Raw genomic sequence first — 56,407 nt, 5'->3', positions numbered from 1 at the left:
ACAGGATGCAGCACGCCGCGAGACACCCCGCCGCCTTGCCGGAAGACGCGCCCCGGCCCCCGGTGGAGATGGCCTCGCGGCACGCCACCCGGCTGGCCCGGCGCGTCGGGCGCCTGACCGCGCTCAGCATGGTGGTGATGGGGGCCATCCTGACGGGCGGCGCCGCCACCCTGTGGCAGGAGCGGCAGGAGGCCTGGCGCCGCGCCGAGCGCGAGGCCGGCAACCTGGCCTTCGCGCTGGAGCGCGACATCGCCCGCAATTTCCATTCCCTCGACCTGTCGCTGCAGGGCGCCGCCGCCGCGCTGGCGCAGCCGGGCCTGAACGATGCCGAGCCCGAGGTGCGGCAGATGGCGCTGTTCGACCGCGCCGTCTCGGCGCAGTATCTGGGCTCGATCCTGGTGCTGGATGCGCGGGGGCGGGTGCGGGAATCCTCGGTGCCGATGCGGCTCTCGGCGCTGGAATTCGGCGATCGCGACTATTTCCTCGCGCATCGGGCCGAGGCCGATCTCGGCCTCTATTTCAGCCGTCCCTATCGCAGCCGGCTGCGCGGCGGCGACGCCAGCCTCGCGCTCAGCCGGCGGCTGAACAACCGCGACGGCGGCTTCGACGGGGTGGTGATGGGCGCGCTGCGGCTGGCCTATTTCCAGGACATGTTCAGCCGGCTCGACCTCGGCCAGGAGGGCGCGGTCTCCTTCTTCGGCACCGATGGCCGGATGATCGTCCGCCATCCGGCGCGTCCGGACGATCTCGGCCGCGACCTCTCCCAGGCGCCGACCGTGCAGTACATGGCGGCGCGGCGCGCCGGCAGCTTCGTCGGCACCGCCGCGACCGACGGCATCCGCCGCCTCTATGCCTTCCGCCAGGTGGGCGAGCTGCCGCTGGTGATCAGCGTCGCCTTCTCGATCGAGCAGATCTATGCCGACTGGTGGCGCCGGGCGCTGATCTTCGGGCCCCTGCTGGCGCTGCTCTGCGCCGCCGTCGCCGGGCTCGGCCTGGTGTTCCGCCGCGAGATGCTGCGCCGCTTGGCCGCGGAGCGGATGCTGGCCGGGCTGGCGCAGCGGCTGGCCACCCTGGCCGAGGCCTGGCGCCACGCCGAGGCCGGGCAGGGGCTGGCCCTGCTGCTGGTCGATGTCGACTGCTTCAAGGCCTATAACGACCGCTACGGCCACCAGGAGGGCGACCGCATCCTGCGCGCCATCGCCGCCGCCATCGGCGTCACCGCGACGCGCAGCGGCGATGTCGCGGCGCGCTATGGCGGCGAGGAATTCGCCGTGCTGCTGCCGGCGACCGGGCCCGAGGCCGCCGCCGGCATGGCCGAGGCGCTGCGCCACCGGGTGCAGGCGCTGGCGCTGCCGCATGAAGACGGCTTGGCGGGGCGGGTCACCGTCAGCATCGGCGTCGCCGCGCTGCCGCCCGGCACGACCAGCACAGGATCGGCGGCGCAGCTGGTCGCCACGGCGGATGCCGCGCTCTACGCCGCCAAGCGCGACGGGCGCGACCGCGTGGTGCTCGCCGAGACGCTGCAGGCGGCCTGAGACGGCGGATCGGCCACCCCGCCGCGGGGTCAGCGCCGGCGCGGGCTGCGCTGCCCTTCGGGCTCCTGCTTCAGGTAGTTGTTGCCATCGATCACCAGCAGCGCGTCGGAGCCGCGATCGGCCATGAAAATGCTCTGCACCTCGCGCGTGCCGTCGTCGCCGATCAGGGTGAGGCGGTAGCCCTCGATCTCGTAGCGGCCGGCGCTGGCCGGGCGGTTGCCGCCGGTGGTGAAGCCGGTGGTGCCGCCGCCGATGCTGCTGGTGGAACTGGCGCCGGAGAAGCCGCTGCGGGTGAAGCGCCCGTCGGGCGTCAGCACCAGCTGCCGCTCCACCGCGACGGAGCCGGAGCTGAAGGCGCCGCTGCCGGCGGAGGCGAAGAAATAGCGCCAGCTGCCGGACAGCCGGGTACCGGCGGGGATCGGCGGAATGCGGCGGTAGTCATGGCTGCCGATCTTCAGGTCGTCGCCCTCGCGGGCGAAATCGTCGCTGTCGTGCTGCAGCACGCCATAGCCGCCGCGCACCTCCAGTCGCTCGATCCGGTTGCCGGCCAGGCGGTAGAAGCCGCAATCCGTCGGCGTCGCCTGGCAATGCGCCTGGATCGTCATGTCGCCCTTCGGGATCTCGGTGCTGTAGAGGCCGGAAGGGTCGAAGACGGTAATGTTGTTGTCGGCGTAGAAATCGGTGCCGCCGAAGGCATTGGGGCGGATGCCGGTGTCGAGATAGCTGTAGATCCCCTGCAGCCCGCCGGCGCCGCGCGGCGGCGTCAGCCGGAAGGGCTCGTCATCGGGCATCAGCCGCAGGCTGCGGATCATCGCCTCGTACTGGGCTTCCGCCTCGCGGCTCTGGTCGCGCTCCAGGTTCATCATGACGAGCTGCGAGAAGTGATGCCCCGCCGGGGTGGCGATGCCGACGAAATTGCCGCTGAGCCGGACCCCGTCGCGCCGGGCGCAGCAGCGCTCCTCGAAGAGGATGGCATGGCCGTTGGTGGTGATGCCCTGGCCCTTGAGCATGGCGCGCTCGCGGGTCAGCTCGGGCAGGCCGCCGGCGATGAACTGGGCGAAGGCGGCGGGCAGCGGCACTCCCTGCGCCGGCTTGGCGACTGAAAGCTGGATCAGCGCCGTGCCGGTCCTGCGCCCGCCGCGGGAATCGGTGGTGACGAAGCTGCGCTGCAGGATCACCCCGTCGCGCGCGTCGCGGCGGGTCCAGCCCTCGGCGATCTCGAAGCGCATGCCGCCGAATTCCTGCGGCGTCGCCGCCCGGGCGGGGGAAGCGGCGCAGAGCGCCAGCACGGCCAGCAGGGGCAGGGAGAGCATTCGGGCAGGGCTGCGCGGCACCATGGGCTCCGGGTCCGGGTTGCGGGGCGGCCAGCCTGGCCAGCGGCGGCGGGCAGGGCAAATCAGCTCCGCGCCAGGGCGGCGGGAGGGCGATCACGCTTGCGCGCGACGCTGTCATCGATCCGACCCGCAACCGTCACGGCCCTGTCAGCGCCGGCGTCTATGGCAGCGCCTCCCTGATCCCTTGCCGCGGAGGCGCCGATGACCCTCTCCCGCCGTACCCTGCTGCTGGCGCCCGCTGGCCTGCTGCCGCTGTCACGCCCCGCCCTGTCGCAGGGCGCCGCCGACAGCCGGCCCACCCTCACCGTCGCCGTGCAGAAACTGGCCAATTCCAACACGCTGGAGCCGCTGCGCGAGAGCTCCAATGTCGGCACCCGGCTGATGGCCTCCTATGCCGAGACGCTGCTGGCGCAGGATTGGCTGGGCGATCTGTCGCTGCAGCCCGGCCTGGCCACCGCCTGGCGTCGCATCGACGACCGGGTGCTGGAGGTGACGCTGCGCCCCGGCGTCCGCTTCCACGACGGCCGCGAGATGACCGCCGAGGATGTTTCTTTTTCATTTGGCGCCGAGCGCATGGGCTCCGGTGTCGCCACGACGGGGGGCAACCTGTTCGGCAGCGTCCCTGGCCGCACCACCGGCAAGGCGCCGCCCCCGGAGACCGCCGCCATCGCGCGCCGGTCCTTCCCCGGCCTGGTGGCCGTCGAAATCCGCGACGCGCAGACGGTCCGCCTGGTGCATGACCGGCCGACGCCGGCGATCGAGGGGCGCTTCGCCCAGCTCGCCGCCATGATCGTCAGCCGGAGCGCCTTCGAGGCGGCGCCGAGCTGGCTGGACTGGGCGCGCCGCCCGGTCGGCACCGGCCCCTATGCCATCGCCGAGTTCCGCCCCGACCAGCTGCTGCGCGTGGTGGCCCATGACGCCTATTGGGGCGGCCGGCCGCCGCTGAAAGAGATCCGCTTCGTCGAGGTGCCGGAGGTGTCTTCGCGCCTCAACATGCTGGCCTCGGGCGAGGCCGATTTTGCCTGCGACGTGCCGCCTGATCTGATCGGGGAGGTGGAGCGCCGCCCGCGCCAGCATGTGGTCGGCGGGCTGATCATGAACATGCGGCTCTCGGTCTTCGACAAGACCAACCCGGTGCTGGCCGATGCGCGGATGCGCCGCGCCCTGACCCACAGCATCGACCGCCAGAGCATCGTCGATGCGCTCTGGGGCGGCCGCACCTCGATCCCGTGCGGCGAGCAGTTTCCCTTCTATGGCGAGATGTACCAGGCCGACTGGAACGTGCCCGAATTCAACCCGGACGAGGCGAAGCGCCTGCTGAAGGAAAGCGGCTACAAGGGCGAGCCGATCCCCTATCGCCTGTTGAACAACTACTACACCGGCCAGGTCACCACGGCGCAGATCCTGGTCGAGGGCTGGCGCGCCGTCGGGCTGAACGTGCAGATCGAGACGCGGGAGAATTTCTCCCAGGTGCTGTCGAAGGAGGGCGCGCGCGGCCTCTGGGACTGGTCGAACAGCGCTGCCTTCAACGACCCCACCGCCTCGATGCCGCGCGCGCATGGGCCGGAGGGCCAGCAATGGCAGGTCGGTGCCTGGCGCAACGAGGAGTTCGGCAAGCTCTGCGCGGTGCTGGACGGCTCGGTCTACCCGGTTGAGCGCCGCCGCGCCTTCCGCCGCATGCTGGAGATCGCCGAGCGCGAGGACCCGGCCTATAGCGTGCTGCACCAGACGGTGAACTTCACCGCCAAGCGCCGCGACCTGCCCTGGAAGCCCGGCCAGTCCTTCGGCATGGATTTCCGCGCCAACAACTGGAAAGCCTGATGACCCCGCAGATCGCCGCCCATCGGGGCGGAGCCATCCTCTGGACCGAGAATTCGCGCAACGCCTTCCGGCGGGCTGCGGCCCTGCCGGTGGAGCAGGTCGAGTTCGACGTGCATCTCTCGGCCGACGACGTGGTCATGGTGCTGCATGACGCGACGCTGGAGCGCACCACGGAGGGGCAGGGGCCGCTCCGCGCGCAGACCGCCGCCGCGCTGACGGCGATCCGGCTCAAGGGCACGGATGGCGAGACCGTCCCGACGCTGGAGGAAATCCTCGACCTGCTGGCACCGACGCCGCTGGCGCCGCGCATCGAGCTGAAGCGCGATGCCGAGGGCCGTGCCTATCCGGGCCTGCTGCCCCGTGTCACCGCGGCGCTGGCAGCGCGCGGGCTGCTGGAGCGGGTGGTCATCACCTCCTTCGACCTGGCCCAGGCGGCGGCCGCCTCGGCCAGCGGGCGCTTCGCCCGGCCGTCGATCTGGCTGATTTCCTTGACGTGCTGGAAGGATCTCGGCGCGGCGGGCGTCGCCGGGGCGGCGCGGAGCGCCGGCGTCACCGCCGTCGGGCTGCACCAGAGCGTCTGCGATGCCGAGAGCCTGGCGGTGCTGCGCGGCCAGGGCCTCGGCGTCGGTGCCTGGGCGGTGAACGGGCCCTCCACCATCCGCCGCATCCTGGCGCTTGGCGTCGAGGTCTTCACCACCGATGATCCGGTGACCGCGCTCGAGGCGCGCCATGCCCTGCAGGAATCCGCATGACCGATCTGGCTGACCGTCTGACCGTCGCTGGCCGCCTGGCGAAGGAGGCCGCCGCGATGGCGCTGCGCCTGCGTCCCAGGGCCGGCGACGCCGTGCTGAAATCCGAGGGGCTCGGCCAGGACTGGCTGACCGAGGCCGATGGCGCCGTCGAGCGCTTCTTGTCCGAGGAACTGCGGAAAGCCTTCCCCGGGGACGGCTTCCAGGGCGAGGAAGCCGGGCTGCACCGGGAAGGCGCGCTGCGCTGGGTGGTCGATCCGATCGACGGCACCTCGAACTTCGCGCATGGCGGGCAGCGCTGGTGCGTCTCGATCGGGCTGGTGGGCGACGGAGAGGCCTTGCTCGGCGCCATCTGCGCCCCCCAGCTGAACCAGCTGTTCCTGGCACAGAAGGGGAAGGGTGCCACCTTGAACGGGGCGTCGATCCGCGCGGCCGCCACCGACCGGCTGGACCGCGCCATGGTCGAATGCGGCTGGTCGCCGCGGCGGCCGGATGCGGCGTTCCAGGCGCTGGTGCAGCAGGTGATGGGGCAGGGCGCCATGCTGCGCGCCGGCGGCTCCGGCACGCTGGGCCTGGCCGATGTCGCGGCCGGCGCCCAGGACGCCTATGTCGAGCTGCACATCAACCTGTGGGACGTCGCCGCCGCGCTGGTCGTGCTGGCCGAGGCCGGGGCGCGGGTGAGCCCCTTCATTGCCCAGAGCGATGCCGCCGGCGGCGCGCCGATCCTGGCGGCGGCGCCGGCCATCGCCGAGGAACTGGCCGCGCTGTCGGGGATCAGCCTCGGCTGAGGACTGGCGAGCGGCGGCTCAGCGCAACCGCCGCGCCAGGTCGATCAGCCGTTCCAGATGGGCGGCCAGGAATTTCTGGGTGGCCTCGTCGGTCAGGCGGCCCTCGGTGTCGAATTTCTGGGCGGAATGGCCGACCATCACCTCGGCGCCGGGGATGACGAAGGCGCCCATCGCCGTCAGCACATGCTTCAGCTGGTAATGCGCGATGCCGGTGCCGAGCGCGCCCGGGCTGACGCCGACCACGCCGACCGCCTTGCCGGCCAGCGGCGCCGAGGGCGGGCGCGACACCCAGTCCAACGCGTTCTTCAGCACGCCGGAGAAGGACCGGTTGTATTCCGGCGTCGCGATCAGCACGGCATCCGCCGCGGCGATGGCCCGGCGCAGCGCCTCGACCGGGGCGGGATAGCCCTGCTGGCGCACGTCGTCATCATAGAGGGGGATATCGGCCAGGCCGTGCAGCACCAGGCTGGCGCCGGCGGGCAGCAGCGGACCCGCGGCGCGCAGCAGGGCGGTGTTGGTCGATTGCCGGCGCAGGCTGCCGGACAGGGCCAGGATGGTGATCGGCGCGGCGGTGGACATGGCGGGCCTCCCTTCGGGATCTGCCGCCGACTATCGGCCCGGCGCCGCGGAGCGGCAAGCCTCAGCCGGGCGGCGCTGTGGCGGCGGCGATCTCGGCCGCGGACAGGCCGGCCTCGCGCAGGATCTCCTCCGTGTGCTCGCCCAGCCGCGGCGCCGGGCGGGAGGGCGCCGGCTGGCTGGCGCTCCAGCGGCTGGCGACCTTCATGCCGCGCACCGGGCCCTCGGCCGGGTGGTCTTCCTCGGTGAAGAAGCCGACAGCGGCCAGATGCGGGTCGTCGACCAGGCTGTCCAGCGTGTGCAGCGGGGTGTGCGGGATGCCGGCGGCGTCCAGCAGCCTTTCCCACTCCGCCGTCGGGCGGGTGACCAGGATGTCTGCCAATTCGGCGCAGATCGCGTCGGTATGGCGGATGCGGCTGGCATGGCTGGCGAAGCGCGGATCGGCGGCGAGATCAGGGCGGTCGATGGCGGCAAAAAAACTGCGCCAGTGCTTGTCGTTGTAGATCAGCACGCAGAGATGCCCGTCGGCTGTGGCATAGGGCCGGCGGTTCGGCGTCAGCAGCCTGGCATAGCCGCCCTGGTCGAGGGCCGGGCGATGCGTCATGCCGCCGAGATGGTCGCCGAGCACGAAGCCGGCCATGGTCTCGAACATCGGGATCTCGATCGACTGGCCCTCGCCGGTCCTTGCCCGATGCTGCAGCGCGCCGAGCACGGCGATGGCGGCATGCAGCCCGACGATCCGGTCGGCGATGTTGACCGGCACGTAGCGCGGCGTGCCGTCGCCGCTTGCCGCCATCAGCGCGGGGATGCCGGCGATACCCTGCATCAGGTCGTCATAAGCCGGCCGCGCCGAATAGGGCCCGTCCTGGCCGAAGCCGAAGGCCCCGGCATGGATGATCGCCGGATTGACCGCCGCCAGCGCCGCATGGTCCAGCCCGAGCCGCGCCATGGCCTGCGGCCGCAGGTTGTGGATCAGCACATCGGCGGTCTCGGCCAGCTTCAGCAGCGCGGCGCGCGCCGCGGGCCGCTTGAGGTCGAGCACGAGGCTGCGCTTGCTGCGGTTGGCATGCAGGAAGAGGGCGCCCATCTCGCCGCTGCGGCTGGGGCCGACCTGGCGCAGGATGTCGCCCTCGGGGCTTTCCACCTTGATCACCTCGGCGCCCATGTCGCCCAGGATCGAGGTGGCATAGGGCCCCATCACCACGGTGGTCAGGTCCAGGATGCGGATCCCCTGCAGCGGTCCCATGCACTTCCCCCAGCGTCCAGGCCGCCAGATTGCGGCGTGGCGGCCGATCGGTCCAATATGCCGCCCGCGCAATCACGATAAGCCGGAGTTCTGGAAGCCATGCCCGCGGGACGCCGCCCGACCCGGTCGCGGCTGGAGCTGCGCCATCTGCGCTATTTCCTGGCCGTCGCCGAGGAGCTGAATTACGGCCGCGCCGCCGAGCGGCTGAAGATCGCCCAGCCCGGCCTCAGCCAGCAGATCCGCGCGCTGGAGGAGATCGTTGGCGCGCCGCTCTTCGACCGCTCGCGCCGCGCCGTGCAGCTGACGCTGGCCGGCGAGCTGCTGCTGGGCGAGGCCAGGAAGACCCTGGCCCAGGCGGAGGCGGCGCTGATCGTGGCGCGCCGGGCCGGGCGGGGCGAGGTCGGGCGCATCGCCATCGGCTATACGGCGTCGGCCGCCTATACCGGGGTGCTGACCTCGCTGGTCGGCAGCTTCCGCGCGGCGCATCCGGAGGTCGAGCTGCAGATCACCGAGATGGAGATGCAGCGCCAGCTCGACGCCATCGCCGAGGACCGGCTGGATATCGGCTTCATCCGCCCGCCGGTCGCCCTGCCGCTGGGCGTGGCCAGCCTGGCGCTGCTGCAGGAGCCGGTGCTGCTGGCCTTGCCCGAGCGGCATCCGGTGGTCGTGGCCGGCGACCCCGTCGATCTGGCGGCGCTGTCGGAAGAGAGCTTCATCACGCCGCGGCACGGCCCCGCGGTCAGCTTCCACCGCCACACGCTGGAGGCGGCGCGCAGCGCCGGCTTCGCGCCGCGGCTGGGGCCGCAGGGGCGGGACTTCGTCACCATCGTCAGCATGGTGGCGGTGGGGCTGGGCGTCGCCCTGGTGCCGCAGTCGCTGCGCTGCGTGCAGGTGCCGGGGCTGGCCTATCGCCCGCTGGCCGGGCCGCCGGTGCTGGCCGAGCTGGCCTTGGCCTATCGCCGGACCGAGGCCTCGCCGGCCGCCCGCAATTTCGTCCGCCACGCCCGGGCGCGGCTCTGAGACGTCGGACTTATCGAAAATCGTCCAGCCACGTATTGGACCAATCCGGAAAGGCGTCGCGATACTCGGTCCGATCGTTGACCAGGACCGCCGCCCCATGACCGAGAATTGGCGCGCCCGCGCCGGCACCCCCTTCGCCTGCGAGAAGACGCCGGTCACCGCCGAGCGCGGCATGGCGGTCACCAACCACCCGCTCGCCTCCGCCGCCGCCATGGAGATGATGGCGATGGGCGGCAATGCCATCGACGCCACGGTGGCCTCGCTGTTCACCCTGACCGTGGTCGAGCCGATGATGGTCGGCTTCTTCGGCGGCGGCGTCGCCGTCATCCGCCTGGCGGACGGGCGGGAGGTGGTGATCGACAGCCTCTCCACCGCCCCGGCGCTGTCGCGGCCGGACCAGTACACCCCCGTCTCCGACAGCTGGCCCGACTACATGGAGACCGAGGGCCGCGCCAACCGCCGCGGCCCGCGGGCCATCGCCGTGCCGGGCACGCTGAAGGGCTGGTGCGAAGCGCTCGAGCGCTTCGGCACCCTGCCGCTGGCCACCGTGCTGGAGCCTGCCATCCGCCACGCCCGCCGCGGCTTCCAGGTGACGCCGTACCTGGCCGCCTGCATCCTGGAAAGCGCCATCGACCTGGCGCTCGACCCGGCCATGGCGGCGATGTTCCTGCCGGATGGCGCGCCGCTGCAGGCGGGTTCCCATCTGACCATGCCGGATTATGCGGCGACCCTGGAGGGCCTGGCCGCCGAGGGGCCCGGCTGGCTCTATGGCGGCGCCTTGGGCAGGAAGGTGGCCGCTTGGCTGGAGCAGCAGGGCTCGCCGATGCGGCTCGCCGATCTCAAAGCCTATCGCACGGTGGAGCGCGCCCCCGTGCGCGGCCGCTATCGCGGCGTCGAGCTGGTCGGCCCGCCGCCGCCCTGCTCGGGCGGCGTGCATGTGCTGCAGATGCTGAACCTGATGGAAGGCTTCGATCTCCGCGCCTCCGGCTTCGGCACGGTGGAGACGCTGCATCTGGTGATCGAGGCGCTGAAGATCGCCGCCGCCGACCGCCGCGCCGCCACCGCCGATCCCGCCTTCGTCGACGTCCCCGTCGAGAAGCTTATTTCAAAAGCCTATGCCGAGCTGCGCCGCCCCGAGATCGCCCCCGACCGGGCGGGCCATTTCGGCGCCCGCATCCTGAGCAATGAATCGGCCAACACGACCCATGTCACCATCGCCGATGCGGCGGGCAACATCGTCACCTCGACCCAGACCATCAACAGCCTGTTCGGCGCGCGGGTGATGATCCCGGGCACCGGCATCATCCCCAACAACTACATGTATCTCTTCGACCCGCATCCGGGGAATGCGCTGTCGCTGCAGCCGGGCAAGCGGATCACCAGCGGCATCTCGGCCATGATCGGCCATCGCGACGGGCGGCCGCTCTTCGCCGTCGGCCTGCCGGGGGCGCATCGCATCCCCTCCGCCGTCTTCCAGTTCGTCATGAACGTCGTCGACCACGGCATGTCCTGGCAGGAGGCGGTGGAGGCGCCGCGCGTCTTCACCCATGGCCAGGATGCCGAGGTCGAGCGCGGTTTTCCGGCCAAGGTGCATGCCGGGCTCGCCGCGCTCGGGCACCAGGTCACCCCGGTCGATCATGTCGCGGGCGGCATGGGCGCCATCGGCTTTGCGGGCGCGGCGATGACCGGCGCCGCCTGCTGGCGCGCCGATGGCGTGGCCATGGGCCTGGGCGGCGGTCTGGCCCGCGCCGGCACCTCCTTCTGGCCCGATCCGCGCCGCCGCGCCAACTGATCCGCGCGGCGCCGTTCCGGCGCCGCGGCCCTGCCGCTTCCCTCTCTGCCGGAGAACCGAACCATGGCTTTGCTCACCACGCGACGCGGCCTGATGCAGGCCGGACTGGGGGGCGGCGCCGCCCTCGCCACCGGCCTGCCGCTGGCGGCGCCGGCCCTGGCGCAGGGCGCGGGCGGCAACCGCCGGGTGCTGAAGGCGGTGATGCATGCGACGCTCGGCGTCGTCGATCCTTACGCCACCACCGCCTATATCACCCGCAACCATGGCTATCTGGTCTATGACACGCTCTTCGCCATGGACGCGCAGATGCGGCCGCAGCCGCAGATGGTGCAGGACTGGAGCCGCTCCGAGGACGGGCTGACCTACAGCTTCCGCCTGCGCGAGGGGCTGACCTTCCATGACGGCGCGCCGGTGACTTCGGCCGATTGCGTCGCCTCGCTGACCCGCTGGTGGCGGCGCGACCTGATGGGCACGCGGCTGATGAATGCCACGGCCTCGCTGGAGCCGGTGGACGAGCGCAGTTTTCGTCTTGTCCTGAAGCATCCCTATGGCCTGGTGCTGGAGACGCTCGGGAAGCCGGGCGGCCCGGTCCCCTTCATCCTGCCCAAGCGACTGGTGGAAATCCCGGCCGACCAGCGGATCACCGAGGTGGTGGGGTCGGGGCCGTTCCGCTTCGTCGCCAGCGAATACCGCTCCGGCGACCGCGTGGTCTATGAGCGCTTCTCTGGCTATCGCCCGCGCAGCGAGCCGGCCAGCGGCCTCGCCGGCGGCAAGGTGGTGCATGTCGACCGCCTCGAATGGCTGGAGATCGCCGACCAGCAGACGGCGGCCAATGCCCTGGCCACCGGCGAGGTGCAGGTGATGGAGAATGTCGGCCCCGACCAGATGCAGCTGCTGCGCCGCAACCGCCAGGTGGTGCTGCGGCCGCGCGGCATCGGCAATTCGCTGCTGATGCGGCTGAACTGGGCGCAGCCGCCCTTCAACAACAAGAAGGTGCGCCAGGCGGTGATGATGGCGGTCAACCAGGCCGACTATCTGGCGGCGCAGATCGGCGACGACAGCCTCAGCCGCGAATGCCATGCCTTCTTCACCTGCGACTCCCCCTATGCCACCGAGGCCGGCGCGGTGCTGAAGCCCGACTTCGCGGCGGCCCAGCAGCTGCTGAAGGAGAGCGGCTACAACGGCGAGAAGGTGGTGATCCTGCATCCGGCGGACCTGGCTTCGGGCAGTGCCCTGGCCCCCGTCACCGAACAGCTGCTGAAGAAGCTGGGCATGAATGTCCAGGTCGACAGCATGGACTGGAACAGCCTGCTGGCCCGGCGCAACAAGCCGGACCCGGTGGAGCAGGGCGGCTGGAGCATCGCCTGGGGCATCTGGAGCGACCTCGACCTGATGAGCCCGATCATCAATCTGAACGTCGATGGCCGTGGCCGCCGCGGCTATATCGGCTGGGCCGAGAGCGCCGAGATGGAGCGGCTGCGCGACGCCTTCGCCCTGGAGCCCGACCGCGCGAAGCAGATGCAGCTGGTCGAGCAGATGCAGCGCATCGCCTTCGACGAGGTCTTCGCCATCCCGCTCGGCTCCTACAAGGTGATCACCGGCCATGCCGCCGGCCTGCGCGACGTGGTCGCCGACCAGGTGCTGGTGTTCTGGAACATGAAGATGGCCTGAGGCGGACCGGCAGGGCGGACCGGGGCGCCGCCCGCGGGAGCGGGCCGCCGCGGCACAACCGTTGCGGGAAAATCGTTAAAAAACAGATGTAACCCTGCGCGGCCTGCAGAAGAATCTTGGAAGGGCGGCCGGATCTTCATATTCCGGTCACCACCGCGTGATCCCCTGCGGCCCGTCTCCGACAACCCGTCGCTGCGCAGGAATCGCTCCCCGGATGGCCAGCTTCAACGACCCGGGCTTCGCCCAGCAATGGCAGCTGCGCGGCGGCGTCGGCATCAACATGACGCCGCTCTACGACCAGTATTCCGGGGCCGGCATCCGCATCGGCCTGGTCGACACCTTCCCGGACATCAACCATCCGGAGCTGGCCGGTCGCTTCGACCTGGCGCGCGGCGGCTGGGCCCAGGGGCAGACCCCGCTGGATGACGGCCATGCCGATTCCGGCCATGGCACCCAGGTGGCGCTGATCCTCGGGGCGCGCGCCAATAACGGCTATGAGCAGGTCGGCGCAGCCTTCGGCGCCTCCTTGGTCGCCTTCGCCTTCGACAGCCGCGCCTACCGGACCGTGGCGCAGGAGACGGAGATGCTCGCCCTGCAATGGCAGGTCGATGTCTCCAACAATTCCTGGAGCCGTTCGGGCGAGCACTTCCGCGACAATTTCGGCGACGCTGCCTATGCCGGGGCGGCCGCCGCGCTGGCCGATGCGGCCGCGCGCGGGCGCGGCGGGCTGGGCACGGTGATCGTCCGCTCGGCCGGCAATGACGGCGGCATCGGCGACGACGTCAATACCCACAGCTATTCCAACAACCGCTACACCCTGACCATCGGGGCGACCAACGGCCTCGGCCAGGTGCAGGGCTTCTCCAACCAGGGCGCGGCGCTGATGGCGGTGGCGCCGGCCGAGGCCACCTCCTGGGCGGCGCCGCGGGCCTCGGCCACGGCGGCGCTGATGCTCGAGGCCAATCCCAATCTCGGCTATCGCGACGTGCAGGCGATCATCGCCATGACCGCGCGCATCACCGACGCGGCCCGCGCCGACTGGCACGTCAACGCCGCCGAGGACTGGAATGGCGGTGGCCTGCATGTCGCCCGCAGCGCCGGCTTCGGGCTGATCGATGCCCGCGCCGCGGTGCGGCTGGCGGAATCCTGGACGCTGCAGAACCACGCCCACAACCTGCAGCAGGCCAGCGCCGGGGGCGGCGGGATGGCGCTGGCGGAGGGCGGCAGCAGCTATGCCACCGCCTTCATCGACGCGGCGCTGCGGGTCGAGCGGGCGGAGCTCACCATCAACCTCGCCCATTCGCTGATCGGCGATCTGCGCCTGGTGCTGTTCTCGCCCTCCGGCACGTCCAGCGTGCTGCTCGACCGGCTGCACCAGGGGCAATATGATTCCGCCACCGACCGGCTGACCTTCACCCTGGCCAGCACGCATTTCCTGGGCGAGGCGGCCAGCGGCGGCTGGGTGCTGCGCATCGACGATGCCGCCGGCGGCGGCCAGGGCCGGCTGCTGGGCTGGCAGCTCATCCTGCTGGGCGCCGCCGCCAGCGCCGACACCCAGCTGGTCTTCACCGACGAGTTTACCCAGCTGGCGGCGCAGGACCCCTCCCGCGCCGTGCTGCACGATGCCGGCGGCGAGGACACGCTGAACACGGCCGCCGTCAGCAGCGGCTCCTGGATCGACCTGGCGCCGGGCATGGTCAGCCGCATCGCCGGGCAGGGGGTGACGCTGGCCGCCGGCACGGTGATCGAGCATGCCATCGGCGGCGACGGGGCCGATGTGCTGCTCGGCACCGACGGGCCGAACCGGCTGCAGGGCAACCGCGGCTTCGACACCCTGTATGGCCGCGCCGGCGACGACGTGCTGTGGGGTGGCGCCGGCAACGACCGGCTGGTCGGCGGCCCGGGCCAGGACTGGCTGGACGGCGGCACCGGCGCCGACCGCCTGGAGGGCGGGGCGGGCGATGACAGCTATGTCCTCGACCATGCCGGCGACCGCGTGGTGGAGCTGGCCGGCGAGGGCTTCGACACCGTGCACGCCTCGATCGATTACCGCCTGGCGGAGGCGGTGGAACAGCTCCAGCTGCAGGGCCAGGCGCGCGCCGGCACCGGCAATGCCGGCGCCAACACGATCCTTGGCAATGCGCTGGCCAATCTGCTGCGCGGCCTGGGCGGCGACGACCGGCTGGAGGGTGGTGACGGCGACGACCAGCTCGGCGGCGGCGCCGGCGACGACCTGCTGTTCGGCGGCGCCGGCGCCGACCGCATGCTGGGCGGCGGCGGCAACGACGTCTATCTGGTCGACGATCCCGGCGACACGGTGGTCGAGTTCCGTTTCGGCGGCTTCGACCGGGTGCAGTCCTGGATCAGCTACACCCTGCCGGTGCATGTCGAGCATCTGGAGCTGCAGGGCGCGGCGGCGCTGGAGGGGCGCGGCAATGCCTCGGCCAATGACATCAGCGGCAATGCGGCGGCGAACCGCCTCTGGGGCTTCGCGGGCCATGACCGGCTGTTCGGCGGCGCCGGCGACGACCAGCTCTGGGGCGGCGAGGGGCGCGACCTGCTGGATGGCGGCAGCGGCGCCGACCGCCTGGCGGGGGGCCTTGGCGACGACCTCTACATCATCGACGAGGCCGGCGACCGGGTGGTGGAGCTGGCCGGGCAGGGGACCGACACGGTGCGCGCCTGGATCAGCCACAGCCTGGCCTCGGCGGTCGAGCGGCTGGAGCTGCAGGGCACCGCCGACCTCGACGCCCGCGGCAATGCCCTGGCCAATGTCATCATCGGCAATGCCGGGAACAACCGCATCGACGGCGCGGCCGGGGACGACGTGCTGACCGGTGGCGACGGCGCCGACACTTTCGTCTTCTCGGCCGGCAGCGGCGCCGACCGCATCACCGATTTCGACGCGGCGGCGGGCGACCGGCTGCTGCTGCGCGGCTTCTCGCCGCAGAGCTGGGAGGCGCTGCAGCCCCATCTTCACGCGGAAGGCGATGGGACGCTGCTCACCCTGGGCGCCGCGACGCTGCATCTGGAGCACGCCACGCTCAGCGCCGAGGCAGTGTTCTTCGGCTGAAACGGCGCCAGGCGCCCTGGCACGCTGCGACGAGGGGAGAGGGTCTGCGGCATTTCATTGATCAGCAGACCTGTGCCGGCTGCCCTGCCAAGCCCTCTCCTCAATACCGAAGACGGCAATATTCAAGTCGCTATTTATCAGGATTTGCCATTCTCGACGTCACGTCCACGCGGCTTCTATTACTTGCGGACGCCGGAAAAAGAGGGCCAGGAAAGCGGCGGCTTTTTGGTTGCGCTGCGATAAACTCATGTTCAACGTCTTGGCGCTCTTGCGCAAGCCAGGTGCGCCCGGGGTAAAACTGCGCTAAGGATTGCAGACCGGCCAAGGCTCGGCTTGTCGTCCAGGACGCGTTATTGCCTCCGGTCCGGCCTGCGGTGCGGCCTTGTGGAAGGATAGAGAAGCCTCCGATGAACAAACCCGTCTCGATGCGTTTTCTGCAGCGCATTGCCGGCTATCCTCCCGAAGTCCAGTCGCTGCTGCAGCAGCCTGTCACCGACGCGCTGATCACCGAGTATTTCGTCCTGCTGCGCGGCGCCGCGCCGGTCCAGAGCGGCGCTGCCGCCGAGACGGAGGGCATGGTGGCCGACGCGCTGCTGGCGCGGCTGATCGGGTCGCGACACTTCCTGCGCCATGCGGAGCAGATCTTCCGGTCGCTGCGGGGCGGCGGCGGTGAGGGGGAGATGCCGGTCAAGGAGACGGTCGACAGCGTGCTGGCGCGCTTTGCCGATCTGGAGCAGCCCTATTGCTACAAGTTCCTCGAAGCGGCGACGGCGCAGCCTGATTCGGAGCTTGGCGGCGTGCTGCGCAAGCTGCTGCGGCTGCTGGATGTCTATCGCCTCATCAAGGCGTCGCCGGCCGAGACGGTCGGTGGTGTCATCGCCGGTCTGGTGGCGGAACCGGAGCGGCCCGGCGCCCTGTCCGCCCTGAACGGCGTGCTGGCCGCGGCCAAGCTGCCGACCCATTTCCCGCAGGCCGGCGAGCTCTCCCTCGCCGAGGAAGCCGCCGGGCTGGCGCAGCATCTCCTGAAGTCCTTCGATCCCCGGCAGGCGCTGACGCCGGAGGAGGACGACTTCCTGCGCGCGCTCGCCCGCCGCCAGCAGCAGGGCTTCGCCCGCGCCCTGGTCGCGCCCGAGCCGCTGGTGGTGCTGCTGGAGGCGACCGTCCCGGCCTCGACCCAGCTGGCCTGGGAGGCTCTGAAGACCTCGGGCCTGGTGGCCGAGGTGATGCCGATCACCCGCCACGAGGCAGGCCAGCCGCCCGCGCGCAAGCTGGTGCTGAAGCGCGACCTGCCCGCCTCGCCGCTGATCGCCGCCCTGCTCGCCGGCCTGCCGCTCGAGCCGGGTGCCGCGGTCGGGCTCTCCAGCAAGACGCGCCTGGCACCGGGCAGCTGGGCCAAGCATATCGTCGGCTATCCCGAGGACATGTCGGGCGCCGAGCAGGCCGGACGGCTGCTGGGGCTCGAGGCCACGCCGAGCGGCGAGCCGGTGGCCGAGCTCTTCACCCTGCAGCTGCTGCTGCCGTCGCGCACCGGTGCCGGCACCGCGGCCCTGACGCCGGCCGAGGCCTTCGCCTTCGTGGTCTGCCAGGATCCGGCCCCCGAGCTGGCGGCCTATGTCAATATCGACCGCTGTCTGGTCTTCCCCAGCCTGGAGCGGCTGGTCGAGGGGCTGGCCGCGCCGGAGGCACGGCTGGCGCCGAAGCCGGTGCTGTTCATCGACCGCTGGACGCCGACCGATCCCGACTATCTGGTCGAGGCGGTGCAGAAGTTCTGGTCCTATGGCGGGCGCTATCTGACGTCCTGCTTCGCCCTGGCCTATGACAGCCAGGCCGGCGCCGTCGCGGCCAACCTGCCGCAGGCCGATGGCCTCGCCCTGCTGGCCCTGCGCAGCGCCTGCGCCGTCCCGATGGCCATGATCCTGGCCGACCCGGCGGCCGCCGCCGCGCGCTTCGCCGGCGAGCTCGTCGGACCGCAAGGTCAGCCGCATGTCGTCTATGCCAGCCGGCTGGCCCTGACCGACCATGCCCTGCCGCGGGTCCGCCGTGTCCTCGGCAGCCTGGCGCTGACACCCGCCGCGCAGGACGAGATCTTCCTGCTCGGCAGTGTCGACCGTCGCTATCTCGCGGGCTTCGACCTGGCGGTGCACTGGCCGCTCGAACGGCTCGTCGCGCCGATCCTGCGTCGCTTCACGGCGCTGCGCCACAGCCTGGCCAGCTTCGTCGACGATGCGACGCCAGCCCTCGCCTCGGCGGTGCTGCGCGGCATCGACGTGGCCTCGCCGGACGCGCTCTCGCTCGCCGCGGAGATCGATGCCTTCGCCCTGCGCCTCTCCGAACGGCCCGACATCATCCTGGCGCTGCCGGCCGACCAGCTGATGACCTACTTCACCCTGGCCCGTCAGGCGCAGCAGGCCGACCGCATCGCCGCCAATCTGGCCTGCTACGCGCAGGATATCTGCGTCAAGGACGTGGCCTATATCGTCCCGTTCTTCGAGCTGCTGGCCTGCTGCCTGCCGCGGCAGCGGGTCCTGGTGGTGCTGGCCTTCGTCATCAACGGCCGCTCGGGCAACCGCAAGTTCCTGTTCCGCATCGCCGAATGCCTGCGGCGCTACGGCGATGAATCGGTGATGCTGCTGTTCCTCGGCATGCTGCAGCGCAACGACCCGGCGGCCCTGCAGGAGAAGGCCATACTGCGCTGCTTCCAGGCGCTGATCGGCTCCGAGATGGCGCCGGCGCTGGCCGCGACCACCCATGCGCGCCTGCTGGCCGACATCGCCGCGACGGTCGACTTCCCGAGCCGCTTCCGCCAGGCGGTCACCGCCGGCGACCGCGGCGCGGTCTACCGGCTCGCCGGCGAGGCGCTCGAAGTGTCCAGCATCGAGTTCGTCAAGCTGATGGACGGGCTGCGCAGCCTGAGCAACGAGCTGCGCGCCCTCGATCTCGACGCCATCACCATCCCGGGCCAGCGGGGCCTGCACCATCGCAAGCTCGCCGCCGTGGTGCTCTCCGACCGCGCCACCCTGCGCGAGCTGAAGGCCGCCGACTACCTCTCCGCCAGGACCGACATCAACGCCATCGCCCATGCCATCCTGGGCGACAATGCGATGCTGAACGAGATCGTCGCCGAACGCTTCGCCGCCAGCACGGCGCATCCGATCGCCATCGAGGGTAGCAGCGCCGAGGAGGTCTTCGCCAATGCCTCGCGCCAGCTGGCCGCGCAGGGGCTGCCGAAGACCACCGGGCCGCTCGTCTCGGTGATCGTCTCCGCCTTCAATCCCGATATCCCGCTGCTCGCCCGCTCGCTGCAGTCGCTGCGCGACCAGACCCATGCGGCGGTCGAGGTCTTCCTGGTCGACGATGCCAGCACCGCCGAGTCCAGTGCCGCCATCCAGGCGCTGGTGCAGAGCGACTTCCCGGAGGTGAAGTACCGCCGGCTGGAGGCCAACCGCGGCCCCTATGTCGGCCGCAACCTGGCGATCGCCGAGGCGGCCGGTGCCTTCATCGCCATCCAGGATGCCGACGACTGGTCGCATCCCGAGCGCTTCGCGCTGCAGGTCGCCGCCTTCGCCGCGCAGCCGACGGTCCAGCTGGTCTCCACGCCGCATATCCGCATCGACCGCTTCGGCGCGGTGCAGATGGAGATGGACTTCACCATCTTCGGCGACGGGCCGATGACCTCGATGTTCCGCAAGAGCGCCTTCGACCAGGTCGGCGTCTTCGCCGAGGTGCGCTCCCGCGGGGATGTGGAGATGCGCGACCGGATCCAGAGCTATTTCGGCAGCCAGGCGATCCAGATCCTGCAGGCGCCGCCGATGCTGTGCTTCGCCGCCTCCACCACCCTGTCGCAGAAGACCAAGACCGAGAACGCCGAGTATCTGCAGATCTTCCGCACGCAGATCAGCCGGCGCCGCTCGCTGCGCAACCTGCGCCGCGACGGGCTTGGCCTCGAGGCGGCCCACCGGACCATCCTGCCTTTCCCGCTGCGTGCCTTCCAGGAGGATGACGCCCATGCCGCGTCCTAAGATCGACGTCTCGCTCACCTCGATCAGCTCGCGGATGGCCACCATCTGCGAGACGCTGCAGTCGATCCTCGACCAGGATTACGATGGCGAGCTGCAGGTGCACCTGCATCTGTCGCCGGAGCCCTATCTGCTCGATGCCGGCGTGCCCATTCTGCCGCGTGCTCTGCAGGCGCTGAAGCACAAGGCGGGCGAGCGGCTGCAGATCCACGAATGCCCGAATTCCGGCCCCTACCGGAAGCTGCTGCCCTATCTGCACCGCAACTGGGGCCTGGCGAAGCTGGTGGTGACGGCCGATGACGACACCATCTACCCGGCCGACTGGCTGCGCGGGCTGGTCGATGCCTATCTGACCTATGGCTGCGTCATCGCCTCGCGCGGCCACCGGATCATCGTCAAGGACAAGAAGATCGCGCCCTACCGCAGCTGGATGGGCACCCGCATCGACGAGAATCCCAGCCACTTGATCCTGCCCACCGGCAAGGATGGCATCCTCTACAACACCGCCTTCTTCCCGATCGGCGTGCTGAACCTGGAGGAGGCGCTGAAGCTCGCCCCGACCGCGGACGATCTTTGGTTCCGCTGGCACCTGGCCGCCAATGGCGTGCAGACCTTCATCCTCAACATGGACTACCGCAGCAGCACCTTCGTCGAGACGGACTATGACAGCAGCCTCTATCTGAACTTCAACCGGGGCGGGGCGAACGACGTGGCCATCGCCTCGCTCGAGACGCATTTCCAGGAGCACTTCAAGTTCACCCTGGGCGCCAGCGGTGCCGGCGAAGCGCTCTGATGCCGGGCGGCGCCGGGCGGCCGCCGGCGCGCCCGCCCTCTGAACCCGGGCCGGTGATCCGCCCGGCCCTGGAGGCCGACCTGCCGCGGCTGCTCGGCCTGCTGGCGCAGCTGCATCCGGAGGATGCGGCGCCGGATCCGCAGGCCGCCGCGGCGGCGCTGCGGGCCGGGGAGGCGTCCGGCCTGGTCACCATCCTGCTGGCGGAGATCGGCACCACGATCGCAGCCACCTGCACCCTGGTCATCGTGCCGAACCTGACGCGGCACGCCCGTCCCTGGGCCGTCGTGGAGAATGTCGTCACCGATGCCGCGCATCGGCGGCGCGGCCTGGGGCACAGGGTGCTGCAGGCCGCGCTCGACCGCGCCGGGGCGGCCGGCTGCTACAAGGTGATGCTGGCCACCGGCACGTCGCAGGAGGGAACCCTCCGGTTCTATGAGGGGGCCGGCTTCACCCGCGGCGAGAAGACCTTTTTCCAGGTGCGGCAAAACGGGAAGCCACAGACCGGCAGTGAGCCGGACGCCGGAGCCGCGCGCGGCTGAACGCCCAGAGGTTCTGAAGCGGCAAGCCGTCCTGACAATGGGACGGGGGAACCGATCGAACGCCTGACGGCGGCAGTCGCGCCGGCTCAGGGAAGGGGAGATGCCAAGGGTGCGACGGAAACCGTCAGCGCAGCAGCCCGAAGGCCCAAAGGCCCGCCGGCAACAGCAGCACGGCCAGGGCGCTGCCGGCCACGGTCAGCGCGCCCAGCCGGGCCCTCACCGCCAGCGCTCCGCCTCGATACGCCGGCGGTCGGCTTCGATCCGGCGGCGATCGGCCTCGACCCGGCGGCGCTGCGCCTCGACCTCGCGGCGCTGCTGCTCCTGCTCCCAGCGATGCCGCCGCCATTCCTCGCGGCGGCGGCCATCCTCGCCGCGGGCGCGGCGGTATTCGTCGCGGCGGCGCTCGGCCTCGGCCTGGTCGCGGCGGCCGGCTTCATAGGCGCGGCGCTCGGCTTCGTCATGGCCGCCACCACCGCCGCCGAGCACGCCGCCCAGCAGCTGGTTGATGATTTCCGGCGGGTTCTGCGCCTGCGCCGGGGCTGCCCCGGCCAGCAGGGGCAGGATCAGCAGGGACGCCCAGGCAGCGCGACGGGTCCGGTTCTCCATAGGGATCAAACACCGCAGCCCCGACCAAGGTTGCGCAGGCTGGGGCGCCCGGAGGGGCGCCCCGGGCGCGTCACTCGGGCTTGATGTTGCGCTTGCGGATCAGCGCGCCCCACTTCTCCATCTCCTGCGCCGCATAGGGACGGAACTCTTCCGGCGTGCCGCCGACCGGGTCGATGGAGAGCGGCGCCAGCTTCTCGCGCACCTCGGCCGACAGCATGATGCGGCGCGCCGCGCCGGCCAGCTGGTTGACGATGGCCTCCGGCGTGCCGGCCGGCGCGAACAGCCCGAAATCGGTCGAGGCGCGGTAGCCGGCCAGGCCGGATTCCGCGACCGTCGGGACGTCGGGCGCCTCCTTGCTGCGCTCGGCGCTGGTCACCGCCAGCGCCCACAGCTCGCCCGAGCGCAGATAGGGCACGGCGGTGACGGAATCGACGAAGGAGAGGGCGACCTCCTTGGCCAGCACCGCCTGCACGCCCTGCGCGCCGCTGCGATAGGGCACGTGCAGCATGCTGGTGTTGGACATGTCGAGCATCAGCTCGACGCCCAGATGGTTGGCGACCCCCGAGCCGGCCGAGGCATAGCTGATGGTGCCCGGCTTCTCGCGCGCCGCCTGCAGCAGGTCGGCCAGCGTCTTGTAGGGGCCGGACGGGTTGACGCAGATGAACATCGCATTGGTCGCCAGCATGCCGATCGGCGCGAAGGCGGTGGCGTTGTCATAGGGCAGGCGCTCGAACATGAAGGGCGCCATGGCGAAGGTGCCGTTCGGCACCACGGCCAGGGTGTAGCCATCCGGCCGGGCGCGGGCCAGGATCGCCTGGGCCACGGTGCCGCTGGCGCCGGCGCGGTTGTCGACCACGAATTGCTGGCCGAGCTGGGCCGAGAGCTGCTGCGACAGCAGCCGCGCCACGAAATCGGTCGAGCCGCCCGGGGCGAAGGGGACGATGACCGTGACGGTGCGGGTCGGATAGGCCGGCGCGGTCGCGCTGCCCTGGGCCAGGGCCGGGCGGGCCAGCGCGGCGGCGCCGAGCCCCAGCGCGCCGAGGACGGCTTCGCGGCGGGTGATGGACATGCGGTTTTCCTCCTGGCGCTGCCTTGAACGACGCGCGGCTTCTGGGCAGAGTCTATGAACGAACCGGATAGTTCTGACCATCGGAAAAACGATGGCGTGAGGCGGGAAGGAAGCACCGATGCCTGAGACCGTGACCATCCTGCTCGCCGGCGCCGCCTGGACCGGCGAGGGCAGCGCCGTGCTGGAGCAGCCCGAGCTGCACCTCCAGGCCGGCCGCATCGCCTGGATCGGCCGCCAGGGCAGCCGCCCGCGGCCCGAGGGCGCCGTGGTCACCGATCTCGGCGCCCGCTTCCTGACGCCGGGCTTCATCGACGCGCATCTGCATCTCTGGGGGCTGGACCTGTCCGACCCTTCCGGCCTGTGGAACTGGACACTGACCTACCGCACGGCGCGGGCCATCGCCGATCTCGGGCGGATGCTGCAGGCCGGCATCACCGCCGTCCGCTGCCTGGGCGGGCCGCTGGGCCCCTCGCTGGCGCGGGCGGTGCGAGAGGGGGTGGTGCCCGGCCCGCATATCGTCGCCGCCGGCGAGTTCATCTGTTCCCGCGCCGGCACCTGGGACCATGCCGCCTTCCCGCAGGCCTGGGTGGAGACGCTCGGGATGTATGCCGACGGCCCCGACGAATGCCGCCGCCGGGTGCGGGAGCGGATCCGCCAGGGTGCCGATTTCATCAAGGTGGGCGGCTCGGTCGGCGAGCACACCGACACGCTGCGGCCCTGGGGCGACGATCCGGCACGGCTGCGCCTGTCCTACACCGATGCCGAGCTGCGCGCCGTGATCGAGGAGGCGCATCGCAACGGCCTGAAGGTCGCCAGCCATGCCATCGGCGAGGCCGCCGTGCGCCAGGCGCTGGCGTGCGGCGTCGACAGCATCGAGCACGGCCACGGGATTTCCGCCGAGCTGGCGAAAAGGATCGCCGACAGCGGCGCCGTGCTGGTGCCGACGCTGGCGCTGCCGGCGTTGCGGGCGGAGACCGCGGCCCCGGCCGCCGCGGCGGGCTGGCGCCGGCACCGCGCCGCGCAGCGGGAGTCGCTGCAGCAGGCCCTGCGCGCCGGGGTGCGGATCGCGGCGGGGACGGATTTCGTGGGGCCTCCGGCGACGCCGCTCGGCCCCAGCGCGGTGGAGATGGAATTGCTGGTCGAGGCCGGCATGACCCCCGACCAGGCGCTGACCGCCTGCATCACCGAGGGTGCGTCCCTGCTGGGCCTGTCCGAGCGGATCGGCCGGCTGGCCGTGGGCTTCGAGGCCGATCTGGTCGCGCTGCCCGGCGACCCGCGCCGCGACATCGCCGTGGTGCGGCGGCCGGATTTCGTCATGAAGTCCGGCCGCGTCTGCAAGGCGCTTGCCTAGCCGGCGAGATGCGCCCGCATCGCCGCGGTCAGTTCCTCGGCGAACTCGAAATTCGGCACATGCGCGGCGCCGGGAAGGGTGACCAGCGCCGCGCCGGGGATGGCGTCGCGGATGGCCTGCGAATCCCGCAGCGGCGTCGCCACATCGGCCTCGCCGAAGATCACCGTGGTCCGCGCGGTGATCTTGCCCAGCACGCTGTCGGCACGGGCGTCGCGCAGGATGCCGGCGCCGGCGACATAGCCGTCGACCGGCCCGGCGACGATCATCCGCCGCAGCGCGCGCGAGCCGGGCGAGGCGACATCCGCCACCCAGCGGCCCAGCGCGGCATCGGCATTGGCCTCCATGCCGGCCTCGCGCGCCCGGGCGATGCGCTGGTCCCAGCCCTCGGGCGGGCCGAAGGTGAGGGCGGTGTTGCAGGGCATCAGCGACAGCACCCGCGCCGGGGCGCGCGCGGCCAGTTCCAGCGCCACACGGCCGCCGAGCGAAATGCCGCCGACATGCGCGGCCGGCACCCCGAGCGCGTCCAGCACGGCGACCGCGTCGTCGGCGAGGTCGGCCAGGGTGACGCCCTCGACCCCGCCCTCGCTCAGCCCCTGGCCGCGCAGGTCGAAGCGGATGACGCGATACTGGTCCGCCAGCGCCTCGGCCTGCGGGTCCCACATCCGCAGGTCGCCGGCCAGCCCGTGCAGCAGCAGCAGCGGCACGCCGCCGGGCGGGCCGTCGACGCGCGCATGCAGCACCGCGTCGCCATGACTGATCAGCATCGGCCTCAATCCGCCTTGATGTTGGCGACGCGCACCAGTTCCGTCATGCGGGCGCGGTGCGCGGTCAGCCAGGTCGAGAAATCCCCGGCGCTGCTGCCGACGGCGAGGGCGCCGAGCTGCTCCAGCCGCTGGCGCACCTCTGCCGTCGCCAGCCCGGCCCGCGCGGCATCGCCGAGCTTCGCCACCACCTCGGGCGGCGTGCCGGCCGGAAGGTAGAGCCCCGCCCATTCGTTGATGTCGAAATCGGCGAAAGTCTCGGCGACCGCGGGGATCTCCGGCAGCGGCGCGATGCGGCGGGCGCTGGAGACCGCCAGCGGCCGCAGCTTGCCCTCCTTGACCAGGCCGAGGCAGGCGGAGACCGAGGCGAAGGTGAAGCCCAGATTGTTCGCCAGCAGGTCCTGCACCGCCGGCCCGCCGCCGCGATAGGCGACCTGGGTGACCTCGATCCCGGCCTTCCAGGCCAAGGCGGCGCCCGCCATGTGCCCGGCCGAGCCATTGCCCGGCGTGCCATAGGTCAGCGTCCCGGGCTTCGCCTTCGCCAGGGCGATCAGCTCGGCCAGCGACTGCACGGGCAGCGACGGATGCACCGCCAGGATCTGCGGCGACACGGTGAGCTGCGAGACCGGCAGGAAGTCGCGCGCATAGTCGAAGGGAAGATTGTTGTAGAGCGCATGGTTCGAGCCATGCGCGGCGGCATCGACTAGCGCGGTATAGCCGTCGCGCGGGGCGCGGGCGACCTCGGCGGCGCCGATGGTGCCGGTGGCGCCGGGGCGGTTCTCCACCACCACCGGCTGGCCGAGCGACTGGGTCATCGGCTGGGCGATCAGCCGCGCCGTCGCATCGGTGCTGCCGCCGGGGGCATAGGGCAGCACGATGCGGATCGGCCGCTGCGGCCAGGCGGCCTGCGCGCGGACGATGGCGGGGGCCGCCAGCAGGGACGCGGCCCCCGCCGCGGCCCCCAGCGCGGCCCGGCGCCGGGTGATCAGGATGCTCATTCTTGTGGTTCCCTTGGACGTCGTCGTTTGGCCGGGCGGCGAGGCCCGGCCGGAATCAGCCCCCGGCCATGGCCAGGATCTCGTCGGCGCGCCGGACCACCGGCGCGTCGACCATGCGGCCGTCGAGCTGGAAGGCGCCGCGCCCCTCGGCCCGCGCGGCGATGTCGCCGGCGCGGACCCGGCGCGCCCAGTCGATCTCGGCGGGCGACGGCGAGAAGGCCTCGTTCAGCACGGTGACCTGGGAGGGATGCACCACCAGCGCGCCCCGGAAGCCCATGCGCCGGGCGCGGCGGATGGTCTCGGCGAAGGCCGCGATGTCGTCATAGGCGCCGATGCTGCCGACGAAGCCGAGCGGCAGGATGCCCGCGGCCCGCGCCGCCGCCAGCACGGCATAGTTCGGCGTGAACAGCGTGTCCGCCTCCGGCACGCCGCCCATCGCCGCCGAATAGTCTTCCGGTCCCAGCGTCATGGCGGCGACGCGCGGATGGCTGGCGGCGATCGCGGGCAGCGAGAAGAGGGCGACTGGCGTCTCGATCTGCAGCACCAGCCGGATGCCGCCGACCGGCAGGCCGCGGGCGATCTCCAAGCTGGCCAGCGCATCGGCGATCTCGCGGATATAGCCGGCATCCTCGACCTTCGGCACGACCAGCGCGGCCAGGCCCGGCATCACCGCCGCCTCCAGGTCGCGCGCCAGCTCCAGCAGCCCGTGATTGACCCGCACCATGGCGGCGGTGCCGTTGCTGGTGATCGAGGCGATCGAGGCCGCCAGCGTCGCCCGCGCGGCCGGCTTCTCGGCGGCGGGGACAGCATCCTCCAGGTCCAGGATCACCGCGTCGGCGCCGCGCAGATGCGCCTTGGCGACGAAACGCTCGACATGGGCGGGGACGAACATCAGGGAACGCCAGCGGGGCGGGGTGGCGGTGATCATGCGGCGGTCTCCGTCTTCGTCTTGTCCGGGGTGGGGGGCGGCTGGTGGATCACCCCCTCGGCCAGCAGGGCATCAATTTCGGCCTGCGGCAAGCCCAGCAGCCCGGCGAGCAGGCTGGCGCTGTGCTCGCCCAGCGCCGGGGCGGGGCCGGCGATCGGCGGCGCCGCGCCATCCTCGAAGCGGATCGGCGGCGCGTGCATGGCGGCCTCGCCCAGCTCGGCATCGGGGATGCGGGCGATGGCGCCCCGCGCCTTGACGTAGGGATGGTCTTCCAGCTGAGTGGCATCGAGCACGGCGCCGGCGGTGACATCGGCCTGTTCGAACAGCGCCAGGTTCTCGTCCAGGCTCATGGCGCCGATGCGGCCGCCGATCAGCGCGTCGAGGGCCTCGACATGGGCCATCCGGGCGTCGGCGGTCGAGAAGCGCGGATCGTCGAGCAGCTCGGGCAGGCCCAGCGCGGCGAAGAGCCGCACGACCGCCCCCTGCATCCCCGCCGAGAGCGCCACCCACTGGCCGTCGGCGGTGCGGTAGACATTGCGCGGCGCATGGCTGGGCGCCCGGCTGCCCTGGCGCAGCGGCGCTTGGCCGGTCACCTGATGCTCCAGCGCCAGCGGGCCGAGGACGGAGAGCACCCCGTCGAACAGCGCCAGGTCCAGCACGCGGCCGCGCCCGGTCTGCTCGGCCTGGCGCCAGGCGGCAACCAGCCCCAGCGCGCCATAGAGGCCGGTGACACTGTCGGCCAGGGGCAGCGGCGGCAGCACCGGCTCGCGGTCGGCGAAGCCGTTCATGGCGGCGAAGCCGGACAGCGCCTCGACCAGCGAGCCGAAACCGGGCTTGTGCGCCCAAGGCCCGGTCTGGCCCCAGCCGGAGATGCGCGCCACCACCAGCCGCGGGTTGCGGGCGTGCAGGACCTCCGGCCCCAGCCCCATGCGCTCCAGCGTGCCGGGGCGGAAGTTCTCGACCAGCGCATGCGACCGGGCCACGAGGTCGAGCAGGATCGCCTTGCCGCGCTCGGCGCGCAGGTCGATGCAGAGGCTCCGCTTGCCCCGCGCATAGGCCTTCCAATGGGTGGAGACGCCGCCCGCCCGCCAGCCGCGCAGCTCGTCGCCGCGGCCCGGCGCCTCGACCTTGACGACCTCGGCGCCGAGATCGGCCAGCGCCGCGCTCAGCACATTGCCGGCGACCAGCCGCGACAGGTCCAGCACCCGCATCCCGGCCAGCAGCGCCGGCCCCGGCATGTCGCCCATGGCGTTTCTTCCCTCGTTCTGGCCGGCAGAGTGGCACCGGGCTGGCCAGAAGGAAAATAGCGATCCATGCTGGCCGCCATCGCATTCCGCTATGGCCTTCGACATGGACCTGCGCCAGCTCCGCTATTTCCTCGGCATCGCCGAGACCGGCAGCATCTCGGCCGCCAGCCAGCGGCTGCGGGTGGCGCAGCCGGCGCTCAGCCAGCAGCTGGCCCGGCTGGAGGCCGAGCTCGGCGCGCCGCTGATGCTGCGCAGCAGCCGCGGCGTGACCCTGACCGCCGCCGGCGAGGCGCTGAAGACCCATGCCGAGCGCCTGCTGCGCGAGGCCGAGCGTGCCCGCGAGGCGGTGCGCGCCGAGATCGCCGGCCCGATCCGCGGCCGCGTCGCCATCGGCCTGCCGACCACGGTCGCCATGCTGCTGACCCTGCCGCTGCTGCGGGCGCTGCGGGCGGAGCATCCGGCGCTAGCGCTGCACCTGGCCGAAAGCCAGAGCGGCCATCTGCAGGAATGGCTGCGCCAGGGCCGCATCGACCTGGCCATCCTGTTCGACCAGGAGGGCGCGCCGCCGGGCCTCGGCCTGCGGCCGCTGGTGGAGGAGGAGCTCTATCTCGCCGGCACCGGCGGGGAGGGCGCCGAGATCACGCTGGCGGAGGCGCTCCGCCTGCCGGTGCTGCTGCCCGGCCGCGAGCATGGCTTCCGCCGGCTGCTGGAGGCCCATGCCGCCCGCGCCGGTGGCGCCTGGCAGGTGGTGGCCGAGGTCGATGCCCTGCCGCATCTGAAGGCGGGCGTCGCCGCCGGCCTGGCCCATACCGTGCTGCCCTGGGCGGCGCTGGGCGCCGAGATCGCCGCCGGCACGCTGCGGGCGCGGCGCATCGTCGCGCCGGTGCTGCGGCGGACCGCCGTGCTGGCCTGCGCCGGCGAGCGCCCGGCCAGCCGTGGCCAGCAGGCGGCCGAGGCTTGCCTGCTGGCCCTGGTGCGGCGGCTGGTGGACGAGGGGGCCTGGCGCGGGCGCCTGCTGCTGGCGTGACGCGACATGGCTGCCGTGCGGCGCTTCCAAGCGGGGCCCGCCTGGTCTAAGCCCGGCCGCATGTTCGGCCTCGTCTTCTCCCGGCGCTTCTCCATGGCGCATCGCCTGACCTCGGGCCTGTCGGAAAAATGCGCCCTGCCGCATGGCCATAACGAGACGGTCACCGTCCGGCTGGAGGCGCGGCGGCCACAGCGCCTGGATGGCGCGGCGAACATGGTCGAGCCCTTCGAGCGGGCCAAGGCGCGCTGGCACGGCTGGATCGACAGCGCCGTCGACCATGCCTTCCAGGTCAATGCGGCCGATCCCCTGCTGGGCTGGTTCCGCCAGCACGAGCCGGCGCGCGCCGCCCGGCTGCTGGTCACCCCGGGCGACCCGACCACGGAAATGCTGGCCTGCCTGATGATGGCGAAGGTCTCGGCCTTCCTGGCCGCCGATGGCGGGGTGCTGCGCTGCGCCTCGATCCGGCTGGAGGAGACGCCGACCAACAGCGTCACCTTCGACGGCGACCCGGCCGGTTTCCTGCCCGCCGGACTGCCGGACGGCGCCTGGTGGCAGCGGGCGGATGCCAGCATCAACGACCTGGATGCCCGCCTATGAGCTATGCCGTGAAGGAGATCTTCGCGACGCTGCAGGGCGAGGGCGCGCAGGCCGGCCGTCCCTCGGTGTTCTGCCGCTTCACCGGCTGCAACCTCTGGTCCGGTCGGGAGCAGGACCGCGCCAGGGCCATCTGCCAGTTCTGCGACACCGACTTCATCGGCACCGATGGCGAAGGCGGCGGCCGCTTCGCCGATGCCGGGGCCCTGGCCGAGGCGGTGCTGGCCGCCTGGCCGGGCGGAGCCGCGCATCGCTACGTGGTCTTCACCGGCGGCGAGCCGCTGCTGCAGCTGGACGCCGCACTGGTCGCCGCCATGCACGCCCGCGGCTTCGAGATCGCCGTGGAAAGCAATGGCACCGTCGCGCCGCCCGAGGGCATCGACTGGCTCTGCGTCAGCCCCAAGGCCGGGGCGGCGCTGGCCGTCGACAGCGGGTCGGAGCTGAAGCTGGTCTTCCCGCAGCCGGCGCTGATGCCCGAGGCGGTGCAGCACCTGGCCTTCCGCCATTTCTACCTGCAGCCGATGGACGGGCCGGACCGGGTGGCCAATACCGCGGCCGCCGTGCGCTACTGCCTGGCCAACCCGCAATGGCGGCTGTCGCTGCAGACCCACAAGCTGATCGGCATCCCCTGACCGCCGCCGATTGACCATTGCGGGCATATGCCCATAATCGGCCCGACAAGCGGAAAAGGGCAGGGGATGCGCATCCTGATCGTCGGCGCCGGGGCCACCGGCGGCTATTTCGGCGGGCGGCTGGCGGCGGTCGGACGCGACGTCAGCTTCCTGGTGCGGCCCGGCCGGGCGGCGCAGCTGCGCCAGGGCGGGTTGCAGATCCTCAGCCCGTCGCATGGCGACCTGGTGCTGCATCCGCAGATCGTCGAGGCCGGAGACCTCGCCGCGCCCTATGACGCCGTGCTGCTCAGCGTGAAAGCCTATGCGCTGGAGGCCGCGATGGCCGACCTGGCGCCGGCGATCGGGCCGGACACCATGCTGGTCCCCATCCTGAACGGCATGCGCCACCTGGAGACGCTGACCGAGCGCTTCGGCAGCGCCGTGCTGGGCGGGGTCTGCAAGGTGGCGACCGAGCTGGATGCCGGGGGCCGCATCCACCAACTCGCCGCCCTGCAGGAACTCTCCTTCGGCGAGCAGGACGGCAGCCTGTCGCCGCGCGTCGAGGCGCTGGCGGCGGCCATGCAGGGCGCCGGCTTCACCGCCCGGGCCTCGACCGCGATCCTGCAGGAAATGTGGGAGAAATGGGTGATGCTGGCGACGCTCGGCGGCATCACCTGCCTGATGCGCGGCCATGTCGGCGCGGTGAACAGCGTCCCCGGCGGCAGCGCCTTCGCCGCCAGCCTGCTGCAGGAGATCGCGGGCGTTGCGGTGGCTGCCGGCCATCCGCCCGCCACCGCGCTGATGCAGCGGCTGGCGGCGGGCTTCACCGACCCCGCCTCCACCCAGACCTCGTCGATGTATCGCGACCTGGCGAAGGGCCGTCCGATCGAGGGCGCGCAGATCATCGGCGACCTGCTGGTCCGCGCCCGCGGCTGCGGGCTGGAGACGCCGCTGCTCGCCACGATGGACGTGCATCTCGGCGTCTACAGCGCCACAAGCTAGAGCCGACCCCGATCTGGTGGAATCACCAGATCGGGTGAAGAGGCTCGAAGAAACAAGAGCCTGGCGTGGTTGAGGTGAGCCCGGGCGAACGGAAACCGCGCTAGGCCAGCGGCGGGCGCAGCCCGGCCCAGGGCCGCGCCTGCTCGAAGGCCGCCGAGGCCTGCAGCACCGACAGGTCGTCGAAGCGGGGGCCGACGATCTGCAGCCCGACCGGCAGGCCTTCCTCGGTGAAGCCGGCCGGCAGGCTGGCCGCCGGATGGCCCGACATGTTGAAGGGGTAGGAGAACTCGGCCCAGCCCAGCCAGTCCCAGGCATGCTGCGGCCAATGCGCCGGCTGCAGGTCCTTCGCCGGAAAGGCGGCGACCGAGACCGCCGGCGTCACCAGGAAGTCGAGCCCGCTCATGAAGCGGTGGATCTCGGTGACATAGGCGTATTTCTTGGTCCGCATCCGCTGGTAGTCGCTGGCGCTGACCGGGGCGCCCTGGCGGATGCAGGCGACCAGACCGGGATCCATCCGGCTTTCCCATTTCTCCAGCTCCGGCAGCCAGCGCGACATATGCGCCGACCAGAAGAAGCGGCCGATCTCGACGCCCTCCGGTCCCCAGGGGGTGGCGACCGGCTCCAGCTCGCTGCCCAGCGCCGCGGCCAGGGCGCGCGCCGCCTCCAGGCTGATCGCCGCCACGTCCGGATCGACGCGGGCATGGCCCAGATCGGCGCTCCAGCCGATGCGCAGCTTCCTGCCGCCCATCGGCTTGCGGTCCAGCAGCCCCGGATAATCGGCGGGCGGCGCCTCGGCGCTCATGAAGTCCCAGGGGTGCGGGCCGGCCATGACCTGCAGCATCAGCGCCGCATCGGCCACGTGCCGCGTCATCGGCCCGATATGCGAGGTCAGGTCGCCGACCGAGGGCGGATAGTAGGGCACCCGGCCGAAGCTCGGCTTCAGCCCGTAGATGCCGCAGAAATGCGCCGGCATGCGGATCGAGCCCGCCCCGTCGCTGCCCTGGTGCAGCGGGCCATAGCCGGCGGCCGCGGCCGCCCCGGCGCCGGCCGAGCTCGCCCCGGCATTGTAGCCCGCCTTCCAGGGATTGCTGGTGATGCCGGTCAGCGGGCTGCGGCTGACCCCGGTCCAGCCGAATTCCGAGGTGGTGGTCTTGCCGATGATGATCGCGCCGGCCTCGACCAGCCGCGTCGCCACCGGGGCATCCTCGGCCGGGCGGTGGCCGGCGAAAAGGTTCGAGCCGCTCTGCATCGGCATGTCCGCGGTCGGCGTCAGATCCTTCAGCGTCGCCGTCACGCCATGCAGCGGGCCGAGCGGCTCGCCGCGCATCACCGCCTGCTCGGCGCGGCGGGCGGCGGCCAGGGCAGCATCGGCGGCCAGATGCGCCATGGCATTGATGCGGGGCTCGGCGGCCTCGGCCTGGGCCAGCACCGCCGTCGTCAGCTCCAGCGGCGAAACCTTCTTCTGCCGGATCAGCGCGGCCAGCCTGGTGGCCGGCATCCAGGCCAGCTCGGTCTCGGTCATGCGGTTCTCTCCCCCTGCGGCTCGAAGGTGCATGCCAGACCCATTCGGCGCCGAGGGCAATCCGCTTTCTGCCCCGCCGCACCGCCAGCGGGAATGCCAGCGGGAACGCCAGCGGGAATGCCAGCGGGAAAACGGGTTCGGAAACCGCCTGCCCGCGCCTGCGAAACTGCCGCGGGCCGCGAAAGCGGCTTGCACACCCCTGCCGCCTGCCGCAGCCTTCCGGTGGTTTCGCGAGAACAGGGGATACCGGGCATGACCGCTTCCGCCAGCGCCACCGCGACGAGGGCCACTGCAACGCGGCAGGAGGCGCTGCTCGAAACCGCCCGCCGTGTGCTGCCCGGCGGCAGCTTCGGCAATCTCGCGGGCGACGTGGTGCTGGCGCGCGGCGCCGGCGGCCATGTCTGGGACGAGGACGGGCGCCAGTATATCGACTACCTGCTGGGCTCCGGCCCGATGCTGCTGGGCCATGCGCATCCCGCGGTGACGGCGGCGGCGCAGGCGCAGATCCCGCTGGGCACCACCTTCTTCGGCAACAACCGCCCCGGCATCCTGCTGGCCGAGGCCATCGTCGAGGCGGTGCCCTGCGCCGAGCAGCTGCGCTTCCTCTCCAGCGGCACCGAGGCCGATCTCTACGCCATGCGCCTGGCCCGTGCCTTCCGCGGCCGCGACAAGATCCTGAAGTTCGAGGGCGGCTATCACGGCATGAGCGACTATGCCCTGATGAGCCTGGCGCCGAAGCGGCCCGGCAACTCGGCCCGCCCGATCCCGGATTCCCCCGGCATCCCGGCGAGCGTGGTGGAGGAGGTGATCGTCGCCCCCTTCAACGACCTCGCCGCCGCGACCGCGCTGATCGAGCGCCACGCGGAGGAACTGGGCGGCGTCATCGTCGAGCCCTTCCAGCGGCTGATCCCGCCGGCGCCCGGCTTCCTGCAGGGGCTGCGCGAGGTCACGGCGCGGCTGGGCATCCCATTGATCTTCGACGAGGTCGTCACCGGCTTCCGCTTCGCCTATGGCGGGGCGCAGGAATATTACGGCGTCACGCCCGACCTCTGCACCCTGGGGAAGATCTGCGGCGGCGGCTTCCCGCTCGCCGCCATCGCCGGCCGCGCCGAGATCATGGCGCTGTTCGACCGCGCGACGGCGGGCGAGGAGAAGTTCCTGCCGCAGATCGGCACGCTCTCGGGCAATCCGGTGGCCGCCGCGGCGGGGCTGGCGACGCTGGACGTGCTGCGCCGGCCGGGCACCTATGACGCGCTCTTCGCGACCGGCAGAGAGCTGATGGCGGCGCTGGCGGAAGAGATCCAGCGCGCCGGCTTCGCCGCGCAGATCCTCGGCGAGCCGCCGCTGTTCGACGTGGTCTTCTCGGCCGCGCCGGTCACCGATTATCGCGGCATGCTCGGCGCCGACGCGGCGCTGATGAAGCGTTTCAACGCGCTGCTGCGCCAGCGCGGCATCCTGAAGGGCGAGAGCAAATACTATGTCTCCTGCGCGCATGACGCCGCCGATGTCGCGGCGACGCGGGAGATCTGGGCCTCGGCGCTGAAGGCGCTGAAAGCGGGCTGACGCCCGGCCGCTCGCGGCGGCGTGACCGGTTCCGATGGCAAGGGCATGATAGAGCCAGGCCATGGCCATTCCCGATGCCAGCCCTGCCGGGCCGCGCCGCTGCGTCTACACGGTGTTGACCGGCGGCTATGAACGGCTGACCGAGCAGCCGGTGGCGGCGCGCTCGACGCTGCCCTTCCTCTGCCTGACCGACGATCCCACGCTGCGCAGCGACAGCTGGCGGATCCGCCCGGTCGCGCCCTGCCTGCCGATGGACCCGGTGCGCAGCCAGCGCGCAATGAAGCTGCTGCCGCATCGCCATCTGCCCGAGTTCGACCAGTCGCTCTATATCGACAACAGCGTGCTGCTGACCGCGCCGCCCGAGACGCTGTTCGCGCAGTTGGCGGCGGGGCAGGGCCTGGCGCTGCCGGCGCACAGCTACCGCGACAGCCTGCTCGACGAGTTCCTCGAGGTCAGCCGGCTCGGCTATGACGACCAGGGGCGGATCTTCGAGCAGCTCAACCACTACCAGCTGGCCTGCCCGGATGCGCTGGCGCAGTCGCCGCCCTGGACGGCGATCCTGCTGCGCGACCACCGGGACGCGCGCATGCGCCGGGCGATGGAGCTCTGGCTGGCGCATGTGCTGCGCTATTCGCGGCGCGACCAGCTCTCGGCCGAAATCGCCTTCGCCCAGGCCGGGCTGGTCCCGCAACGCCTGGCGCTCGACAATCATCTGTCCTGTTTCCATGCCTGGCCGCGCAGCGCGGCGCGTCAGATGCGGCCGCCGGCGCTCTCCCTGGTACCGCCCGCCGCGCAGCTGCGGCAGCTGGAACAGGCGCTGGCCACCGGCGAGGCCGCGCGGGCCGCGGTGGCAGGCGAGCTGGCCGGGCAACTTGCTGCGACGGCGCGGCTACGGGCCGAGCTGGCCGCCTCGGCGCAGGCCGGGAAGGCAGCGTTGGAAACCCAGGCCCGCGAGGTGGAACGGCTGACCGCTGCCCTGGCCGAGGCGGAAGAGGCGCTCGACCTCGCTCGGGCCGATGCCCGCGAGGCGGCGTGTCAGGCCGCACTGCGGCTGCAGGCCGCCGAGGCGGCGGCGGCGCAGGCCCGGCGGGACCGTTCGGAAATCCTGCAATCGACCAGCTGGCGGCTGCTGGCGCCGCTGCAGGCCTGGCTGGCGCGGCATCCCCGGCTGCGGGCCGGGCTGCGCCGGGTGCGGCGGCCGGGCAAGCACCCGGCCGCCGTCAGTCTGGATCAGTAGCGGCCGTAGCTGCCGCGATAGCCGCGGCCGCGCGGCTCGGGGCCATAGCCGCCGTAGGAATTGCGCTGCGACTGGTCGTAGAGATAGCCGGCGCCGGCACCCGCGCCGGCCCCGAGCAGAGCGCCGAAGCCGGCATTGCCGCTGAAGGAGCCGAGGATGCCGCCAAGGGCGGCGCCGCCGGCGGTGCCGCCGACGACATTGCGCGCCTGCGGGTTCATGTCGGCACAGGCGCCAAGCGAAAGGGCCGCGATCAGCGGCAGCGCGATGCGCGCGGAACGGATCATGGACATGTCTCCTCTCAGCGCGGCGTGGTCGCGGGGCGGGTGGCGCGGCGCGCGGGCTGCGCCGCGGCCTGCGGGCAGGGGAAGCTGGCCTGGGCGTAGCGCAGCAGCCCGTCGATCGCCGGCTCCGCATTGTGCTGCGGGTTCTGCCGGGCCCAGGCGGCGAAGCCCAGCCCGGTCTCCGCCACCGTCGGCGCCGGGGTCGGCACGCAGTAGAGCGGGCGGCTGACCGCCGAGCCGGCCGGGTTCAGCGCCGCGTGATACTGGCCGGCGGCGGTGATGAAGCCCTGGCAATAGGCGATGGATTCCAGCCGCAGCGGGCTGCTGGCGGCAGGGTCGCAGATGGCGGCCAGGTCGGCGACGGTGCTCGCCTGGGTGACCGGCTCGGCGGCGGCGGTGCCGGTCATGCCTTGCGCAAGCGCGGCGCCGCTGGCGAGGCCAAGCAGTGCTGCCGTGGTAACGAATATCCGCATGGGCCCATTCCTCGCGGTTGGGGATGTCTGGCGATGCTGGTCGAAGCCGAAGGGACGGCCAAGCGCCGGTGCCATAATGTTTTCGCAAGCTGCAAGCCGGTCTGCACGCATCCTCTGCAAGACTTGCCGCTGCCGCGGGGTGCCGCAGCGCTGCGCGACGACCGGTGTCGTTTCCCTCCGCGGGACAAGCGCGCGGCAGCGGCAAAGGTTGCGGCGGCCGGCGGTCCGGGAATCGGCCGGCGCCGCCGCCTACCCCGCCAGCTGCGGGGTGCCCAGGCAGAGCCAGGCGCGGGTGATGCGGCCGCGCGCCAGCTCGTAGATCGCATAGACCTCGACCGCGCCGCGGCCATCCGGATAGGTGCGGGTCATCGTCTCGTGGTCGATGACCAGGCTCAGCGCCAGGGGCGGGGCCGCCTCCGCCTCCGGGTCAGGCGCCGCCCCGGGCGACAGCTCGACCCGGCGGCGCAGGCGGTTGTGCAGGTCGGGCTCGCGGAACCGCGCCGCCTGGCGCCGGCGCAGCGCCGCGGCATCGTCCGGCAGGGCCTGGTCGGGCAGTTCCCAATAGGCGCAGTCCTCGCTCCAGCAGCGCATATAGGCGCCGAGATCGCGGGCATTGTAGGCGTCGAGCTGCTGCTGCACGAGCAGGGCGGCCTCGCTGGCCATGCCGGGTCTCCTGGATAGGGCTCAAAAAAAACCCCGCGACAGACATCGCGGGGGGCGGACGCAGGCCCAGGGCCGCCACGAGGCTCAGCCTGGACAGGCTGACCTGGTCCGCGGCGCCGGGCGGAACGGTCCGAGGCGGCCATCACGCTCGATCCGGTTCGGTTCCGGGGCGCTTCGGCGACGCTCGGCGGGCGTTCCGCGGGCGGTCACATGGCGAGCTTCGCGCCGTTTCCGGCAATCGGTCAAGCAGGCTTTCACTTCCCCGTGTTAAGCGGCCGGATGAGGAGGCGCGGGGTGGTGGCGGCGGGAGGTGGCCGGGCCGGACCGCCGCCTGCGAGAAACCGGCTCCGCCCTGCGGGTAATGCAACCGGTTCACGCAACTCTTGCGCGCGGCTATGCTTGGACGGAAAGCTGTCATGCCGATAACCGGGGAGGGAAGGCACTGATGATCGGAGCGGGGCGCGCCGGGCCGCCTCCAGCGGGAGGCCTTTGATGGCGGCCGCGCCCCTGCCGGAGAATGAGGAAGCCCGGCTGCGCGCCCTCGGCGCCTGCGAGCTGCTGGACACGCCGCAGGATGCGCGCTTCGACGCCTTCGCCGACCTGGCCAGCCGGCTCTATGCCGTGCCCTATGCCCTGGTGTCCCTGGTCGACCGCGACCGGCAATGGTTCAAGGCCGCCATCGGCCTGCCCCAGGGCAGCAGCATGCCGCGCGACATCAGCTTCTGCGCCCATGCCATCCTGCGGCCGGACGAGACCATGCTGGTGCCCGACGCCCTGGCCGATCCGCGCTTTGCCGACCATCCGATGGTGCAGGGGCCGCCGCAGATCCGTTTCTACGCCGCCGTGCCGCTGCGCGACGCGGCGGGGCTGCCGGTGGGCAGTCTCTGCATCCTCGACACCGCGCCGCGCCGGGCCGACGGCGTCGACCTGGCGCCGCTCGAGGAGCTGGCGCTCGGCCTGGCCGCGCTGATCGAGCACGGCCGCAGCCTGGCGGCGCTGCGCGAGAGCGACGAGAACTACCGCTACACCATCGAGCTGAGCCCGCAGATCGCCTGGACGGCCGATGCGGAGGGCATGGTCCTGTCCGTCGGGCCGCGCTGGCAGTCGCTGATCGGCATGCGGCCGCAGGAGGCGCTGGGCGATGGCTGGATCCGCGCCCTGCATCCCGACGACGTGGCGCAGACCTTGCGCGCCTGGGGCGTCTCCCTGCGCAGCGGCGCGCCGGTCGACCTGGAATACCGCCTCTCCACCACCAGCGGCGAGTACAGCTGGTACCGCGTCCGCGCCGCCGCCCGCCGCGATGCCGCGGGGCGCATCATCCGCTGGTACGGGACCGTCGAGGATGTCAACGAATCCAAGGCGGTGCGCGAGGCGCTGCGGCAGAGCGACGAGCTGGCGCGCAGCGTGCTGGAGAACAGCCCGGCCTGCATCAAGGTGCTCGACCTCTCCGGCTACCTGATCTTCATGAACGGCCCCGGCCTGGCGCTGTTCGAGCTGGATTCGGTGGAGAGCGTGGAAGGCTTCGGCTGGCGCCAGACCCTGCCGCCCGAATATGTCGCCGCGGTGCAACAGGGCGCGCGTGTCGCCGCCCGGGGCGAGAGCGTGCAGTTCACCATCTTCTGCCCGACCGCGCGCGGCCGGCCGAAATGGTGGGAGATCGCGATCCGGCCGATCGTCGGCGCCGACGGGCTGCCCTATCGCCTGCTCTGGATCTCGCGCGACATCACCGAGGAGAAGCAGGCGCGCGCCCAGCAGGAGGCGGCCACCGCCCGCCTGGCCGATGTGCTGGAGACCACCTCGGACTGCATCGCCGTGCTCGACCGCGACTGGACCTTCACCTATGTCAACGGGCGGGCCGAGGCCTGGTTCGCCCGCCGCGGGCCGGCGCTGGGCGCCAGCGCCTGGAGCATGCTGGCCACCGCCGAGGATTCCCGCTTCGCCCAGCAGCTGCGGCGCGCGATGGTGGAGCCGGCGGCGACGACCTTCGAGGAGCACCTGCCCTCGATCGATGCCTGGCTCGAGGTGCATGCCTATCCCTCGGCCGAGGGGCTGACGCTGTTCTTCCGCGACGTCAGCGCGCGGCGCCTGGCCGAGGCCGAGCAGCGCCGCAGCGAACAGCGCATCGCGCATATGGCGCGGCATGACGCGCTGACCGGCCTGGCCAATCGCGGCGCCTTCCAGGAGGAGATCGGCCGCGCCCTGGCGGAGGCACCGCAGGATTGCGCGCTGCTCTTCCTCGACCTCGACAGCTTCAAGGATGTCAACGACGCGCTCGGCCATCTCGGCGGCGACCGCCTGCTGCAGCAGGCGGCCGAGCGGTTGCGCCGCCTGCTCCGCGAGGGCGCCTGCATCGCCCGGCTGGGGGGCGACGAATTCGGCCTGCTGCTGCGCGGCGCCGGCCCGCGCGAGGCGATCGGCGGCCTGGCCTTGCGCATCATCGATGCGGTCAGCGAGCCCTATCTGATCGACGGCCAGCGGCTGCGCGTCGGCGCCAGCATCGGCATCGCCCTGCCGGACCGGCAGGCGGCGGCGCCGCAGGCCGAGGCGCTGATCCGGCAGGCCGACATGGCGCTCTACAGCGCCAAGACCGAGGGGCCCGGCTTCTATCGCTTCTTCGCGCCGGAAATGACGCAGCGCCTGCAGAGCCGGCGGGCGCTGCGCAACGACCTGCGCGAGGCGTTGGAGAATGGCGAGTTCTCGCTCTACTTCCAGCCGGTGGTGGCGCTGGGCGACCGCCGCGTCGTCGCCTGCGAGGCGCTGCTGCGCTGGTTCCGCCCCGGCCGCGGCTCGGTGCCGCCGGCGGAGTTCGTCCAGGTCGCCGAGGAGACCGGGCTGATCGTCCCGCTCGGCCGCTGGGTGCTGCGCCAGGCCTGCCTCGCCGCGCTGGACTGGCCGGCGGACATCGTCGTCGCGGTCAACCTCTCGCCGGCGCAGTTCACCGGCCCTGGCCTGCTGGAGGCGGTGGCCGCCGCCCTGGAGGAGACCGGCCTGCCGGCCTGCCGGCTGGAGCTCGAGATCACCGAAAGCGTGCTGCTGCACGAGGATGCCCTGGCGCTCGACACGCTGCACGCGCTGCGCGCGATGGGCATCGGCATCGCCATGGATGATTTCGGCACCGGCTATTCCTCGCTGAGCTACCTGCGCCGCTTTCCCTTCGACAAGATCAAGGTCGACCGCTCCTTCATCGCCGACCTGCCGCAGCGCAGCCAGTCGCTGGCCATCCTGCGCGCCATCGTCGGCCTTGGCCGCAGCTTCGACATGCCGATCACCGCGGAGGGCGTCGAGACCGCCGAGCAGGCGGCGACCGTCGCCGCCGAGGGCTGCCGCTATGCCCAGGGCTACCTGTTCAGCCGGCCGCTGCCGCAGGCGGAGATCGCGGCCTTCCTGGCCCGCTCGGAACGGGCGGCGCCAGCGGGGTGGTAGCCGGCTTGTGACCCGGCGCCTCCCTGGCCGCGCGGGCCGGCCGCGCCTATGCTCTGGCCATGCGCTCGGGCCCTCGCCGCCTGAGACGTGAACTGCTGCTGGACCAGCCCAGTCGCCGGGAGCCCCATGCGCAAGCGCCTTGCCGTGCCTCTGATCATTGCCGCGCTGGCGATCGCCGGCCAGGCAGGGCTTCCGGTCGCCCCGCAGCAGATCGTGGCGGAGGCCGAGGCGCGGCCGCGCTCCTCCGGTGGCTATTCGCGCTCGCCCAGCACCTCGCGCAGCTACAGCAGCGGCAGCAGCCGGTCCTCGGGCGGCTATTCACGGCCCTCTTCCGGTTATAGCCGAACCCCCAGTACCAGCCCGAGCTACCGCGACCTGTCCACCGGCGACCGCAGCTACAACCGCAGCCAGTCGGGCGACGCGCTGCGCCGGCTGCGCGAGCGCGACGCCGCCGAGCAGCGCCGCCGCGACACCCCCGCCACGACCCCCGGCGGCAGCACCGCCGGCAGCACTGCTGGCAGCGGCGGCGGCTGGTGGGGCTCCTCGCGCGGCTCCGGCTATTCGGGCGGGGGGTATTCCAGTGGGGGCGGCGCCCGTGGCGGTTATTCGGGGGGCGGCTATTCCGGCGGCGGCTATGGCGGCTGGTATCGCGACCGCGGCTGGACGCCGCCGGCCGGCATGCTGCGCGGGCCGCGCCGCTTCGGCATCTGGGACGCCGCCTTCCTGTGGTTCCTGTTCAGCACGCTGTCCAGCCCGGGCCATGCCGACTTCTTCCACCACCACCAGGCCGATCCCGGCTACCAGCAGTTCCGCCAGACCGCCGAGCAGCAGGCGGCCAGCGACCCCGATATCCGCGCCCGCCTGAATGAGCTCGACGCCGCGCTGGACAGCCGCCGCGACCAGCCGCGCAACGCCGATTTCCTGCCGCCCGAGGTGCCGCTCGCGGTCGCCACCGGGCAGGAGGCGCCGGATGCCCGCACCCCCTCCACCGCCGAGGCCGGCGAGGAGGAGGGCGGCATCGGCGCCGTCACCGTCATCCTGGTGCTGCTGGCCGGCGGCGCGGTGCTCGCCCTGCTGGCCTGGCGCCGCCGCCGTCCGGAGCCGCCGACCATGTCCTCTGGCCCCTCGGGCAGCGCCAGCCCGCTGCAGAGCGCCGCCAATATCCTGCGCCACAAGATGTCGGGCGAGGGCTATGCGCCGTCGCAGTTCCGCCTCGGCATGCCGATCAGCATCGATCCCACCCCCTTCATCCTGGCCGCCGGCGCCACCCATCTGGCGCCGCCGCCCTCGGGCGCCGGGGCGCTCAGCGTCGAGGCGATCGGCCGGATCGGCGGGACCGGCCCGGGGTCCCTGGTGCGGCTCTATCTGCCGGAGGAGCAGGGCATGATCCAGCTGCATCTCGGCGCCGGCAATGCGCCCGACGAATGCCGCTTCTTCGCGCTGATCGACGAGGTGACCCCGGCCGATGAGGCCGAGTGGGAGGCCTGGCTCGACCCGCGCGAGGGCATGATCGGCTGGCCGGAATTCCAGACCAAGGATGGCCAGGTCTATCAGCGCGCCTGGGCGCCGGGCGCGGCCAAGGTGGCGCCGCGCGACATGCCGGAGGAGGTGGAGACCACTGACGGCCGCCGCACGATCCGTAACCAGAGCATGCTCTACAGCCGCCCGACCGGCAGCCCGGCGCCGGCGCCGGCCACCGAGTACATCCTGGTCTCGGCCATCGAGGACGGCCGGGACGCCTGGGTGGAGATCCGCGCCGGCCTCGACCTCAACCCCGCCTCGCTGTCGCTGGCCTGAAGGACGCAACGCGCCATGGACGTCATCTTCGAGACCCTGCGGGCCGGACTGCCCGTGCTGGTGCTGCAATTCGCGGTGACGCTGGCGCTGCTGGCGCTGGGCGTCGCGCTCTACATGGCGATCACGCCCTTCCATGAGATGCGGCTGATCCGCCAGGGCAATGCAGCGGCCGGCGTGGTGCTGGGCGCCAGCCTGGTGGCACTGGCCGTCCCGCTGGCGGCGACGCTGGCGACCAGCCGCGTCACCCTCGACATCATCGTCTGGGGGCTGGTGGCGCTGGTGCTGCAGCTGCTGGTCTTCCTGGCCGCCTCCCTCCTGATCCGCGGCCTGCGGCAGATGATCGAGGATGGCAACCTGGCCGCCGCCTGGCTGTTGGCCGGGCTGCAACTGGCCGTCGCCCTGCTGAACGCCGGCGCGATGGCCGGCTGATTTCGTCGAAGAAGGAACAACGCCATGCTGGCCTTCATCCGCAACCTGGTGGGCGTGAAGACCGACCAGGCCGTCAACTCCGCCGTCGAGGCCATCGTCCGCTGGGACCCGAAATCGGCGACCGAGGCCGAGCTGCGCACCATGGAGCAGCATCTCGACCAGCTCGGCCTGCAGGTCGCCGAGGCGCGGCAGATCTTCGACAAGGAACGCCGCGAGGCGGAAGCCATCGAGAAGCTGTCGCAGCAGCGCCTGGCCGCTGCCGAGCAGCTGCAGAACCGCGCCGCCGCCGAGGCCGATCCGGCGCGGAAGGCGGAGCTCGAGCGCTCGCTCGGCACGCTGGTCGGCATGCTGGAGGAGATGGCGCCGGAGCTGGAGCGCGAGAAGCGCGACGCCGTCGAGGCCGAGGAGTTCCTCGCCACCCTGACCGAGACCTACAACCAGGCCGGCGCCAAGCTGAAGACGGCGCGCGCCGAGCTGACGCGGGCGCAGCGCGACATGACGCGGGCCGAGCAGCAGCGCGAGGCGGCCGATCGCCGCGCCGAGGCCGCCCGCCAGGCGGCCGGGCTGACGGGGGCCACCAGCGGCCTCAGCGTCGCGCTGAAGGCCATGCAGGACACGGCGGCGCGCAACCTGGCAGAGGCCGAGGCGGCCAACAGCAAGGCGAAGCTGCTGGCGCCGACGCGGCCCGAGCAGGACGACCCGAACATCGCCGCTGCCCTGCAGGCGGCCAGCGGCGGCGGCGGCCCGGCGCTGAGCGTCGCCGACCGGCTGGCGGCGCTGCGCGACAAGCAGGCGGTGCCGAAGCGGATCGGCGGCCCCGGCTGAGCAGTCCGGGCTGACACAGGAAAGGCCGGCGGGGTCGCCCCCGCCGGCCTTTTTGCTGTCCGGCGTTCTGCCGGTTACTGCGGCGGCAGCGAAGCGCCGGCCTGCTTCACGGAATCGCCCATGCGCTGGCAGAGCGCCGCCTCGGTGGTGTTCTGCCCCTTGGCGGCATCGGCCAGCGTGACGGATTGCGGCCCGACCACGATGGCGCCGGCCTTGCCGCGGGCATAGGCGGCCTCGCCGCCGCTGGTGTCCTGCGGCTTCGGCAGATTGGCCATGATGCGGGTCTGCAGCGCCACCGTGCTGGCCTCGATATGGCCGGCCGCCTGGCAATATTCGAAGACGCCCTGCTGGTTGCGCGCGGCTTCGTAGATGGTCTTCAGCTGCTCCGGCGTCGGCCCGGCGGGCGCCTGAGCCGCGGGAGCCTGCGGCGCGGGGGCCTGGGCGAAGGCCGGCATGGCGAGGGCGAGCAGCGCAGCGGCAAGCAGGGGGGTGCGTGGCGACATGGGGGTCCTCTTCTCTCGGGCGACCGCCCGCGGAAGGCGGGGGCGTCCAGTTGTCGCAGCATAGATCGGCAAGAAGAGGCCGGACAGGCGCCGTATTTTATTTCCCTGATCCCTGAAGCCCTTGTGATATTCTTTGCGACATCACAATATAACGCATTGTTGAACTTTGCGGAGGGATGACGAATGGTGGAGCAGGAGATCGCGGCGCTGCTGACCGCGCGCCGGGAAAAGCTGGCGGTGGCCGAGAGCTCGGCCGGCGGGCTGATCGCGGCGCGGCTGCTGGCGCTGCCGGGCGCCTCCGCCTTCTTCCTGGGGGGCAGCGTGATCTACACCGCCGCGGCGCGCGAAGGCCTGCTCGGCATCACCGCCGGCGACATGGCGGGAATGCGCCCCTCGACGGAAGCCTATACCGCGCTGCTGGCCGAGCGGGTGCGCATCCGCCTCGGCGCCGACTGGGGACTTTCGGAAACCGGCGCGACCGGGCCGGCCGGCAACCGCTATGGCGATGCCGCCGGCCATGCCTGCCTGGCGGTCGCCGGTCCCGTGGCGCGGCGGGCGACGCTGGCGACCGGGCAGGGGGATCGCGCCGCCAACATGCAGCGCTTCGCCGATGCGGCGCTGCTTCTGCTGCGCGACGCGCTGCGTGGGGAATCTTCGTGACACCGACGTCATTCCGGCCATCAGGAACGTGATCCCGCCGCCGATTGCCGCCCCCCAGGCCCTGGTCTAGCTGGTTGCGAGAAAGCTGCGGAGGGCGGACGGCATGGCACGGATCGGCGGGTTGAAGGCATGGCAGGCGCTGCCGGCGGCGGCGCTGCTGGCCGGGTTGCTGCAGGCGGGGCCCGCGGGCGCGCAGCCCCGCCCGACGCCGCCCGCGCCGCCGGCCGCGACCGAAAGCGGCCCGCCGAAAAGCGGCGGCGGCGGTGTCGCCCGGCCCGGCAATGCCGCCTGCCCCGGCGGCCAGGCGGCGGAAATCGCCACCAGCCCGGAGGCGGCGGCGCGCGTGCAGCCGCTGGCGCCCGACCAGCGGCTCTGCATCCGGCTGTCGCGCGGCCAGGCGGCCTATTTCCGCGTCGCCCCCGAGGCCGGGCGCGACTACACCGTCACCACCAGCCGGCTCGGCCGCAGCACCGACACCGTGCTCGCCGGCCTCGACGCGCGCGGCCGCAAGCTGATCGAGGATGATGATGGCGGCGGCGACGATCTCTCCTCCAGCCTGGAGGTCAGCGCCGACAGCCGGGTCGCGGTGATCCGCGCCGGCACGCTGGACAACCAGCCCGGCACCTTCGACATCACCCTGACCCGCAACGCACCGCAGACGCCGCCCGACTTCCCGACCAGCCAGGAGATGGCGGCCAGCGCCCCGCCGCTCGAGCCCGGCAACACCCGGCATCTGCGGCTGCGCCGCAACCAGACGGCCTATTTCGCGCTGCCCGCCGACCGCACCGGGCTGGTCGCCGTCACCCGCAACCTGCGCGGCAGCACCGACACCGTGCTGGCCCTGCTCGATGCCGAGGGCCGCGTGCTGCTCGAGGATGATGATGGCGGCGGCGGCTTCGCCTCGGAGCTGGCGCTGAACGACCCGCCGGAAGGCGCGGTGACGCTGCGCGTCGGCACGCTCGAGCGCATGGCCGGCGAGTTCGACCTGGTGCTGGTGCGCGAGGCGCCGCAGCCGCCACCCGATTTCCCGACCACGCTGCAGGCCGCGCGCGACCGCGGGCCGATCGCGCCGGGGACGATGTCGCTCGATCTCGGCCGGCGGCAGAGCGCCGTCTTCGCCCTGCCGGCCGAGGGCAGCTTCGTGCTGGAGACCCGCAACCTGCGCAACGATGCGGATACCGTGCTCTACCTGCTCGACGAGGACGGCACCGTGCTGGCCGAGGATGATGATGGCGGCAACGGGCTGGCCTCGCGCATCAGCACCAGCCGCGCAGGCCGCCGCCCGGCCTTCGTCCGCGCCGGCACGCTGAACGGCCAGGGCGGGCGCTTCGACCTGGTGCTGCGCGCCTCGGGCAGCCGGGTCACCGGCAGCCGCGCCTCGGGCGATGGCGGCGCGGCCTCGGGCAACGCCCCCGGCAGCATCGAGGAGGCGGCGCGCCGCCCGACGCTGCAGGTCGGTGAGGCCGTCTCGGTGCGGCTGGAGGGCGACCAGAACGCCGTCTTCGCCCTGCCGCATGACGGGCGGCTGGCCATGGCGCTGACCTTCTCGCTGTCGGAGGGCGCCGACACGGTGCTGGAGATGCTCGACGCCGAGGGCCAGGTCATCGCCGAGAACGACGATGCCGATGGCGGCCTGGCCTCGCGCCTGGTGATCGAGCCGCAGCCGCGCCCGGCCTATCTGCGCGTCAAGCAGCTCGGCGGCGAGACGGCCAGCTTCCAGCTGGTGCTGATCCGTCCCGTCGAGTGACGAAGCCGGTGCCCGGCGGGTTTCCCGCCGGGCACCGACCGCGTGATTAGACCCGGTTGACGTTCCAGAACATCGGCATGCCCTGGATCACCCCGGTCAGCGACTTCCGGTAGGCCCAGTTCTGGAAATACTGGCCGAGCGGCAGGTAGGGGACGTCCTGCAGCGCCTGCTCCTGGATCTGCGCCGCCAGCTTCTGCTGGGTCGCCAGGTCAGGCGCGTCGAACCACTGGTTCCGCAGCGCCTCGACCTGCGGCATGGTCGGCCAGCCGAACCAGGCATTGGCGCCATTGCCGCGCAGCGCGACATGGGTGCCGGGGTTGAAGAAGTCGAGCCCGGTGAAGTTGGTGAAGAACATGTTCCAGCCGCCCTTCTCGGGGACCTCGCGGCTGGCGCGGCGCTGCACCACCACGCCCCAGTCGGTGGTGATGAACTCGATGTTCATCCCCGCCTTGGTCAGGTAGTCGGCGGCGACCTGGGCCAGCTGGAACAGCGCCGGCTGGTCGGTCGAGCCCAGCAGCGTCACCTTCTCGCCCTTGTAGCCGGCGGCGGCCAGGTCGCGCTTGACCTTGGCGAGATCGCGCGGCCCGGTGATGGCGGTCATGCCGGCGCTGCTGGCCATCGGCGTGCCGGCGGGGAAGAAGCCGATGCCGTCGCGCCACTGGCTGCGGTCGGCGCCGATCACCGCCGTCATGAAATCCTCCTGCGCCAGCGCGCCGAGCAGGGCACGGCGGATCGCCGGATTGTCGAAGGGCGGGTGCAGGTGGTTGAAGCGCGCCAGCGACATGAAGCCGGTCGGGTCGGAGACCTCGACCTGGATGTTGCGGTTGCGCTTGAGCTGGGTGGCGATATCGGCGATCGGCTGCTCCAGCCAGTCGACCTCGCCATTCTGCAGCGCCGCCGCCGCCGTCGCCTGGTCGGGCAGCACATGCCATTCCACGCGGTCGAAATTGACCTTCTTCGGCCCGCTGGTCCAGGCGACCGGCCCGTCGGCGCGCGGGACGTAGTCGCGGTTGCGCTCGTAGACCAGGCGGGAGCCGGGCACCCGCTCGCCGGCCACGAAGCGGAACGGGCCGGAGCCCATGAACTCGGTGATCGGCACGGCAGCGTCGCCCTTGGCGAGGCGCTCGGGCATGACGACCAGGATCGGCGTGCCGGGCTTGGCCAGCGCGTCGATCAGCAGGGGGAAGGGCTTCTTCAGGCGGAACTGGATGGTGCGGTCGTCGGGCGCCGAGAGCTCGTCGGTGGCCGCCATCATCGCCTGGCCCATGGCGTCGCGCACCGCCCAGCGACGGATCGAGGCGACGGCGTCGCGCGCCAGCACCGGCGCGCCGTCATGGAATTTCAGCCCCTCGCGCAGGCGGATGCGCACCGACAGCCCGTCGCTGGCGACCTCGTGTCCCTCGGCCATCTGCGGCTGCGGCCGGAAGTCCTTGTCGATGCCATAGAGCTGGTCGAAGATCATCAGCGCGTGGTGGCGCGTGACATAGGCGGTGGTGACCACCGGATCGATCACCGTCAGATCCGACTGGGGCACGAACTTGATCACCTTGGGCGCCTGCGCGATGGCCGGCGCCGCGAGCGGCAGGGCAGAGGTGGCGCCGAGCGCGAGGCTGGCGCGAATCAGGTTACGTCGCTGCATCGTCCATGTCCTTGACGGAAGGGAGAAGAGGGCAGTTCAACCGCGGCGGCCGTCGGCGCGGCACCGCATCGCGGGCGCGCAGACGCCGGGCGCGACGGTCGCGAAGGGCGCAGCCGCGCGGCGGATGGGAAGGGCAGGGCGGCGGGCGAGGGCGCGAACCGCCGCCGGCCGCCCGGGCGGGTTGGCCGGCGGGACGGGAGCGATGCGGCGCGCGGCGACCCGCGCCGGGCTCCCTGCACGGCCGCCGGTGATCAGATGATGCATGTCAGGCTTCCTCCGCGGCGCGGCGTGCCTGGCTGTTGCTCCCAGAATCGCGAGCCTGCCGGCAAAGCGCCGCGCCGTCCAGTCAGGGTTGCCGCTTCGGCAGGCCGGCGAGGAAGTCGGCGAGCGGCGCCGCCCAGAAGCGGGCGATGCCGGTGGTGCCATGGCCGCGCGTCTTGGCGCTGGCGGGGATCATGTAGAGCCGCGCCTGCGGGATGCGGGCCAGCGCCTGCTCCATCAGCCCGGTCTCCGGCGGGTTGCGCTCGTCATCGGCGGCATTGATCGCCAGCACCGGCGCGCTGATCCGCGGCAGGCCGGCGGTCGGGTCGAAGTCGCGCGAGGCGTCCCACTGGTAGAGGAAGTCGTTGGCGTCCTGGTTGAAAGGCTGCGCCAGCCGCGCCTCCAGCAGGCGGTCCGCCGCCGCGCGGTCGGGCGCCAGGCTCTGATAGGCGATGCTGCCGCCGCTGGTGGCGATGCCGAAGAAGGCATTGGCGATGCGCAGCCCCGGCGGCTGGGTGGTGTAGTTGCCGCCCTGCCAGGCCGGGTCGTTGCGCACCGCATCGATCACCATGCGCCGCATCATCCAGTTGCGGCCGGACATCGGGATCGGCTGCGAGGCCATCGGCACCAGCCCGTCCATCATCTCCGGCCAGGCGATGCCCCAGAGCCAGGCATGCATCCCGCCCATCGAATTGCCGATCACCAGCCGCAGGTGGCGCAGGCCCAGCCCCTCCGTCACCAGCCGGTGCTGCGCCCGCACCATGTCGTCGTAATTGTAGGCGGGGAAGCCGGCGCGCATCCCGTCGGACGGCTTGGCCGATTGCCCGGCGCCCAGCGCGTCGGGGATGATGATGAAATACTTCTGCGCATCCAGCGGCTGGCCGGGGCCGAACAGCGCGCCGGCAAAGGCCGGGGTCAGCATCGACTGCGCCGAGCCGGCGGTGCCATGCAGCAGCAGCACCGGCTCGCCGCCGGGCGCGCCCACGGTCAGGTAGGAGAGCTGCAGCGCCGGCAGCGTCTGCCCGTCATGGAAGCGGAAGTCGCGGGCGGTGTAGGCGCCCCGCTGCGGCGCCGGGTAGTCGGCGGCCCGGGCGGCGCCCAGCGTGGCGAGGCCCAGCAGGAGGCCGGCCGCCAGGCGGCGCAGGGTGACGGCAGGACGCATGGCAGGACCTTCCCTGGTGTTCGACCGCGGCTTCTCTGGCCGGCCGCGTGATCGGTCCCGGAACTATCGCGCTGCCGATCTTCGCGCCGCAAGCCTGCGCTTTCGGGCTTTTCAATCCGGTTGCGGCGTCGTCATGTTGCGGCTGTCCAGGAAGGGCGGCACCGGCGGCACAAGCCCGGGCCGCAGGAGAACGAATCGCATGATCGACCGCCGCCGTCTGCTCGGCACCGGCGCAGCCCTGGCTGCCGCGCCGCTTCTCGCCCCACGCCGTGCCTCGGCCCAGGCCGACTATCCGAACCGCAGCGTCACCATGCTGGTGGGCTTCGCCCCCGGCGGCGGCACCGACATCATCGCCCGGCTGCTGGCGCCCACGCTGCAGGCCGAGCTCGGCCAGCCGGTCGCGGTCGAGAATCGCGCCGGTGCCAGCGGCACCGTGGCCTCGGCCGCCGCGGCGCGGGCGAAGCCGGATGGCTACACGCTGGTGATGGGCACCGTCTCCACCCAGTCGGTGGTCGGGCCGCTGATGAAGAACCCGCCCTATGACCAGGCGCGCGACTTCACGCCGCTGATGCTGGCCGGCACCGTGCCGCTGGTGGCGGTGGTCCCCGCCAAGGCGCCCTACAACGACCTGGCCGGGCTGATCGCCTTCGCCAAGGCCAATCCGGGCAAGCTGAACTACGCCTCCTCGGGCATCGCGACGCAGCAGCACCTGGCGGCCGAGATGCTGTGCCAGGCGGCCGGCATCCAGATGACCCATGTGCCCTATCGCGGCACCGGCCCGGTGCTGAACGACCTGATGGCCGGCACGCTGGATTTGGCGATCGACACGCTGCCGACCCACCTGCCGCATCTGCGCGCCGGCACCACCAAGGCGCTGGCGGTGACCATGCCGGCCCGCGTCGCCAGCCTGCCCGAGGTGCCGACCATCGCCGAGCTCGGCTATCCGGGCTTCGAGATCAATGTCTGGTACATGATGCTGGGGCCGGCCGGGCTGCCGGCGCCGGTGGTCGAGCGCTGCGTCCGCGCCGGCAACAAGGCGGTCAGCGATCCGATGATCCGCACTCGGCTGGAGGAGGCGGGCTTCATCCCCGGCGGCGGCTCGGCCGAGGATGCGGCCAATCTGGTCCGGCGCGACGCGGAACGCTACGCCGCGCTGGTGCAGAAGGCGGGGATCCGGATCGACTGAGCCGCGACCACGGGACCGCGCCGCCGGGATCGTTCGGTCCCGGCGGCTGAAAATGCCCTCGGCCGTCTTGCTTAAAAAAACGTAAGGGCTCCTGATGGGATTTCCCAAGGAGGAGCTCCCGCCCGCGATGCCCGATCCGGTAACCCTGGCCGTCCTGCAGGCGCGCTTCACGGCGATCGTCGAGGAAATGGGCGAGGCGCTGCTGCGCACCGCCTATTCGCAGATCCTCAATGCCTCGCGCGATTTCTCCATCGCCCTCTGCGATGCCGAGGCGCGGCTGGTCGCCCAGGCCGACCACCTGCCGGTGCATGTCGGCGCCATGCCCTATGCCGTGAAGGCGGTGGCCGAGGCCTTCGCCGGCGACGCGCATCCCGGCGACATCTTCCTGGTCAACGACCCGCAGCATGGCGGCAGCCACCTGCCCGACCTGACCATCATCATGCCGGTCTTCGACGAGGGCGGGACGCTCCGCTTCTGGAGCGTGGTGCGGGCGCATCAGAGCGACATCGGCGGCGCGACGCATGGCGCCTACAACCCCTCGGCCACCGAGATCTGGCAGGAGGGCATCCGCATCCCGCCGATCCGCCTGGGCCAGGGCGGCGTGGTGCGGCCCGACCTGCTGACCATGCTGGCGGCCAATACCCGCCTGCCGCGCGACTTCCGCGGCGACATGCTGGCCTCCGTCGGCGCCGCCCGCCTGGGCGAGAAGCGGCTGCTCGAAGCCTTCGCCCGGCATGGCGCGGCCGAGGTCTCGGAAGCCGCCACCGCCATCCTCGACCTCGCCGAGGCCGAGGCGCGCCGCATCGTCGAGAGCTGGGCGGACGGGACTTGGTCGTCGGAAGTTCTGCTCGACGATGACGGCCGCGGCAACCAGGACATCGCCATCCGCGCGACCGTGACCAAGCGGGGCTCGGCGATCACGGTGGACCTGACGAAGAGTGACCCGCAGGTCGCCAGCTTCGTCAATTCCTCCTATGCTAACATGCGCTCGGCGGTGGCCATCGGCTTCGCCTATCTGCTCGATCCCGACACGCCGAAGAATGACGGCGTCTTCCGCCTGCTGGAGGTGATCGCCAAGGAAGGCACCATCGTCTGGGCCGCCGAGGGCGCGCCGGTGACGCTGTCGACCAACCACTGCGCCCAGGAAATCCTGGAGGCCGTGGTGCGCGCCCTGGGGCAGAGCTGCCCAGACCGCGCCATGGCCGCCTGGGGCAAGCGCTTCCGCATCGCCATCACCGGCCGCGACCCGCGCCGCGACCGCCCCTTCGTCTGGCATCTGTTCCATGCCCGGCCTGGCGGCGGCGCCTCGCCGGCCGGCGATGGCTGGGCCTGCGCCGGCGAATGGCAGGCCGCCGGCGGCATCAAGTTCGGCAGCGTCGAGATGGCCGAAGCGCGCTTTCCGCTCTTCTTCGAGAAGCATGAGATCCGCCCGGGCTCCGGCGGCGCCGGCCGGTACCGCGGCGGCGATGGCGGCGAGCTGCGCCTGCATGTCGAGACCACCACGCCGACCCGCGGCAACACCGCCGGCGAAGGCGCGCGCTACGGCGCCACCGGCCTGGCCGGCGGCGCCGACGGCCTGCCGCACCACTATGTGCTGCGGCGCGCCGATGGCAGCGAGCGGGTGCTGCTGACCAAGGAGACCGGCATCGTCATCGGCCCGGGCGAAGTGCTGGAGGTGAAGTCCGGCGGCGGCGGCGGCTGGGGCCCGCCCGAGCAACGCGACCCCGAGGCGACAGCGCGCGACCGCCGCGCGGGAGTGGTGGCATGAGCGGCTATGTGATCGGCGTCGATGTCGGCGGCACTTTCACGGACGTTGTCGGCATCGCTCCTGGCGGGGCGACCACCCTGGCCAAGGCTGCCAGCACGCCCGGCGACCAGAGCGAGGGCGTCCTTGCCGGCATCTCCTGTCTGGCGGAGACGCTGGGCCTCGCCACCGCCGACCTGCTGCGCCAGACCGACCGCATCGTCCACGGCACCACGGTGGCCACCAACGCGCTGCTGGAGAAGAAGGGCGCGCGCGTCGCCATGCTGACGACCGAGGGCCATCGCGACGTGCTGGAAATGCGCGAGGGGCTGAAGCCCGAGCGCTACAACCTGCGCATGCCGCCACCCGAGCCGCTGATCCCGCGCGAGCGTCGCCTGCCCGTGCGCGAGCGCCTGCGCGACGACGGCCGGGTGCAGACCGCGCTCGACCCAGCCTCGCTCGCCGCCGCCGTCGAGGCCGCCAAGGCGGCCGGCGCCGAGGCCGTTGCCATCTGCTTCCTGCACGCCTGGCGCGACCCGGCGCATGAGGACGCCGCCGCGGAAGCCGTGCGCCAGGCCATCGCCGGCATCTTCGTCACCACCTCCGCCGAGGTGCTGCCGCAGATCAAGGAATTCGAGCGCTTCAGCACCACCGCGGTGAACGCCTATGTTGGCCCGCTGGTCAGCCGCTATCTCGGCAGGCTCGGCGGCCGCCTGGCCGAGGCCGGCTTCACCGGGCCGCTCTTCGTCATCCTCAGCCATGGCGGCGTGGCGCCGGTGGAGGAAGCCTCGCGCCTGGCGGTCGGCACCGCGCTCTCCGGCCCGGCCGGCGGCGTCGCGGCGGCGGTGGCCCTGGCGCGGGCCGGCGTGGCGCAGGACCTGGTCACCTTCGACATGGGCGGCACCTCCACCGACATCGCGCTGGTCGAGGGCGGCGCCGCGGCGCTGGGCCGCGGCCGCAGCGTCGGCGGCGAGCGCATCGCCCTCGAAAGCCTCGACATCGTCACGCTCGGCGCTGGCGGCGGCTCGATCGGCCATCTCGGCGCCAGCGGCACCCTGCAGGTCGGCCCGCGCAGCGCCGGCGCCGTGCCCGGCCCTGCCGCCTATGGCACCGGTGGTACCGAGCCCACGGTGACCGACGCCAACCTGGCGCTGGGCTATCTCGATCCGGCCCGCTTCCTCGGCGGCCGCCGGAGCCTGGACCTCGGCGCCGCCCACACGGCGCTGGCCGGACTGGGCAACAAGCTGGGCCTGACGCCGGAGGCCACCGCCGCCGGCATGCTGCGCATCGCCAATGCCCGCATGGCCGATGGCATCCGCGTCGCCACCGTCCGCCGCGGCGTCGACCCGCGCGGCTTCGCGCTGCTCTCCTTCGGCGGCGCCGCCGGGCTGCACGCCACCGGCGTGGCGCGCGAGATCGGCATCAGCCGCGTGCTGGTACCCTTCTTCGCCGCCGGCCTCTCCGCCTGGGGCATGCTGCACACCGACCTGCGCTACGAGGTCAGCCGCTCCGTCCTCGACGCCGGCGCCATGAAGACGGAGGCGGCGCTGCGCGCCCCCTTCGACGCGCTGGAAGCCGCCGCCCGCGCCCGCATGGCCCATTGGTGGGAGGGCGAGGTCGTCATCCAGCGCCGCGCCGACATGCGCTATGGCGAGCAGGTCTTCGAGATCGACGTGCCGCTGGACGAGGTCGGCTGGGACCAGCCCGGCCTGGCCACCCGTGTCACCGAGGCCTTCGAGGCCCGCCACCGCGCCCTCTTCACCTACGACCTGCCGGGGGAGGAGGCGGTGCTGGTCAATGCCCGCCTCGCCGCCATCGGCCGCCTGCCGGAGCTTTCTTCCGGCAGCCGTCGGGAAGCGGGCTCCCCCGAACCCGGTACCACGCGCAGCATCATCCTGGACGGCGCGACGCGAAGCGTGCCGCTGCACGACTTCGCCACGCTCCCGGCGGGGCAGGTCATCCAGGGGCCGGCTATCGTCGAAAGCGACACGACGACCGTCCTGCTGCTCGAAGGGGACACCGCGACGATGCGGAACGACGGCATCCTGGATATTGAAATTAAAGAATAAGCACGGGGGGAAGTATCCCCCCGTACCCCCTTCTATTTTGTCAGAAAGCAAGCTGGCAAGAACGATGCCCGACCGCCATATGACCACCCATGCAGCTCAGCATCGGCGAACTGGCCCGGCGGACGGGCGTCAAACCCACCACCATCCGCTGGTACGAACAGGAAAAGCTGCTGCCCGCGCCGCTGCGCACGGAAGGCGGCCACCGGGTCTATGCCCAGGACCACCTGCGCCGCCTGGGCTTCATCCGCCACGCGCGCGAGCTCGGCTTCGCCATGCCGGCGATCCGCGCGCTGCTCGGCCTGGTCGAGCACCCGGCCGATGACTGCGCCACCGCCCACGCCATCGCCACCGCCCAGATCGCCGAGGTCGATTCACGCCTGCGCCGCCTGACCGCGCTGCGCGCCGAGTTGACCGAAATGGCCGAGACCTGCCAGGGCGGCACCGCCCGCGACTGCCGCATCCTGGAGACCCTGGCCGATTTCGACCACGGCCATTGCCTGGACCACAGCCACGCCGCGGCGCCGCACGGACTCGATTAGTGCCTGTTAAAGCTTTATCTTCCCCATCGCCTAGACCAACGCCGTCAAAATGTGACGCTGCCGGCGCTTCATCATGTCTGGAAGATGGTTGAAAGACTGAAGCTCTGTTAGAGCTAGGCACATCCGCCGCCACGCGCCAAGATACATTACCGCGCTGCAGGCAAGGCAATCTAGCGATGTATAAGATAAACCGACAAGGAAACTCAATTACGGCTCTCAAAGCGTGCTCCTTTAGCGAATTAGAATTCCGCGAGCGGGCGCATTTGCAGGAATGGATTGCTAAGGAGCCGAAGGTACTTGGTGAAGAGCTTCTGATCATTCAGAAGGAATTTTCTGGGTTCTCTGATACCAATGAACGACTCGACCTTCTAGCAATCGATAAGCAGGGCTCTCTTGTAATTATCGAGAATAAACTGGACGATGCAGGACGCGATGTCACATGGCAGGCACTGAAATATGCCTCTTACTGCGCCAGCTTATCTAGTGAGAATATCCGGCGTATCTACCAGCAATTCTTATCTCGTTCGGCGCCAGATTGTTCACCCAATCTGGCAGAAGAAAACCTTTGCGAATTTTTAGGCGTTGAAGATTTCCAGGATCTCTCGCTGAACAAAGGTGTGACTCAACGAATCATCCTGGTGGCTGCTCGTTTCCGTAAGGAAGTGACGTCGACAGTCTTGTGGCTTATGAATTTTAAGGTTCGTCTACAGTGCTTCCGCGCCACACCATACGCACAGGGGGATGATCTATTCCTCAGCATTGAACAGATTATTCCCACGCGCGACGCTGAAGAATTCATGATTAGCTTGGCATCAAAGGCACAGGACGAGGTCGCTGGCATCGAGGTACAAAGCGCCCGACAAGCGGATCGTCGAAGATTTTGGAACCAACTGCTCGCCAGCATGAACGCACGGTCAGATCTCTTCCGGAGCATCTCCCCACAGACGCAAAGCTGGCTGTCGGCAGGTTCCGGGATCCGTGGTGTGGGCTTCAATTTTGGAGCGACGGCAAGTTATGCTCGCGTAGAACTTTACATTGACAGAGGCGACAAGACTGAGAACGAACTGATCTTCCAGCGGTTACAAGATCAGCGAGATAGCATCGAGGCAGATTTCGGAAATTCTATGGTATGGGAGCGCCTCGACACAAAACGTGCATGTCGGATCAAGGTCGAGAGAAATGACAATGTGTTCAATCAAGACCAGTGGCCCAGCACTATTGAATATCTCGTTGAAACGATGGTGAGCTTCGAAGCTGCCCTGCGAGGTCCACTCGGCAAGATCCGCGAAACAATTAGATCAACATCATGATTTTAAATAATTTTATTAATATTCTTTCGTAATAACGTATTCATAAATATTCTTAAATAGAAATATCGGGTTGGACTGAATTGGCGTGCCTCTTCCAGCTTTTGGATAAGGCATGCCTCGCTATGCTACCGCACCGTACAGGTGGCGGGCAGGGCGAACCTTAAGCTCACCAAGGAGCAGTTGGCTAGCGGCGACTTAGCGGGCTCAAGGCGGCACTGTCGCTGGCT

45 protein-coding genes are annotated in these 56,407 nt (G+C 71.5%); 29 read left to right on the top strand and 16 right to left on the bottom strand.

Going from position 1 to position 56,407, the window contains the following annotated elements; genetic code table 11:
* The first annotated feature begins 5 nt into the window (after positions 1-5).
* Entirely contained in the window at positions 6-1,535 is a 1,530-nt protein-coding gene (locus WFI16_RS09545; RefSeq protein WP_419897593.1) for a GGDEF domain-containing protein, read from the top strand.
* Between the two features lie 29 nt (positions 1,536-1,564).
* On the opposite strand, the gene WFI16_RS09540 is transcribed toward WFI16_RS09545, so the two are convergent.
* Positions 1,565-2,848, bottom strand: coding sequence for a hypothetical protein (locus WFI16_RS09540; protein ID WP_419897592.1), 1,284 nt, complete (start codon positions 2,846-2,848; stop codon positions 1,565-1,567).
* A gap of 222 nt (positions 2,849-3,070) precedes the next feature.
* On the opposite strand from WFI16_RS09540, the gene WFI16_RS09535 reads away from it, so the two are divergent.
* From WFI16_RS09535 to WFI16_RS09525, 3 genes are read left to right on the top strand one after another with little or no spacing between them, the layout of a single operon-like run.
* Complete coding sequence (locus tag WFI16_RS09535) at positions 3,071-4,690, top strand: ABC transporter substrate-binding protein (RefSeq protein ID WP_419897591.1); 1,620 nt, start codon at positions 3,071-3,073, stop codon at positions 4,688-4,690.
* Positions 4,690-5,442: a glycerophosphodiester phosphodiesterase family protein gene (locus WFI16_RS09530; protein ID WP_419897590.1), complete on the top strand. Its 753-nt coding sequence runs from the start codon at positions 4,690-4,692 to the stop codon at positions 5,440-5,442. Before WFI16_RS09535 ends, WFI16_RS09530 begins: the two co-directional genes overlap by 1 nt.
* Complete coding sequence (locus WFI16_RS09525) at positions 5,439-6,227, top strand: inositol monophosphatase family protein (RefSeq protein ID WP_419897589.1); 789 nt, start codon at positions 5,439-5,441, stop codon at positions 6,225-6,227. The genes WFI16_RS09530 and WFI16_RS09525 overlap by 4 nt, the downstream gene beginning before the upstream one ends.
* 18 nt (positions 6,228-6,245) lie before the next feature.
* Here the strand turns inward: WFI16_RS09525 and WFI16_RS09520 are convergent, their stop codons facing one another.
* The gene (locus WFI16_RS09520) at positions 6,246-6,806 is read right to left on the bottom strand and encodes an NADPH-dependent FMN reductase (protein ID WP_419897588.1); all 561 of its coding nucleotides are present in this window, start codon (positions 6,804-6,806) and stop codon (positions 6,246-6,248) included.
* Positions 6,807-6,867: 61 nt separating this feature from the next.
* A complete protein-coding gene (locus WFI16_RS09515; protein ID WP_419897587.1) occupies positions 6,868-8,049 on the bottom strand; it encodes a CaiB/BaiF CoA transferase family protein in 1,182 nt (393 codons plus the stop codon).
* A gap of 99 nt (positions 8,050-8,148) precedes the next feature.
* Between WFI16_RS09515 and WFI16_RS09510 the strand changes: the two genes are divergently transcribed.
* The 7 genes from WFI16_RS09510 to WFI16_RS09480 all read left to right on the top strand — a co-directional run bounded on the left by WFI16_RS09510 (position 8,149) and on the right by WFI16_RS09480 (position 20,953).
* The gene (locus WFI16_RS09510; RefSeq protein ID WP_419897586.1) at positions 8,149-9,069 is read left to right on the top strand and encodes a LysR substrate-binding domain-containing protein; all 921 of its coding nucleotides are present in this window, start codon (positions 8,149-8,151) and stop codon (positions 9,067-9,069) included.
* Positions 9,070-9,166: 97 nt separating this feature from the next.
* Positions 9,167-10,861 (top strand): gamma-glutamyltransferase, encoded by a 1,695-nt coding sequence (ggt, locus tag WFI16_RS09505; protein ID WP_419897585.1) that lies wholly within the window; start codon positions 9,167-9,169, stop codon positions 10,859-10,861.
* Positions 10,862-10,924: 63 nt separating this feature from the next.
* Entirely contained in the window at positions 10,925-12,532 is a 1,608-nt protein-coding gene (locus WFI16_RS09500) for an ABC transporter substrate-binding protein (protein WP_419897584.1), read from the top strand.
* Between the two features lie 214 nt (positions 12,533-12,746).
* Positions 12,747-15,605, top strand: coding sequence for a S8 family serine peptidase (locus WFI16_RS09495; protein WP_419897583.1), 2,859 nt, complete (start codon positions 12,747-12,749; stop codon positions 15,603-15,605).
* Between the two features lie 407 nt (positions 15,606-16,012).
* Positions 16,013-19,624 (top strand): glycosyltransferase family 2 protein, encoded by a 3,612-nt coding sequence (locus WFI16_RS09490; RefSeq protein ID WP_419897582.1) that lies wholly within the window; start codon positions 16,013-16,015, stop codon positions 19,622-19,624.
* The gene (locus WFI16_RS09485; protein ID WP_419897581.1) at positions 19,611-20,414 is read left to right on the top strand and encodes a glycosyltransferase family A protein; all 804 of its coding nucleotides are present in this window, start codon (positions 19,611-19,613) and stop codon (positions 20,412-20,414) included. Before WFI16_RS09490 ends, WFI16_RS09485 begins: the two co-directional genes overlap by 14 nt.
* Positions 20,415-20,467: 53 nt before the next feature.
* The gene (locus tag WFI16_RS09480) at positions 20,468-20,953 is read left to right on the top strand and encodes a GNAT family N-acetyltransferase (protein WP_419897580.1); all 486 of its coding nucleotides are present in this window, start codon (positions 20,468-20,470) and stop codon (positions 20,951-20,953) included.
* A gap of 216 nt (positions 20,954-21,169) precedes the next feature.
* Here the strand turns inward: WFI16_RS09480 and WFI16_RS09475 are convergent, their stop codons facing one another.
* Both WFI16_RS09475 and WFI16_RS09470 read right to left on the bottom strand, forming a co-directional pair.
* The gene (locus WFI16_RS09475) at positions 21,170-21,559 is read right to left on the bottom strand and encodes a hypothetical protein (protein WP_419897579.1); all 390 of its coding nucleotides are present in this window, start codon (positions 21,557-21,559) and stop codon (positions 21,170-21,172) included.
* Positions 21,560-21,629: 70 nt separating this feature from the next.
* Positions 21,630-22,628, bottom strand: a complete 999-nt coding sequence (locus tag WFI16_RS09470; RefSeq protein WP_419897578.1) for a Bug family tripartite tricarboxylate transporter substrate binding protein — start codon at positions 22,626-22,628, stop codon at positions 21,630-21,632.
* Between the two features lie 118 nt (positions 22,629-22,746).
* On the opposite strand from WFI16_RS09470, the gene WFI16_RS09465 reads away from it, so the two are divergent.
* Positions 22,747-23,979 carry an amidohydrolase family protein gene (locus WFI16_RS09465; RefSeq protein ID WP_419897577.1) on the top strand — a complete coding sequence of 411 codons (1,233 nt, stop codon included), beginning with the start codon at positions 22,747-22,749 and terminating at the stop codon, positions 23,977-23,979.
* Here WFI16_RS09465 and WFI16_RS09460 read toward each other — a convergent pair.
* Genes WFI16_RS09460 through WFI16_RS09445 form a run of 4 tightly spaced genes read right to left on the bottom strand, consistent with a single transcriptional unit; the run spans position 23,976 to position 27,913 of the window.
* On the bottom strand, positions 23,976-24,743 hold the full coding sequence (locus WFI16_RS09460; protein ID WP_419897576.1) for an alpha/beta fold hydrolase: 768 nt from the start codon (positions 24,741-24,743) through the stop codon (positions 23,976-23,978). The two genes, WFI16_RS09465 and WFI16_RS09460, sit on opposite strands and share 4 nt — an antisense overlap.
* A 5-nt stretch (positions 24,744-24,748) precedes the next feature.
* On the bottom strand, positions 24,749-25,738 hold the full coding sequence (locus WFI16_RS09455; RefSeq protein ID WP_419897575.1) for a Bug family tripartite tricarboxylate transporter substrate binding protein: 990 nt from the start codon (positions 25,736-25,738) through the stop codon (positions 24,749-24,751).
* A 55-nt stretch (positions 25,739-25,793) separates the two neighbouring features.
* Complete coding sequence (locus WFI16_RS09450) at positions 25,794-26,666, bottom strand: HpcH/HpaI aldolase/citrate lyase family protein (RefSeq protein ID WP_419897574.1); 873 nt, start codon at positions 26,664-26,666, stop codon at positions 25,794-25,796.
* Positions 26,663-27,913 (bottom strand): CaiB/BaiF CoA transferase family protein, encoded by a 1,251-nt coding sequence (locus WFI16_RS09445; protein ID WP_419897573.1) that lies wholly within the window; start codon positions 27,911-27,913, stop codon positions 26,663-26,665. Before WFI16_RS09445 ends, WFI16_RS09450 begins: the two co-directional genes overlap by 4 nt.
* A 91-nt stretch (positions 27,914-28,004) precedes the next feature.
* On the opposite strand from WFI16_RS09445, the gene WFI16_RS09440 reads away from it, so the two are divergent.
* From WFI16_RS09440 to WFI16_RS09425, 4 genes are all read left to right on the top strand, one after another.
* Positions 28,005-28,940: a LysR substrate-binding domain-containing protein gene (locus WFI16_RS09440; protein WP_419897572.1), complete on the top strand. Its 936-nt coding sequence runs from the start codon at positions 28,005-28,007 to the stop codon at positions 28,938-28,940.
* A 60-nt stretch (positions 28,941-29,000) separates the two neighbouring features.
* Positions 29,001-29,537 (top strand): 6-pyruvoyl trahydropterin synthase family protein, encoded by a 537-nt coding sequence (locus tag WFI16_RS09435; RefSeq protein ID WP_419897571.1) that lies wholly within the window; start codon positions 29,001-29,003, stop codon positions 29,535-29,537.
* A complete protein-coding gene (gene queE / locus WFI16_RS09430; protein WP_419897570.1) occupies positions 29,534-30,166 on the top strand; it encodes a 7-carboxy-7-deazaguanine synthase in 633 nt (210 codons plus the stop codon). The genes WFI16_RS09435 and queE overlap by 4 nt, the downstream gene beginning before the upstream one ends.
* A gap of 66 nt (positions 30,167-30,232) precedes the next feature.
* Entirely contained in the window at positions 30,233-31,147 is a 915-nt protein-coding gene (locus tag WFI16_RS09425; RefSeq protein ID WP_419897569.1) for a ketopantoate reductase family protein, read from the top strand.
* Between the two features lie 100 nt (positions 31,148-31,247).
* Here WFI16_RS09425 and WFI16_RS09420 read toward each other — a convergent pair whose 3' ends face one another.
* Complete coding sequence (locus tag WFI16_RS09420; protein WP_419897568.1) at positions 31,248-32,669, bottom strand: amidase; 1,422 nt, start codon at positions 32,667-32,669, stop codon at positions 31,248-31,250.
* 252 nt (positions 32,670-32,921) lie between these two features.
* Between WFI16_RS09420 and WFI16_RS09415 the strand changes: the two genes are divergently transcribed.
* On the top strand, positions 32,922-34,232 hold the full coding sequence (locus WFI16_RS09415; RefSeq protein WP_419897567.1) for an aspartate aminotransferase family protein: 1,311 nt from the start codon (positions 32,922-32,924) through the stop codon (positions 34,230-34,232).
* Positions 34,233-34,293: 61 nt separating this feature from the next.
* Positions 34,294-35,469 (top strand): glycosyltransferase domain-containing protein, encoded by a 1,176-nt coding sequence (locus WFI16_RS09410; protein WP_419897566.1) that lies wholly within the window; start codon positions 34,294-34,296, stop codon positions 35,467-35,469.
* Here WFI16_RS09410 and WFI16_RS09405 read toward each other — a convergent pair.
* From WFI16_RS09405 to WFI16_RS09395, 3 genes are all read right to left on the bottom strand, one after another.
* A complete protein-coding gene (locus tag WFI16_RS09405; RefSeq protein ID WP_419897565.1) occupies positions 35,463-35,753 on the bottom strand; it encodes a glycine zipper domain-containing protein in 291 nt (96 codons plus the stop codon). The genes WFI16_RS09410 and WFI16_RS09405 overlap by 7 nt on opposite strands.
* 14 nt (positions 35,754-35,767) lie before the next feature.
* Positions 35,768-36,223, bottom strand: a complete 456-nt coding sequence (locus tag WFI16_RS09400) for a Rap1a/Tai family immunity protein (RefSeq protein ID WP_419897564.1) — start codon at positions 36,221-36,223, stop codon at positions 35,768-35,770.
* A 249-nt stretch (positions 36,224-36,472) separates the two neighbouring features.
* Positions 36,473-36,886 (bottom strand): nuclear transport factor 2 family protein, encoded by a 414-nt coding sequence (locus tag WFI16_RS09395; protein ID WP_419897563.1) that lies wholly within the window; start codon positions 36,884-36,886, stop codon positions 36,473-36,475.
* 492 nt (positions 36,887-37,378) lie between these two features.
* On the opposite strand from WFI16_RS09395, the gene WFI16_RS09390 reads away from it, so the two are divergent.
* From WFI16_RS09390 to WFI16_RS09375, 4 genes are all read left to right on the top strand, one after another.
* Positions 37,379-40,309: a bifunctional diguanylate cyclase/phosphodiesterase gene (locus WFI16_RS09390; protein WP_419897562.1), complete on the top strand. Its 2,931-nt coding sequence runs from the start codon at positions 37,379-37,381 to the stop codon at positions 40,307-40,309.
* Between the two features lie 126 nt (positions 40,310-40,435).
* Positions 40,436-42,106 carry a DUF2491 family protein gene (locus WFI16_RS09385; protein ID WP_419897561.1) on the top strand — a complete coding sequence of 557 codons (1,671 nt, stop codon included), beginning with the start codon at positions 40,436-40,438 and terminating at the stop codon, positions 42,104-42,106.
* 15 nt (positions 42,107-42,121) lie between these two features.
* Positions 42,122-42,535, top strand: a complete 414-nt coding sequence (locus tag WFI16_RS09380; protein ID WP_419897560.1) for a DUF350 domain-containing protein — start codon at positions 42,122-42,124, stop codon at positions 42,533-42,535.
* A gap of 24 nt (positions 42,536-42,559) precedes the next feature.
* Complete coding sequence (locus WFI16_RS09375) at positions 42,560-43,360, top strand: hypothetical protein (protein ID WP_419897559.1); 801 nt, start codon at positions 42,560-42,562, stop codon at positions 43,358-43,360.
* A 74-nt stretch (positions 43,361-43,434) separates the two neighbouring features.
* Here the strand turns inward: WFI16_RS09375 and WFI16_RS09370 are convergent, their stop codons facing one another.
* A complete protein-coding gene (locus WFI16_RS09370; RefSeq protein ID WP_419897558.1) occupies positions 43,435-43,863 on the bottom strand; it encodes a pore-forming ESAT-6 family protein in 429 nt (142 codons plus the stop codon).
* A gap of 183 nt (positions 43,864-44,046) precedes the next feature.
* Here WFI16_RS09370 and WFI16_RS09365 point away from each other — a divergent pair, with 183 nt between their 5' ends.
* Complete coding sequence (locus WFI16_RS09365; RefSeq protein WP_419897557.1) at positions 44,047-44,523, top strand: CinA family protein; 477 nt, start codon at positions 44,047-44,049, stop codon at positions 44,521-44,523.
* A 103-nt stretch (positions 44,524-44,626) separates the two neighbouring features.
* The gene (locus WFI16_RS09360; protein ID WP_419897556.1) at positions 44,627-46,270 is read left to right on the top strand and encodes a PPC domain-containing protein; all 1,644 of its coding nucleotides are present in this window, start codon (positions 44,627-44,629) and stop codon (positions 46,268-46,270) included.
* Positions 46,271-46,316: 46 nt separating this feature from the next.
* Here the strand turns inward: WFI16_RS09360 and WFI16_RS09355 are convergent, their stop codons facing one another.
* Positions 46,317-47,909 carry an ABC transporter substrate-binding protein gene (locus WFI16_RS09355; protein ID WP_419897555.1) on the bottom strand — a complete coding sequence of 531 codons (1,593 nt, stop codon included), beginning with the start codon at positions 47,907-47,909 and terminating at the stop codon, positions 46,317-46,319.
* A 346-nt stretch (positions 47,910-48,255) separates the two neighbouring features.
* Positions 48,256-49,332, bottom strand: a complete 1,077-nt coding sequence (locus tag WFI16_RS09350; protein WP_419897554.1) for an alpha/beta fold hydrolase — start codon at positions 49,330-49,332, stop codon at positions 48,256-48,258.
* A 199-nt stretch (positions 49,333-49,531) separates the two neighbouring features.
* Between WFI16_RS09350 and WFI16_RS09345 the strand changes: the two genes are divergently transcribed.
* The 5 genes from WFI16_RS09345 (at position 49,532) to WFI16_RS09325 (ending at position 56,180) form a co-directional block, all read left to right on the top strand.
* A complete protein-coding gene (locus tag WFI16_RS09345) occupies positions 49,532-50,518 on the top strand; it encodes a Bug family tripartite tricarboxylate transporter substrate binding protein (RefSeq protein WP_419897553.1) in 987 nt (328 codons plus the stop codon).
* Positions 50,519-50,645: 127 nt separating this feature from the next.
* A complete protein-coding gene (locus WFI16_RS09340) occupies positions 50,646-52,286 on the top strand; it encodes a hydantoinase B/oxoprolinase family protein (RefSeq protein WP_419897552.1) in 1,641 nt (546 codons plus the stop codon).
* Complete coding sequence (locus WFI16_RS09335; RefSeq protein WP_419897551.1) at positions 52,283-54,331, top strand: hydantoinase/oxoprolinase family protein; 2,049 nt, start codon at positions 52,283-52,285, stop codon at positions 54,329-54,331. Before WFI16_RS09340 ends, WFI16_RS09335 begins: the two co-directional genes overlap by 4 nt.
* 89 nt (positions 54,332-54,420) lie before the next feature.
* A complete protein-coding gene (locus WFI16_RS09330; protein ID WP_419897550.1) occupies positions 54,421-54,870 on the top strand; it encodes a MerR family transcriptional regulator in 450 nt (149 codons plus the stop codon).
* 176 nt (positions 54,871-55,046) lie between these two features.
* Positions 55,047-56,180 (top strand): DUF4268 domain-containing protein, encoded by a 1,134-nt coding sequence (locus tag WFI16_RS09325; protein WP_419897549.1) that lies wholly within the window; start codon positions 55,047-55,049, stop codon positions 56,178-56,180.
* Positions 56,181-56,407: the final 227 nt, after the last annotated feature.

This window comes from Roseomonas sp. USHLN139 (assembly GCF_037145735.1).
GTDB lineage: Bacteria > Pseudomonadota > Alphaproteobacteria > Acetobacterales > Acetobacteraceae > Pseudoroseomonas.
This window is presented reverse-complemented; position numbering and strand designations above follow the sequence as displayed.

Bases quoted from the DNA above. Each gene is read 5' to 3' on its own strand.
- WFI16_RS09545 (WP_419897593.1), top strand. From the start codon at position 6: ATGCAGCACGCCGCGAGACACCCCGCCGCCTTGCCGGAAGACGCGCCC.
- WFI16_RS09540 (WP_419897592.1), bottom strand. From the start codon at position 2,848: ATGCTCTCCCTGCCCCTGCTGGCCGTGCTGGCGCTCTGCGCCGCTTCC.
- WFI16_RS09535 (WP_419897591.1), top strand. From the start codon at position 3,071: ATGACCCTCTCCCGCCGTACCCTGCTGCTGGCGCCCGCTGGCCTGCTG.
- WFI16_RS09530 (WP_419897590.1), top strand. From the start codon at position 4,690: ATGACCCCGCAGATCGCCGCCCATCGGGGCGGAGCCATCCTCTGGACC.
- WFI16_RS09525 (WP_419897589.1), top strand. From the start codon at position 5,439: ATGACCGATCTGGCTGACCGTCTGACCGTCGCTGGCCGCCTGGCGAAG.
- WFI16_RS09520 (WP_419897588.1), bottom strand. From the start codon at position 6,806: ATGTCCACCGCCGCGCCGATCACCATCCTGGCCCTGTCCGGCAGCCTG.
- WFI16_RS09515 (WP_419897587.1), bottom strand. From the start codon at position 8,049: ATGGGACCGCTGCAGGGGATCCGCATCCTGGACCTGACCACCGTGGTG.
- WFI16_RS09510 (WP_419897586.1), top strand. From the start codon at position 8,149: ATGCCCGCGGGACGCCGCCCGACCCGGTCGCGGCTGGAGCTGCGCCAT.
- ggt (WP_419897585.1), top strand. From the start codon at position 9,167: ATGACCGAGAATTGGCGCGCCCGCGCCGGCACCCCCTTCGCCTGCGAG.
- WFI16_RS09500 (WP_419897584.1), top strand. From the start codon at position 10,925: ATGGCTTTGCTCACCACGCGACGCGGCCTGATGCAGGCCGGACTGGGG.
- WFI16_RS09495 (WP_419897583.1), top strand. From the start codon at position 12,747: ATGGCCAGCTTCAACGACCCGGGCTTCGCCCAGCAATGGCAGCTGCGC.
- WFI16_RS09490 (WP_419897582.1), top strand. From the start codon at position 16,013: ATGAACAAACCCGTCTCGATGCGTTTTCTGCAGCGCATTGCCGGCTAT.
- WFI16_RS09485 (WP_419897581.1), top strand. From the start codon at position 19,611: ATGCCGCGTCCTAAGATCGACGTCTCGCTCACCTCGATCAGCTCGCGG.
- WFI16_RS09475 (WP_419897579.1), bottom strand. From the start codon at position 21,559: ATGGAGAACCGGACCCGTCGCGCTGCCTGGGCGTCCCTGCTGATCCTG.
- WFI16_RS09470 (WP_419897578.1), bottom strand. From the start codon at position 22,628: ATGTCCATCACCCGCCGCGAAGCCGTCCTCGGCGCGCTGGGGCTCGGC.
- WFI16_RS09465 (WP_419897577.1), top strand. From the start codon at position 22,747: ATGCCTGAGACCGTGACCATCCTGCTCGCCGGCGCCGCCTGGACCGGC.
- WFI16_RS09460 (WP_419897576.1), bottom strand. From the start codon at position 24,743: ATGCTGATCAGTCATGGCGACGCGGTGCTGCATGCGCGCGTCGACGGC.
- WFI16_RS09455 (WP_419897575.1), bottom strand. From the start codon at position 25,738: ATGAGCATCCTGATCACCCGGCGCCGGGCCGCGCTGGGGGCCGCGGCG.
- WFI16_RS09450 (WP_419897574.1), bottom strand. From the start codon at position 26,666: ATGATCACCGCCACCCCGCCCCGCTGGCGTTCCCTGATGTTCGTCCCC.
- WFI16_RS09445 (WP_419897573.1), bottom strand. From the start codon at position 27,913: ATGGGCGACATGCCGGGGCCGGCGCTGCTGGCCGGGATGCGGGTGCTG.
- WFI16_RS09440 (WP_419897572.1), top strand. From the start codon at position 28,005: ATGGCCTTCGACATGGACCTGCGCCAGCTCCGCTATTTCCTCGGCATC.
- WFI16_RS09435 (WP_419897571.1), top strand. From the start codon at position 29,001: ATGTTCGGCCTCGTCTTCTCCCGGCGCTTCTCCATGGCGCATCGCCTG.
- queE (WP_419897570.1), top strand. From the start codon at position 29,534: ATGAGCTATGCCGTGAAGGAGATCTTCGCGACGCTGCAGGGCGAGGGC.
- WFI16_RS09425 (WP_419897569.1), top strand. From the start codon at position 30,233: ATGCGCATCCTGATCGTCGGCGCCGGGGCCACCGGCGGCTATTTCGGC.
- WFI16_RS09420 (WP_419897568.1), bottom strand. From the start codon at position 32,669: ATGACCGAGACCGAGCTGGCCTGGATGCCGGCCACCAGGCTGGCCGCG.
- WFI16_RS09415 (WP_419897567.1), top strand. From the start codon at position 32,922: ATGACCGCTTCCGCCAGCGCCACCGCGACGAGGGCCACTGCAACGCGG.
- WFI16_RS09410 (WP_419897566.1), top strand. From the start codon at position 34,294: ATGGCCATTCCCGATGCCAGCCCTGCCGGGCCGCGCCGCTGCGTCTAC.
- WFI16_RS09405 (WP_419897565.1), bottom strand. From the start codon at position 35,753: ATGATCCGTTCCGCGCGCATCGCGCTGCCGCTGATCGCGGCCCTTTCG.
- WFI16_RS09400 (WP_419897564.1), bottom strand. From the start codon at position 36,223: ATGCGGATATTCGTTACCACGGCAGCACTGCTTGGCCTCGCCAGCGGC.
- WFI16_RS09395 (WP_419897563.1), bottom strand. From the start codon at position 36,886: ATGGCCAGCGAGGCCGCCCTGCTCGTGCAGCAGCAGCTCGACGCCTAC.
- WFI16_RS09390 (WP_419897562.1), top strand. From the start codon at position 37,379: ATGGCGGCCGCGCCCCTGCCGGAGAATGAGGAAGCCCGGCTGCGCGCC.
- WFI16_RS09385 (WP_419897561.1), top strand. From the start codon at position 40,436: ATGCGCAAGCGCCTTGCCGTGCCTCTGATCATTGCCGCGCTGGCGATC.
- WFI16_RS09380 (WP_419897560.1), top strand. From the start codon at position 42,122: ATGGACGTCATCTTCGAGACCCTGCGGGCCGGACTGCCCGTGCTGGTG.
- WFI16_RS09375 (WP_419897559.1), top strand. From the start codon at position 42,560: ATGCTGGCCTTCATCCGCAACCTGGTGGGCGTGAAGACCGACCAGGCC.
- WFI16_RS09370 (WP_419897558.1), bottom strand. From the start codon at position 43,863: ATGTCGCCACGCACCCCCCTGCTTGCCGCTGCGCTGCTCGCCCTCGCC.
- WFI16_RS09365 (WP_419897557.1), top strand. From the start codon at position 44,047: ATGGTGGAGCAGGAGATCGCGGCGCTGCTGACCGCGCGCCGGGAAAAG.
- WFI16_RS09360 (WP_419897556.1), top strand. From the start codon at position 44,627: ATGGCACGGATCGGCGGGTTGAAGGCATGGCAGGCGCTGCCGGCGGCG.
- WFI16_RS09355 (WP_419897555.1), bottom strand. From the start codon at position 47,909: ATGCAGCGACGTAACCTGATTCGCGCCAGCCTCGCGCTCGGCGCCACC.
- WFI16_RS09350 (WP_419897554.1), bottom strand. From the start codon at position 49,332: ATGCGTCCTGCCGTCACCCTGCGCCGCCTGGCGGCCGGCCTCCTGCTG.
- WFI16_RS09345 (WP_419897553.1), top strand. From the start codon at position 49,532: ATGATCGACCGCCGCCGTCTGCTCGGCACCGGCGCAGCCCTGGCTGCC.
- WFI16_RS09340 (WP_419897552.1), top strand. From the start codon at position 50,646: ATGCCCGATCCGGTAACCCTGGCCGTCCTGCAGGCGCGCTTCACGGCG.
- WFI16_RS09335 (WP_419897551.1), top strand. From the start codon at position 52,283: ATGAGCGGCTATGTGATCGGCGTCGATGTCGGCGGCACTTTCACGGAC.
- WFI16_RS09330 (WP_419897550.1), top strand. From the start codon at position 54,421: ATGCAGCTCAGCATCGGCGAACTGGCCCGGCGGACGGGCGTCAAACCC.
- WFI16_RS09325 (WP_419897549.1), top strand. From the start codon at position 55,047: ATGTATAAGATAAACCGACAAGGAAACTCAATTACGGCTCTCAAAGCG.